Annotated in this window: 41 protein-coding genes and 1 tRNA gene (1 of these 42 cut by a window edge); 16 read left to right on the top strand and 26 right to left on the bottom strand. The window is 70.7% G+C overall.

Features of this window, described 5'->3' with window-relative positions; all coding sequences use genetic code 11:
* The first annotated feature begins 171 nt into the window (after nt 1-171).
* Nucleotides 172-1,590, top strand: a complete 1,419-nt coding sequence (locus ACYVGD_RS01570) for a DUF5979 domain-containing protein (protein ID WP_460741212.1) — start codon at nt 172-174, stop codon at nt 1,588-1,590.
* Nucleotides 1,591-1,697: 107 nt separating this feature from the next.
* On the opposite strand, the gene ACYVGD_RS01565 is transcribed toward ACYVGD_RS01570, so the two are convergent.
* The 3 genes from ACYVGD_RS01565 to ACYVGD_RS01555 form a co-directional block, all read right to left on the bottom strand.
* On the bottom strand, nt 1,698-2,390 hold the full coding sequence (locus ACYVGD_RS01565) for a hypothetical protein (protein ID WP_460741211.1): 693 nt from the start codon (nt 2,388-2,390) through the stop codon (nt 1,698-1,700).
* Nucleotides 2,391-2,512: 122 nt separating this feature from the next.
* Nucleotides 2,513-3,817: a PhoH family protein gene (locus ACYVGD_RS01560; RefSeq protein ID WP_460741210.1), complete on the bottom strand. Its 1,305-nt coding sequence runs from the start codon at nt 3,815-3,817 to the stop codon at nt 2,513-2,515.
* 313 nt (nt 3,818-4,130) lie between these two features.
* Nucleotides 4,131-4,934, bottom strand: coding sequence for an isoprenyl transferase (locus tag ACYVGD_RS01555; protein ID WP_460741209.1), 804 nt, complete (start codon nt 4,932-4,934; stop codon nt 4,131-4,133).
* A gap of 134 nt (nt 4,935-5,068) precedes the next feature.
* Between ACYVGD_RS01555 and trhA the strand changes: the two genes are divergently transcribed.
* The gene (trhA, locus tag ACYVGD_RS01550) at nt 5,069-5,773 is read left to right on the top strand and encodes a PAQR family membrane homeostasis protein TrhA (RefSeq protein WP_460741208.1); all 705 of its coding nucleotides are present in this window, start codon (nt 5,069-5,071) and stop codon (nt 5,771-5,773) included.
* A 305-nt stretch (nt 5,774-6,078) separates the two neighbouring features.
* Here the strand turns inward: trhA and ACYVGD_RS01545 are convergent, their stop codons facing one another.
* From ACYVGD_RS01545 to mca, 3 genes are all read right to left on the bottom strand, one after another.
* Entirely contained in the window at nt 6,079-7,599 is a 1,521-nt protein-coding gene (locus tag ACYVGD_RS01545) for an SDR family NAD(P)-dependent oxidoreductase (protein ID WP_460741207.1), read from the bottom strand.
* A gap of 92 nt (nt 7,600-7,691) precedes the next feature.
* Nucleotides 7,692-7,895, bottom strand: a complete 204-nt coding sequence (locus tag ACYVGD_RS01540; RefSeq protein WP_460741206.1) for a hypothetical protein — start codon at nt 7,893-7,895, stop codon at nt 7,692-7,694.
* Between the two features lie 65 nt (nt 7,896-7,960).
* Nucleotides 7,961-8,824, bottom strand: coding sequence for a mycothiol conjugate amidase Mca (gene mca, locus ACYVGD_RS01535; RefSeq protein WP_460741205.1), 864 nt, complete (start codon nt 8,822-8,824; stop codon nt 7,961-7,963).
* A 96-nt stretch (nt 8,825-8,920) separates the two neighbouring features.
* On the opposite strand from mca, the gene ACYVGD_RS01530 reads away from it, so the two are divergent.
* Both ACYVGD_RS01530 and greA read left to right on the top strand, forming a co-directional pair.
* The gene (locus ACYVGD_RS01530; RefSeq protein ID WP_460741204.1) at nt 8,921-9,316 is read left to right on the top strand and encodes a DUF4307 domain-containing protein; all 396 of its coding nucleotides are present in this window, start codon (nt 8,921-8,923) and stop codon (nt 9,314-9,316) included.
* A 219-nt stretch (nt 9,317-9,535) separates the two neighbouring features.
* The gene (greA, locus tag ACYVGD_RS01525) at nt 9,536-10,048 is read left to right on the top strand and encodes a transcription elongation factor GreA (protein ID WP_460741203.1); all 513 of its coding nucleotides are present in this window, start codon (nt 9,536-9,538) and stop codon (nt 10,046-10,048) included.
* A 194-nt stretch (nt 10,049-10,242) separates the two neighbouring features.
* Here the strand turns inward: greA and ACYVGD_RS01520 are convergent, their stop codons facing one another.
* Nucleotides 10,243-10,686, bottom strand: a complete 444-nt coding sequence (locus ACYVGD_RS01520) for a DUF2089 family protein (protein WP_460741202.1) — start codon at nt 10,684-10,686, stop codon at nt 10,243-10,245.
* Nucleotides 10,683-11,624 carry a hypothetical protein gene (locus ACYVGD_RS01515; protein ID WP_460741201.1) on the bottom strand — a complete coding sequence of 314 codons (942 nt, stop codon included), beginning with the start codon at nt 11,622-11,624 and terminating at the stop codon, nt 10,683-10,685. The genes ACYVGD_RS01520 and ACYVGD_RS01515 overlap by 4 nt, the downstream gene beginning before the upstream one ends.
* A 219-nt stretch (nt 11,625-11,843) precedes the next feature.
* Here ACYVGD_RS01515 and ACYVGD_RS01510 point away from each other — a divergent pair, with 219 nt between their 5' ends.
* The 7 genes from ACYVGD_RS01510 to ACYVGD_RS01480 all read left to right on the top strand — a co-directional run bounded on the left by ACYVGD_RS01510 (nt 11,844) and on the right by ACYVGD_RS01480 (nt 19,881).
* Entirely contained in the window at nt 11,844-12,293 is a 450-nt protein-coding gene (locus ACYVGD_RS01510) for a MarR family winged helix-turn-helix transcriptional regulator (RefSeq protein ID WP_460741200.1), read from the top strand.
* Nucleotides 12,290-14,383: an MDR family MFS transporter gene (locus tag ACYVGD_RS01505; protein ID WP_460741199.1), complete on the top strand. Its 2,094-nt coding sequence runs from the start codon at nt 12,290-12,292 to the stop codon at nt 14,381-14,383. The genes ACYVGD_RS01510 and ACYVGD_RS01505 overlap by 4 nt, the downstream gene beginning before the upstream one ends.
* A 29-nt stretch (nt 14,384-14,412) precedes the next feature.
* On the top strand, nt 14,413-15,648 hold the full coding sequence (locus ACYVGD_RS01500; protein WP_460741198.1) for an MFS transporter: 1,236 nt from the start codon (nt 14,413-14,415) through the stop codon (nt 15,646-15,648).
* A complete protein-coding gene (locus ACYVGD_RS01495; protein WP_460741197.1) occupies nt 15,645-16,322 on the top strand; it encodes a uracil-DNA glycosylase in 678 nt (225 codons plus the stop codon). Before ACYVGD_RS01500 ends, ACYVGD_RS01495 begins: the two co-directional genes overlap by 4 nt.
* A gap of 138 nt (nt 16,323-16,460) precedes the next feature.
* On the top strand, nt 16,461-17,108 hold the full coding sequence (locus tag ACYVGD_RS01490) for a succinate dehydrogenase cytochrome b subunit (protein WP_460741216.1): 648 nt from the start codon (nt 16,461-16,463) through the stop codon (nt 17,106-17,108).
* Nucleotides 17,105-19,102 (top strand): fumarate reductase/succinate dehydrogenase flavoprotein subunit, encoded by a 1,998-nt coding sequence (locus ACYVGD_RS01485; RefSeq protein ID WP_460741196.1) that lies wholly within the window; start codon nt 17,105-17,107, stop codon nt 19,100-19,102. Before ACYVGD_RS01490 ends, ACYVGD_RS01485 begins: the two co-directional genes overlap by 4 nt.
* Complete coding sequence (locus tag ACYVGD_RS01480) at nt 19,099-19,881, top strand: succinate dehydrogenase/fumarate reductase iron-sulfur subunit (protein WP_460741195.1); 783 nt, start codon at nt 19,099-19,101, stop codon at nt 19,879-19,881. The genes ACYVGD_RS01485 and ACYVGD_RS01480 overlap by 4 nt, the downstream gene beginning before the upstream one ends.
* A gap of 145 nt (nt 19,882-20,026) precedes the next feature.
* Here ACYVGD_RS01480 and ACYVGD_RS01475 read toward each other — a convergent pair whose 3' ends face one another.
* Nucleotides 20,027-20,761 (bottom strand): AIR synthase related protein, encoded by a 735-nt coding sequence (locus ACYVGD_RS01475; RefSeq protein WP_460741194.1) that lies wholly within the window; start codon nt 20,759-20,761, stop codon nt 20,027-20,029.
* Between the two features lie 56 nt (nt 20,762-20,817).
* Between ACYVGD_RS01475 and msrA the strand changes: the two genes are divergently transcribed.
* Nucleotides 20,818-21,453: a peptide-methionine (S)-S-oxide reductase MsrA gene (gene msrA, locus ACYVGD_RS01470; protein WP_460741193.1), complete on the top strand. Its 636-nt coding sequence runs from the start codon at nt 20,818-20,820 to the stop codon at nt 21,451-21,453.
* Nucleotides 21,454-21,512: 59 nt separating this feature from the next.
* Here the strand turns inward: msrA and ACYVGD_RS01465 are convergent, their stop codons facing one another.
* The 4 genes from ACYVGD_RS01465 to ACYVGD_RS01450 form a co-directional block, all read right to left on the bottom strand.
* Nucleotides 21,513-21,650 carry a hypothetical protein gene (locus ACYVGD_RS01465; protein ID WP_460741192.1) on the bottom strand — a complete coding sequence of 46 codons (138 nt, stop codon included), beginning with the start codon at nt 21,648-21,650 and terminating at the stop codon, nt 21,513-21,515.
* A 9-nt stretch (nt 21,651-21,659) separates the two neighbouring features.
* Nucleotides 21,660-22,097 (bottom strand): alternative ribosome rescue aminoacyl-tRNA hydrolase ArfB, encoded by a 438-nt coding sequence (arfB, locus tag ACYVGD_RS01460; RefSeq protein ID WP_460741191.1) that lies wholly within the window; start codon nt 22,095-22,097, stop codon nt 21,660-21,662.
* A complete protein-coding gene (locus ACYVGD_RS01455) occupies nt 22,097-23,263 on the bottom strand; it encodes a DUF7847 domain-containing protein (RefSeq protein WP_460741190.1) in 1,167 nt (388 codons plus the stop codon). Before ACYVGD_RS01455 ends, arfB begins: the two co-directional genes overlap by 1 nt.
* 63 nt (nt 23,264-23,326) lie before the next feature.
* The gene (locus ACYVGD_RS01450; RefSeq protein WP_460741189.1) at nt 23,327-23,641 is read right to left on the bottom strand and encodes a hypothetical protein; all 315 of its coding nucleotides are present in this window, start codon (nt 23,639-23,641) and stop codon (nt 23,327-23,329) included.
* Nucleotides 23,642-23,673: 32 nt separating this feature from the next.
* On the opposite strand from ACYVGD_RS01450, the gene ACYVGD_RS01445 reads away from it, so the two are divergent.
* Together ACYVGD_RS01445 and ACYVGD_RS01440 are read left to right on the top strand one after the other, a co-directional pair.
* Nucleotides 23,674-25,086, top strand: coding sequence for a hypothetical protein (locus tag ACYVGD_RS01445; RefSeq protein ID WP_460741188.1), 1,413 nt, complete (start codon nt 23,674-23,676; stop codon nt 25,084-25,086).
* 69 nt (nt 25,087-25,155) lie between these two features.
* On the top strand, nt 25,156-26,043 hold the full coding sequence (locus ACYVGD_RS01440) for a DUF2510 domain-containing protein (RefSeq protein ID WP_460741187.1): 888 nt from the start codon (nt 25,156-25,158) through the stop codon (nt 26,041-26,043).
* On the opposite strand, the gene ACYVGD_RS01435 is transcribed toward ACYVGD_RS01440, so the two are convergent.
* Nucleotides 26,040-27,098 (bottom strand): DNA adenine methylase, encoded by a 1,059-nt coding sequence (locus tag ACYVGD_RS01435; RefSeq protein WP_460741186.1) that lies wholly within the window; start codon nt 27,096-27,098, stop codon nt 26,040-26,042. The genes ACYVGD_RS01440 and ACYVGD_RS01435 overlap by 4 nt on opposite strands.
* A 136-nt stretch (nt 27,099-27,234) precedes the next feature.
* Between ACYVGD_RS01435 and ACYVGD_RS01430 the strand changes: the two genes are divergently transcribed.
* On the top strand, nt 27,235-28,773 hold the full coding sequence (locus ACYVGD_RS01430) for a hypothetical protein (protein ID WP_460741185.1): 1,539 nt from the start codon (nt 27,235-27,237) through the stop codon (nt 28,771-28,773).
* 3 nt (nt 28,774-28,776) lie between these two features.
* Here the strand turns inward: ACYVGD_RS01430 and ACYVGD_RS01425 are convergent, their stop codons facing one another.
* The gene (locus ACYVGD_RS01425; RefSeq protein ID WP_460741215.1) at nt 28,777-29,997 is read right to left on the bottom strand and encodes an acetyl-CoA hydrolase/transferase family protein; all 1,221 of its coding nucleotides are present in this window, start codon (nt 29,995-29,997) and stop codon (nt 28,777-28,779) included.
* 73 nt (nt 29,998-30,070) lie between these two features.
* Nucleotides 30,071-30,943 (bottom strand): KPN_02809 family neutral zinc metallopeptidase, encoded by an 873-nt coding sequence (gene ypfJ / locus ACYVGD_RS01420; RefSeq protein WP_460741184.1) that lies wholly within the window; start codon nt 30,941-30,943, stop codon nt 30,071-30,073.
* A 107-nt stretch (nt 30,944-31,050) separates the two neighbouring features.
* On the opposite strand from ypfJ, the gene ACYVGD_RS01415 reads away from it, so the two are divergent.
* Nucleotides 31,051-31,725 carry an NUDIX hydrolase gene (locus ACYVGD_RS01415; RefSeq protein WP_460741183.1) on the top strand — a complete coding sequence of 225 codons (675 nt, stop codon included), beginning with the start codon at nt 31,051-31,053 and terminating at the stop codon, nt 31,723-31,725.
* Between the two features lie 202 nt (nt 31,726-31,927).
* On the opposite strand, the gene ACYVGD_RS01410 is transcribed toward ACYVGD_RS01415, so the two are convergent.
* From ACYVGD_RS01410 to mfd, 10 genes are all read right to left on the bottom strand, one after another.
* Nucleotides 31,928-32,731 carry a Bax inhibitor-1/YccA family protein gene (locus tag ACYVGD_RS01410; protein WP_460741182.1) on the bottom strand — a complete coding sequence of 268 codons (804 nt, stop codon included), beginning with the start codon at nt 32,729-32,731 and terminating at the stop codon, nt 31,928-31,930.
* A 161-nt stretch (nt 32,732-32,892) separates the two neighbouring features.
* A tRNA-Leu gene (locus ACYVGD_RS01405) sits at nt 32,893-32,965 on the bottom strand.
* Between the two features lie 16 nt (nt 32,966-32,981).
* Nucleotides 32,982-33,302 (bottom strand): hypothetical protein, encoded by a 321-nt coding sequence (locus ACYVGD_RS01400; RefSeq protein ID WP_460741181.1) that lies wholly within the window; start codon nt 33,300-33,302, stop codon nt 32,982-32,984.
* Between the two features lie 30 nt (nt 33,303-33,332).
* A complete protein-coding gene (locus tag ACYVGD_RS01395; RefSeq protein WP_460741180.1) occupies nt 33,333-34,238 on the bottom strand; it encodes a Ppx/GppA phosphatase family protein in 906 nt (301 codons plus the stop codon).
* On the bottom strand, nt 34,235-34,774 hold the full coding sequence (locus ACYVGD_RS01390) for a DUF501 domain-containing protein (protein ID WP_460741179.1): 540 nt from the start codon (nt 34,772-34,774) through the stop codon (nt 34,235-34,237). Before ACYVGD_RS01390 ends, ACYVGD_RS01395 begins: the two co-directional genes overlap by 4 nt.
* A complete protein-coding gene (locus ACYVGD_RS01385) occupies nt 34,771-35,427 on the bottom strand; it encodes an FtsB family cell division protein (protein WP_460741178.1) in 657 nt (218 codons plus the stop codon). The genes ACYVGD_RS01390 and ACYVGD_RS01385 overlap by 4 nt, the downstream gene beginning before the upstream one ends.
* A gap of 119 nt (nt 35,428-35,546) precedes the next feature.
* Nucleotides 35,547-36,830 (bottom strand): phosphopyruvate hydratase, encoded by a 1,284-nt coding sequence (eno, locus tag ACYVGD_RS01380; RefSeq protein ID WP_460741177.1) that lies wholly within the window; start codon nt 36,828-36,830, stop codon nt 35,547-35,549.
* A gap of 102 nt (nt 36,831-36,932) precedes the next feature.
* Complete coding sequence (locus ACYVGD_RS01375; protein ID WP_460741176.1) at nt 36,933-37,550, bottom strand: nucleoside triphosphate pyrophosphohydrolase; 618 nt, start codon at nt 37,548-37,550, stop codon at nt 36,933-36,935.
* Between the two features lie 14 nt (nt 37,551-37,564).
* A complete protein-coding gene (locus ACYVGD_RS01370; RefSeq protein ID WP_460741175.1) occupies nt 37,565-38,134 on the bottom strand; it encodes a hypothetical protein in 570 nt (189 codons plus the stop codon).
* 52 nt (nt 38,135-38,186) lie between these two features.
* Nucleotides 38,187-41,313: the 3' portion of a transcription-repair coupling factor gene (gene mfd, locus ACYVGD_RS01365; protein ID WP_460741174.1), read on the bottom strand. It continues 362 nt past the right edge of the window; only the last 3,127 of its 3,489 coding nucleotides appear in the window; the start codon falls outside the window, past its right edge; it ends in the stop codon at nt 38,187-38,189.

Genomic DNA, 41,313 nt, shown 5'->3' with positions numbered 1-41,313 from the left:
CCCACGCGGGCATCTTGAGATGAGTCAACGACCCTACCTACGCGGGCATCTTTGATGAGTCAACGCGGAGACTTGGCCGAACACGGTTTGACTGGGTAGTCTCCTTCGCGCGGGCTTGTCGATCGACCAGCCCAGTTGGCACGACCGCACAACCAGCAAAGGAACCCCACCGTGAGACTCACCGCTCGACTGGCGTCCGGTGCGGCCGTCGCCTTGGCCTCGGCCCTCGCCATCACCTCCCCCGCCTCGGCCGCACCCACCCCCCTCACCCCCACCCACCCGGCCTCCGACCCCTATCCGGCGTTCGGCACCGGCGGCACCGCCGCCGTCATCACGACGATCGACGGCAGGACCGCCGAGTTGCCGAACGGAATGAGTTACGCAGGCACCCAGACCCGGCCCATCGAGATGAAATTCGTCGACCCGCAGGGCCGGGCCTTCCTCCAGCGCTACGGCTCGCCGACCAACCCCTTCGAGATCCTGCCGCGTGCCTACGCCGGCACCATCATCGGCTCGATCATCCCCGACGAGACCGCCCCCGCGGTCGCCTACTCCACCACGGGCTACAACGGCGGCCACGCGGGCTTGCGCGGCGCCGAGGAGTTCAAGTTCTCCCCGCTGCTCGCCGGCGCGCACTACTGGGTCGGGAGGGACGGCGGCTACACCATGCGCCTCGACTTCTCCGGCCTCGAGAACGGCGTCCTGCCGGCTGGGACCGTGATCGGGCCCAACGACCTCGACGTCGTGGCCCAGGGCGTGAAGGAGCGCATTACGTTCTCCTCGTCGTCGACCGACAATTGGCTGGACTACTACGCCGACTCCGGCACCGGCGGGGCCCCCACGGTCACGGTCGACCGCGGCGTCTACACGATCGAGGCCAGCAGCGGGGCGAACAATGACATGACCCAGGTGTTCCGCACGACCGAGCCCATCACCTCCCTAGAGGTCCACCTGCGCGCGGCCAAGAACGCCCCCACCACCGGCTTCAGCTGGTCGATGGTCGCGCCCACGCTCCCGGCCGGCACGTTCTCGGTCACCAAGAAGGTCACCGGCAACGACGCCAAGGCCGACAAGGACTTCACCTTCGACTACCAGTGCGGCGACCAGAAGGGCACGCTCGTCGCGACCGCAAACGGCGACCCGGTCCAGCCCCAGGAAGTCTTCCCCGTCGGCACCACGTGCACCGTCAGCGAGCGCGACGCCTCAGCGCCCGGCTACACGCTGGACACGCGCTGGGAGAACCAGCAGTTCACCATCACCGACAAGGCGCAGGTCGTGCCGGTGGTCGCGACCAACGCGTACGCGGCGATCCCGACGCCCACGCCGACCGCGACGCCCACGCCGACCGCGACGCCCACGCCGACCGCGACGCCCACGGCCACCCCGACCGCGACGCCCACGCCGACCGCGACGCCCACGCCGACCGCGACGCCCACGCCGACCGCGACGTCCACGCCGACCGCGACGCCCACCGCGACCCCCGCGGGGAGCGTGCCGCCCCCGCCGGCCCCGGCGCCCACCCCGGCCCCGATGCCCACGCCCACATATCCCAAGACGGGCGTCGGCGGACTGGCCAACACCGGCCACTGACCCGACCCGATGGTCCCCACGCCCTGCCAGCGTGGGGACCTTCGCGTTCGGGCCACGAAAGCAGGAGCTGGGCCCCGGCCGTGGCCGGGACCCGCTCGCGTGACGGCTCAGTCCTCGACGCGGAACATGCCCGTCGCCTCGGCGAGCTTCTCCAGCGACGCGCGGCCGGGGACGCCGTTGGTGTCGTCGCCGTCGTAGCCCAGGTGGCCCTGCCACACCGAGTAGGCCTCCAGGAACGACGTGCCCAGCGCACCGTCGTCCTTGTTGGCGTTCGGCAGCCCGTTGTCGGCCAGCGCCTTGCGCAGCGCGGCCTCCATGAGCCGGCCGAGCTCGGGGTCCATGCCTTGGCCCGTCCGCGTGTTGGGGTCGGAGTCGTGGTTGACGACGTCGATCACGCGGCGGGTCGACACGGCCGGCTTGGCGGCGGCAGCAGCCTCGGCGTTGCGGCGGTCCTCCTCGGCGTGGCGGGCGGCCTCGGCCTCGGCGTTGCGGCGCTCCTCCTCGGCGCGGGCGGCGGCCTGCTCCCCGGCGACGCGGCGGTTCTCGGCCTCCTGGGCGGCGGCCTCGGCCGCCGCCTTCTCGTTGGCGGCCTTCTCGGCGTCGGCTACGGCCTGCTCGTCGGCGCGCAGGCGCTCCTCGGCGGCGGCGCGCTCCTGCGCCTCGGCCACCTCTTTCTCCTCGGCCTGCAGGCGCGCCTCGGTAGCGGCGCGCTCCTCGGCCTCAGCGGCGGGGACGGCGTTGGCGGCGTCCGCCTCCTTCTTGGGGGTGAAGGCGTCCTTCATCTTGTCGAAGGGGCCCATGCTGCCTTTCGGTCAACGGCCCGTGGCGGTTGCGTCCCCGAGTCTGGCCGCGTGACCTATATAGGGAAGCGAGCGGGAGCGGAGACAAGGGGGATCATCCACTCCCGCCCGGGTTCGAGGGGTCAGCTCGGCTGGTCCTCGAGCATCTGGGTGACCAGCGCCGCGATGGGTGAGCGCTCCGAGCGGGTGAGGGTGACGTGCGCGAACAGCGGATGCCCCTTGAGCTTCTCGACGACCGCGACGACGCCGTCGTGCCGGCCCACGCGCAGGTTGTCTCGCTGGGCGACGTCGTGGGTGAGCACAACACGCGAGTTCTGCCCCATGCGCGACAGCACCGTGAGGAGGACGCCCCGCTCGAGCGACTGGGCCTCGTCGACGATGACGAACGCGTCGTGCAGCGAGCGGCCGCGGATGTGGGTCAGCGGGAGCACCTCGAGCATCCCGCGGTCCATCACCTCGTCGATGACGTGCTTGTTCGTAACGGCGCCAAGGGTGTCGAACACGGCTTGGGCCCACGGCGACATCTTCTCGTGCTCGCCGCCCGGCAGGTAGCCGAGCTCTTGGCCGCCGACCGCATACATGGGGCGGAAGACGATGACCTTCGAGTGCTGGCGGCGCTCGAGCACGGCCTCCAGTCCGGCGCACAGGGCGAGCGCCGACTTGCCGGTGCCGGCGCGGCCGCCGAGCGACACGATGCCGACCTCCTGGTCGAGCAGCAGCTCGAGGGCCACGCGCTGCTCGGCGGAGCGCCCGTGCAGGCCGAACGCCTCGCGATCGGACTTGATGAGGCGAACCTGCTTGTCGGGCATGACACGGCCCAGCGCAGACGAACCCCCACCCAGCAGGACGACGCCGGTGTTGATCGGGAGGTCGCGGGCGTCATCGTGGTCGAGCGTGCCGTGCTCGTAGAGCGCGTCGATGTCCTGCGGCGTGACGTCGAGCTCGGCCATACCCGTGAAGCCGGTCTCGACGACCCCGTCGGCCCGGTACTCCTCGGCCTGCAGACCCACCGAGGATGCCTTGACGCGCATGGGCAGATCCTTCGAGACGAGGACGACCTCATGGCCCTCGTGCTGAAAGTTCAGCGCGACGGCGAGGATGCGGGCGTCGTTGTCCCCCAGCCGGAAGCCCTTCGGCAGCACCGACTCGTCGGAGTGGTTGAGTTCGACGTGGAGGGTGCCACCTTGGTCGTTGACGGGCAGCGGGGCGTCGAGCCGGCCGTGCGTGACGCGCATCTCGTCGAGGTTCCGCAGCGCCGTGCGCGCGAAATATCCCAGCTCGGGGTGGTGGCGCTTGGCCTCGAGCTCGGAGATGACGACAATCGGAAGGACGACCTCGTGCTCGGCGAACCGCTTCATCGCGTGGGGATCGCTCAGCAGCACGGAGGTATCGATCACGTGCGTCCGGCGGGGCTTGGTCTGGGACACGTTGATTCCTTCTGTGGAGCCGCGCGTCACCTTCACCCGGCCCCACCTGTTTGTCAGGTCAGGACTCGGGGACGTCAGGGCCTGGTGCGGGCCCGCGGGTCTGGCTCGTGAGAGCTGGACGACGCAATGGATTGCCTCCGGGTCGCGGGCAGCTTCCCCACTGCCCGTTGCTCCGAAGGTACGCGCGCCCGGTGCCCGATGTCGGCGTGCCGCACGGCGCGTCGTGCAGGTCATGAAGAGTTTCCCCGCGGTTCACGAAGCGCTCGCCCCGCTCGTCACTGGTGCCCCAGCAGACCCGCCGGGAAAGGGCTCGCTACTTGCCGAAGCGGCGCTCGCGGGCGGCGTACGAGCGCAGCGCCCGCACGAAGTCGACCTTGCGGAAGTCGGGCCACAGGGCCTCGCAGAAGTAGAATTCGCTGTGCGCCGACTGCCAGATCAGGAACCCCGACATGCGCTGCTCACCCGACGTGCGGATCACCAGGTCGGGATCCGGCTGTCCAGCCGTGTAGAGATGGGCCGCGATGTCCTCCATCTCGACCGTCTCCGCGAGCTCGGCGAGCGTACGCCCCTTCTCGGCCTCCCGAGCCAACAGGCTGCGCACCGCGTCCCGCAGCTCGTGGCGGCCGCCGTATGCGACGGCCACGTTCACGTGCAGCCCCGTACGGCCCTCCGCCCGTTCCTCAGCCGCTCTCAAGCGGGCCGCCGTCTCGTCGGGCAGCAGGTCGAGCGCACCGACGATCTTCACCGCACGTTGCTCGGCCAGCTCGTCGACCATGTCGCAGATCACCGCGAGCAGGGGCACCAGCTCGGAGTCCTCGGCACGCTTGAGGTTGTCGGTCGACAGCACCCACAGCGTGACGACCTGGACCCCCGCCTCGTCGCACCAGCCGACGAACTCGACGAGCTTGTCGGCCCCGGCTCGATAACCGGCCACCAGCGGCTGACCCGGTGCGTTCATCCGCGCCCACCGGCGGTTGCCGTCCGCCATCACGGCCACGTGCTTCGGGAGGCGCGCGGGGTCGATGTCGGCGAGCAGCCGGTGCTCGTACGTCGAGTAAAGCAGGCCAGCAGGATGCACGCGTTCCACGAGCTCCCTGATGCGATCCGGTCGGGCCATGGTCGCCAGCCTAGCCACCCCCGTGGTCGACCCACCCCGAGCAGTACTGCTGCCCGCAGTTCGGCACAGGCCCGAACAGGGAGTACCTTTTCTTACGGCCCCGTAGGTTACGGAGCAGTAGGTTGGAGGTTCGCATGTCGCAGCAGGCCCATCGTCCCGCAGACCCCGACGTCGAGGAAGCCCTCGAGGAGAGCACCGAGACCACCCCCGCGAAACCCCTGCTCCGCGGATGGCTCCACGCCGGATGGACCCCACTGATCGTCCTCGGCGCCCTCGTCCTGGTGGCCGCCTCCCCGACCCCGACCGCCCGCGTCGGCAACATCGTCTTCCTGCTCGGCGCCCTCATGCTGTTCGGCACCAGCGCGGTCTACCACCGCGGCACCTGGAGCGACGAGGCGCTGGCCGTGCTGCGACGCATGGACCACGCCAACATCTTCGTGTTCATCGCGGCCTCCTACACGCCGATGTCGCTGCTCATGCTCCACGGACGCTCCCGCGTCCTGCTCCTCACGATCATCTGGATCGTCGGAATCTGCGGACTCCTGTTCCGCGTGCTCTGGCTCAGCGCGCCCCGCTGGCTCTACGTCGCCCTCTACATCGGCATGGGCTGGGCCGCCCTCGGCTGGCTCCCCCAGTTCCTCGGCACCGGCGGCGGCCTCGTCTTCGGCCTCATCGTCGCCGGCGGCCTGTGCTACACCCTCGGGGCCGTCGCGTACGCCATGAAGCGCCCCAACCCCGTCCCCCGCTGGTTCGGCTTTCACGAGATCTTCCACCTCGGCACCGTCCTCGGCTGCGCCTGCCACTTCGCGGCGATCGCGCTCCTGACGCTGCGCGCGTAATCCCGGCTCGCGCGACGCGCTGAGTCCCCTGTCGTCGTCGCAGTCGTCACCCCCGCGACCAGTCACTGAGCCGCCTGAGACGGGGCTTCTCCTTCGTGCTCCTTACGACAGGGGGCCCGTCGCACCGACGCTCGCCGGGTGGTCCGCTCCCTGCGCGGTCACGCTCTTGGCCGAGGCCCATGCCCCAAACCGTGCCGAATCATCCAAAAGTTGGCCTCCGACCACCGTTGTCGGCCCTCACGGGCCAAGTCATGGATGATTCAGCACGCCCACCCCAGCATTCGGCGCGCTCACCAACGAACGGCTCACCAGTCGGCCGGCTCGAAGTCCTTGACGAAGCAGCCGTACAGGTCCTCGCCCGCCTCACCGCGCACGATCGGGTCATACACGCGCGCCGCACCGTCGACCAGGTCGAGCGGCGCGTGCCACCCCTCCTCGGCGATCCGGAGCTTCTCGTGGTGAGGCCGCTCGTCGGTGATCCACCCCGTGTCGACAGCCGTCATGAGGATTCTGTCCGACTCGAACATCTCCCCTGCGCTGGTGCGCGTCATCATGTTCAGCGCGGCCTTCGCCATGTTCGTGTGCGGATGCCCAGGCCCCTTGTAGCGCCGCGCGAACTGCCCCTCCATCGCCGACACGTTCACCACGTACGCCCGCCGCGCGCCCGCCTCGACCGCCGCCCTCATCGCCGGCCGCAGCCGCGACACGAGGATGAACGGCGCCGTCGAGTTGCACAGCTGGACCTCCAGCAGCTCCAGCGGGTCGACCTCGTCGACCTTCTGCTTCCACGAGTTCACCCGCTGCGTGTCCGGCAGCAGACCCCCCGCGTCCACGGCCGTGCCCGCCGCGTACCGCTCCAAGCTCGCCTGACCCGCCGACAGCGTCAGCGACGTCATCGCCGCGGCCGAGCGGGCGCGCTCCTCGTCTCGCTGTCGCTCGCTCGGAGAACAGTCGTCCCTCTCGCGCTCCCTCACGGAACGGTGCTGGAGGTCCAGCGCACCGGTGAGAGCCGCCGGATGAGCCTCGGAGATGCGGTCGAACGTGACCATCCGCGGCAGCCGTCCCTCGGGCAGCGGCTCGTCCTCGGCGGCGACGAGGTTCGCGTACGCCCCGGGGCTGCGCCGCACCGTCTGCGCGGCGTTGTTGATGAGTATGTCCAACGGGCCCCGGGACGCCACCTCGTCGGTCAGGGCCACGACCTGGGCCGGGTCGCGCAGGTCGATGCCCACGATCGTCAGCCGGTCGATCCAGTCGGGCGAGTCGGACAGCTCGGCGAACCGACGCGCCGCGTCCCGGGGGAACCGGGTCGTGATCGTCAGGTCGGCCCCGTCGCGCAGCAGCATCAGCGCGATGTACATGCCGATCTTCGCCCGGCCGCCGGTAAGCAGCGCCCGCCTCCCCGTGAGGTCGGTGCGCTGACGCCGCTTGCGGTGGCTCAGCTCCGCACACGTCGGGCACAGCCAGTGGTAGAACGCGTCCACCAGCGTGTACGACGCGTGGCACATGTAGCAGTTGCGCGGCTTCATCAGCTCACCCGCGTACGCCCCCACCACCTGCGAGACCAGCGGGATGCCCTTCGTCTCGTCGTCGATCCGCATCGGTGAGCCCGTCGCCGTGGCGGCCAGGATCGCCTCGTCGTGGGCGACCTGCGGCGTACGCCGCTCCTCGCGCGCCCGCGCCCGGCGCACCTTCCGCAACGACTTGTCGAACGTGTGCGCCGCCCGCTGCACCGCCACCAGGTCCGGGTGGCCCTCCGGGAGCTCGTGGGCGGTGCGCAGCACACGCAGCGCAGCCTCGAGGTCGGCGGGATCCAGCGAATCGGTCACCGGGAGATGATGCACCACACAGACGCCCAGAGGCGCATTTCCACAGACGCGGCGGGGCCGGCAGAATCCGTGCGCGCCTGGAAGGGGGCCGTTCAGCGGTCGAGCTTCTCCTGCGAAGGCTCGCTGGTGTCGTCGGCGCGGCCCGTCGAGGCCCCTTCCTCGGGGATGTCGATGCGCCTCATCTGCCTGCGCATGCTCCAGAACAGCAGGAAGATGATGACGCCGAGCAGCACGGTCAGCGCGAGCGGCATCCAACCGCTGTTCACGTCCTTGGGATCGACGTCGAAGATGGTCATGATCGCACCCTACGCCTCTCGTCCGACCTTCACCGATTGACAGGCCTCCACCGATTGACAGGCCCTCACCGAAGCCCGGCGAACAGGTCGTCCTCGGGCGTCACCACGCCCACCCGGTCGACGACCAGCTCGAAGTCCTCCGTCGGCCAGACCTCCTGCTCGATGTCGAGCGGCACCGCGAACCACGCCCCGTTCGGGTCCACCTGCGTCGCGTGCGCCACGAGCGCCCGGTTGCGCGTGTGGAAGAACTCGGCGCACGGCACGCGGGTCGTCATCCGGTGCGCGGGCACGCCCGGCGTCTTGTCCCAGTTCGCCAGACGCTCCGCGTACGGCGACTCGTGGCCGGCCGCCAGCATCGCGTCGTGCAGGGCCTGCGTACGCGCCTTGTTGAAGCTCGAGTGGTAGTAGACCTTCGACACCTCCCACGGCTCACCGTGCTCCGGCCACGCGTCCGGGTCGGACGCAGCCGTGATCGCCGCCATCGAGATGTTGTGGCACTGGATGTGATCGGGGTGCGGGTAGCCGCCGTTCTCGTCGTAGGTCGTCATCACCTGCGGGCGGAACTCACGGATCACCTTCACCAGCGCGCCCGCCGCCTCGTCGACGTCCTGCAGCGCGAAGCAGCCCTCCGGCAGCGGCGGCAGCGGATCGCCCTCCGGCAGCCCCGAGTCGACGAAGCCGAGCCACACCTGCTCCACGCCCAAGATCTCGCCCGCGGCATCCATCTCCGCACGCCGCACCGCCGTCAGGTCGGCCACGATGTCCTCCCGGTCCATTGCCGGGTTCAGGATCGAGCCACGCTCACCGCCCGTGCACGTCGCCACCATCACGCGTACGCCCTCCGAGACGTAGCGGGCGGTCGACGCCGCGCCCTTGCTCGACTCGTCGTCGGGGTGGGCGTGGACGTGCAGCAGGCGAAGGTCGCTCATGGGGCTCCTCTCTCCGGGTGGCCGCGGACACTCTACTGCGCGCGATAACATCACCGCGCCCGCGACCACGCGAGGACGCGGCCTAGGATGGAACAGATGACTGCGACCACACCCGAGGACGAACGCCGTGTCGCCGAGCGATACCGGCGCCGGCGCCGCCCCTGGCTCGTCCCCCTTCTGGTGGCCTGCATCGGCTCCCTGCTCGGCTACTGGGTGTGGCTCGCCATCGGCAAGGCAAACCCCAACATGGAGGGCTTCGTCTCCGGTTTCCAGGTGGTCTCCAACAGCGAGACCCGCGTCAAGCTCATGGTCGACCGCCGTACGCCGGCCTCCACCGGCGAGTGCCTCGTCTACGTCCAGTCCGTCGACTACGAGCGCGTTGGCGAGGCGGTCGTGAAGATCGGGCCCGCAGACCGCCGGACCGACGAGCGCTGGGTAACCGTCAAGACCTTCCGCCGCGGCGTCTCCGCGTCCGTCGACCACTGCCGCTGATCCAAGTCCTGGCGCCGCGACATGAACGGCAAGCTCGGTCCGGGACTGGTCGACGGCTCCTTGTCCCAGATGGACCACGAGCCCGAGCACGAGGTCACCGCTGAGCAGTTCGAGCGCGCCTGGCAGGCGGCGGATGATTCGCACCAGGGCCGATGTCGCACCGCCGCACAGCCGGCGAGCAGGGGCCCCTCACGTCCTGTCTGCTGGTAGGGTCGCGGGATGGCTGAAATCACACCTGACACCGTCTGGCTCACCCAAGAGGCGTACGACAAGCTCTCCGAGGAGCTCGCACATCTCGAGGGCGAGGGCCGTACCGAGATCGCCGACCGCATCGCGGCCGCGCGCGAGGAGGGCGACCTCCGAGAGAACGGCGGATACCACGCCGCCCGCGAGGAACAGGGCAAGATGGAGGCGCGCATCGCGCAGCTCCAGCAGATGCTCCGCCGCGCCGAAGTCGGCGAGGCCCCCACGTCCACCGACGAGGTCGTGCCCGGCACCAAGGTCACCATCGCCTTCGACGGCGACGAGGACGACACCGACACGTTCCTCCTCGGCTCCCGCGAGGTCCTCGGGCTCGACGACGCCGCCGATGACCTCAACGTCTACTCCCCGCAGTCGCCGCTCGGTTCCGCGATCACCGGCAAGAAGGTCGGCGACGAGGCCGAGTACGAGCTGCCCAACGGCAAGTCCCAGTCCGTGACCATCGTGAAGGTCGAACCCTTCCGAGGCTGACGCTCGATTTCCGCCATGCAGGCGAGCCGCCCCGGACACCGGGGCGGCTCGCTTGTTTTCCGGCTCGCGCCCGCGTGCCGGTGACCGGCGCATTCCCGCGTGCTCACCTGACCCTCGTCAGGAGGCCGCCTGTCCCTTCCCACTCTCCGAGCGAGGCCGGCCCGCGGGCGAGACGAGGAGTCCTGCGTCTCTCCTCAGATCTGGGCGAGGAGGCGCTGGGCCTCCGCCGGGCTCATCGAGCCAGAGGCCACGGCGGCGAGGATGTCGTCGCGGCTGGGGGTCGGATCGGGGGATCCCGCCGAGGAGGCGATGCCCTCGTCGGCGGGCTCGTCACCCCCCACGTCCACGGCCTCCCCCGACTCGCCCGACAGGCCGAGCTTCATCAGCAGCTGGGTCAGGCGCAGGCGCGCCGTCGGGTAGGACACCCCCAGGTGCTTCTCGACCTCGCGCAGGTTGCCGCGGGACGCGAGGAAGACCTTCAGGGTCTCCATCTCGTCGGCGTTTAGGGCGCAGAACTCGCAGGTCGCGAACACGCCCCCGATCTCGGAGCCGCACGTGCCACACCCCAAGCGGGTGATGGACAGACGGTCGCCGCAGACGGGGCAGTCGTGCGGGGCGCGGTGGGTCTCGGTGGTCATCGCTTCTCTCCTTCGTCGGTGGCGGCCGTGGCGGCTGCCGGCTCCTCACCGACCTTGACGGTGGCGTGGCCCATGACGACCCCCACGTCCAGACGTGCCGACCCGTTGCCCATGACGACCTCGTCGCCCGCACCGCTGTGCTGACCGGCCCAGGCAACTCGACCGAGCTGGGCCTCGGCACGCACCGCCACGTTGGAGTCCTTCCCCAGGTTGACCGCGAGCGAGCCGGACTCGCAACGCACGCGCGAACGGCCTGTCGTCACGGTGCCCGTCAACGTGGCCTGACCGGCCTGCACGAGCACGTCGTGAGCCTCGGCGAAGTCGGTGATCTTCGCGCCACCGGCAGTCACGCGCACCTTGCCGAGGCGGCGTACGCCCTCGGTCGTCAGCGAGCCCGCGGTGAGCTCGACGTCGACCAGCAGCGTCGGGTTGACCCGCACCAGGAGCTCCTTGCCCAGGCCGAGGTTGCGTACGTCCTCCAGGCTGCGCGGCGGCCGGAGCATGCTGAACCCGTCGAGCGACGGTCCGACCTCGCCCTCGGAGGTGATCTCCATGACCGAACCGGTGCGGCGCAGCACGTGCTGGCCCTCCACCGAAGCCGTGGAGACACGCGGGTCGCCGATGACGCGTACGCGACGCCCCACCGCGCGGATGGAGACGCTCTCCAAGCCCTTGGTGTCGGCCGGCTCAGTCGGGCGGTCTCCCGCGTGCTGCTCCCTGACCCGGGAGAAGGTCTCGCGGGCGTACTCCCGCCAGCGGGTGGGCCCGTCCTGGACCGTCCGACGCGGCGGTTCCTCCGCCGCGCGTGGCGGTACGGGGTCGTCGGAAACATGGGTGGCGCTCTTCAGCGCCTCGATGCGGCGGCTGGCCTCGGCGGCGTCGATGCGGCCGGCGGCGAGGTCCTCGAGGATCGGCGTCATGTCCGGGGTGTTGCTCATGTAATGAATAGTAGGCCGCCCCTTCCAGATTGGAAGGGGCGATTACCAGATCCAGAGGTGGGTCCGGGTGATCCCCTACCCCGGATTTGTGCGACCAAGGGCGCGGTCCGAGCCTTCGCGCCGTTCCAGTGGCCCCGCCGTCACGGAGATCCAGTCCATCACCGCCCAGCCGGTCAGTAATCATTTGCATGATGCACGCAACATCAATATGCTTGCATCATGCAAACATCCACTGAAGACGAGGCCGACCGCCTGCTGCGCGCCCTCGTGCTCATCGGTCGGGCCGCCAAGCGGACTCTCCGTGGCCCCATGGACGGGGGCGGCTACTGGCTGCTCCACGTCCTCGAGAACCAGGGCCCGATGCGGTTGACCGACCTCGCCGTGGCCTGCGACCTCGACAACTCGACCATCTCCCGCCACGCGCGGACTCTCGAGACCACAGGCTGGGTGGCGCGTACGCCTGATCTCGACGACCGGCGCGCCACGCTGCTCGCCATCTCACCCGAAGGGGCCCGCGCCCTCGCCGAGGCACGCAATGAGCGCCGCGCCCTCATCACCGAACGCCTCTCCGCCTGGTCGCCCGACGACGTGTTGACCATGACCGACCTCCTCAGCCGCCTCGCCGACGAGCTGGGAACGCCGCCGAACAACACCAGGAAGAACCAATGAGCGCCCAGTCCCCCACCGCCGCAGCGGCGGAACCCGAGTTCACACTGTCCCCCGCCTCCAGGCGCGTCTTCTTCGGCCTGATGCTCGGCATGCTCGTCGCGTCGATCTCCCAGACCATCGTCGGCCCGGCCATGCCACGCATCGTCGCCGAGCTCGGCGGCATGGAGCACTACTCCTGGCTCGCGACCGCCGCGATGCTCGTGTCCGCCGTCTCGGTGCCGATCGTCGGCAAGCTGTCCGACCTCTACGGGCGCCGGGCCTTCTACTTGGGCGGGCTCGTCGTCTTCATGATCGGCTCGATCATCTGCGGCCTGTCCGGCTCGTTCTGGATGCTCGTGGCCGGCCGCGCCGTCCAGGGCCTCGGCATGGGCACCCTCATGCCGCTGTCCCAGACGATCATCGGCGACATCATCCCGCCGCGCGCCCGCGGCAAGTACCAGGGGATCATGGGCTCGGTCTTCGGGTTCACCTCGATCGCGGGGCCGCTCGCCGGCGGCTTCATCACCGACCACTGGGGCTGGCGCTGGCTGTTCTTCGTCTCCTTGCCCGTCGGCATCATCGCCCTGTTCGTCATCGCCCGCTTCCTCCACCTCGAGTCCGAGCGCAGGGAGGCGAAGATCGACTTCGCCGGCATCGTGACCATGGCGGTCTCGCTCGTCTGCATCCTGCTCGCCACGTCGTTCGGCGGCACCAGCTATGCGTGGGGCTCCTGGCAGATCATCACGCTGTACTCGGTGGGCACGATCTTCCTGCTGATGTTCCTGTTTCTGGAGACCCGCGCCGAGGAGCCGGTCATCCCGCTGCGCCTGTTCCGCAGCTCGATCTTCACGCTGTCGAACCTCGCCAGCTTCCTCATCGCCATCATGATGTTCGGCGCGATCATCTACATCCCCGTCTACGCCCAGGGCGTGCTCGGCGTGAACGCCACCAACTCCGGACTGATCCTGCTCCCGCTGATGCTCGGCCTGATCGTCGTCGGCATGATCGGGGGCTGGTTCATCAGCAAGACCGGCCGCTACAAGGAGCTCACCGTCGCCGGCGTGATCCTCACCGGTGTGGGCTACTGGCTGCTGACGCGCCTCCACTTCGGTTCGTCCAACGCCGAGCTCACCTTCGCCATGGCCGTGCTCGGCGTGGGCCTGGGTGGGTGCATGCAGCAGTACACGCTGATGATCCAGAACAACGCCCGCCGCTCCGATCTGGGCGTGGCCACCGCCACCAACCAGTTCTTCCGCAACGTGGGCTCGACGGTCGGCATCGCCATCTACGGCACGGTGATGACGTCCTCCATGCCCGGCGCGATCGCCAGACACCTGCCGCCCGAGATGGCCCAGCAGATGGGCAGGGGCGGCCAGCAGATGAACGCCGGCTCCGTGCTCGACCCGGCGGCGCTGGCCAAGCTGCCGAAGCCCCTGGCCGACGCGATCCGCATGGGTCTGGCCGAGTCGCTGCACAACGTCTTCGTCATCGGTCTTCCGCTCGCCGCGCTGGCCGCCCTGGCCACGCTGTTCATCAAGGCGGTCCCGCTGCGCAACACCATCAGCTCAGGCGAGGAGGCCGGCCGCGAGCTCATGGACACCATGGGCCAGTCGTCGCACTCCTCCGACGAGATCGTCCCCCAGCTCGGCTTGGCGGCCGGCCACACGCGTACGCGGGAGCGCATCCTCGGCCTCCAGCTCGCACTGCTCGCCGAAGAGGCCGCGGACGAGGACCGTCCTCTGCTGCGCAAGGCCGTCGCCGACCTCGGCGGGGGCGACCTCGACCGCGGCATCGGGCTCCTGACGCACACGGCCCGCATGCTCACCACCGAGGACCAGGCCGAGGCCGCCCGTGCCGAGGAGTACGCGGCGGAGGTCGCCCGGAGCGCGGCGCGGCCCGGTGGCGTGCTCAGCGACGACCTCCGCAAGGAGATCGCGGTGCTCGCCGCAGAGCGCGAGAGCCGGCAGGTGCTGACCGAGATGGAGCCGCCCCGCCTGCACTCCTTCGAGGCCGTCGACGTCGACAAGCTCCACTCGGCGGGGGCCGACCTGACCACGGCGTACATGGTCGACACGAGCGCCGAGCTCGTCACCGGTCGACGCGGGATCTGATCGGCGGAAAACCGGCTAACCTGCTCGTCGTGACGTCCCGGGTGAAGCAGTTCGTGCGTGCGCGTACGACGCTTCCCCGGGACGTCGTCGTCCTCGGCTTGATCGCGTTCTGCGTGGCCGTCGGCTTCGGCGTCCTGATCCCCGTGCTGCCGGTGTTCGCGAAGTCGTTCCAGGTCGACAACACCTCCGTCGGCCTGGTCGTGTCGGCGTTCGCGCTGATGCGCCTGGTCACCAGCCCGTTCTGCGGACGGATCGGCGACCTGCTGGGCGGCAAGGTGACGCTCGCGATCGGCGTGTTCATCGTCGCCGCGACGTCGTCGCTGGCCGCGTTCAGCCAGACCTTCTGGCAGCTCCTGGTCTTCCGCGGCCTGGGCGGCGTCGGCTCGGCGATGTTCACCGTGTCGGCCATGGCTGTCCTGATGGCGGCGGTCGAGCCCCGCATGCGCGGGCGGGCCTCCGGTTTCTTCCAGGGCGGGTTCCTGCTCGGCGGCATGCTCGGCCCGGCGCTGGGGGGCCTGGTCTCGAAGGTGTCGGTGACCGCGCCGTTCCACTTCTACGCGATCACCCTCGCGGTCGCCGGATGCGTGGGTCTCGCCCTGCTGCGTACGCAGGGTCGCGTCTCCCGCGACGACCGCGCCGGCCGGGCATCCATGCCGATCGGTGAGGCCGCCCGCGACGTCCGGTTCCAGGCCGCCTGCCTCAGCGCCGTCGGCCAGGGTTGGAACGCCTTCGGCATCCGCAACTCCCTGACTCCGACGCTGGTCGTCGAGGTGCTCCACCGCGACGCCTCCTGGACGGGCATCTCGTTCGCCGTCGCCGCGGTCGTCCAGACCATCGCGCTCAGCCCCGCCGGCCGGTTCGTCGACACCGTCGGCCGCCGCCCGGCGATGGTGGCCGCGGGCACGATTGGCGGCTTGGCCATGCTGGGCATCCCGTTCGCCCCGAACATCTGGGTGCTGATGGCCCTGCTGGCGATGTTCGGCCTGGCCGCGGCCATGCTCGGCACGGCCCCGACCGCCGCCGTCGGCGACGTCACCCGCGGCCGCGGCGGCACGCCGATCGCCGTGTTCTCCATGTCGAGCGACCTGGGCGCGATCATCGGCCCGGTCGCGGCCGGGTTCCTCGCCGACCACGTGTCGATGAACGTGGCGTTCGCGGTCGGTGCAGCCATCCTGCTGCTGTCGGCGGCGTACGCGCTGCGCATGCCCAGTGGCGTACCGTCGGACGACGACGACCCCACCGATCCGGCGAAGGCGTCCGCATGAAGAGGCCGCTCGACGAGCTCGTGGCCCCCGACTGGGCCGAGGCGCTGGCCCCGGTCGAGCCGCAGATCCGCGCGATGGGCGAGTTCCTGCGCGCCGAGATCGCCGCAGGGCGCGGCTACCTGCCCAGCGGGGATAACGTGCTGCGAGCCTTCCGCCTGCCGCTGGCCGACGTACGCGTGCTCATCGTCGGCCAAGACCCCTACCCCACCCCCGGCCACCCCGTAGGGCTGTCGTTCTCCGTGGCCGGCGACGTCCGTCCGCTGCCCAAGTCGCTGGTCAACATCTACAAGGAGATGGAGGCCGACCTCGGCATCCCTCCCGCGGCCACCGGCGACCTCACCCCGTGGTTCGAGCAGGGCGTACTGCTGCTCAACCGCTGCCTGACCGTCCAGCCCGGGAAGTCCGCGTCCCACCGCGGCAAGGGCTGGGAGGCCGTCACCCGACGCGCGATCGAGGCACTGGTCGAGCGGCGCGGACCCCTCGTGGCGATCCTGTGGGGCCGCGACGCCCAGTCGCTCATCCCGATGCTCGGCGGGATGCCTCACGTGAAGTCGCCCCACCCGTCGCCACTGTCGGCCCACAACGGGTTCTTCGGTTCGCGCCCCTTCTCGCAGGTCAACGAGCTCCTCGAACGACAGGGCGCCGACCCGATCGACTGGCGCATCGAGAGGTGACCCGCCGCCTCCCACGAAGACGGATTGTTCTACAATCTGACCAGAGGTGAGGACGTGACCACAACCGCCGGGGCACCAGCCCGCACGACGACCGTGGCGCGGACCCGGAGGCCCTCGACGTTCGCCTGCAAGCTCACCATGGCCGTGACCGGCGCGATCTTCTCAGCCTTCGTGCTCGTGCACATGGTCGGCAACCTGAAGGCCTACTTCGGCCCCGATGACTTCAACGCGTACGCCCACTGGCTGCGCCATGCGTTCCACCCCCTGCTCCCCTACGAGGGGCTGTTGTGGATCCTCCGCGTCGTGCTGCTGACCTGTCTGGTCCTCCACGTCGGCGCGGGCATCCTTCTGTTCGTCCGCGGCAGGCGCTTCCGTGGACGCCACCGCCGCGGCGGGCTCGGCGCCAAGCGGCTGCCCGCCCGGACCATGCTCGTCTCGGGGCTGGTCATCCTCGGATTCCTCGTCTTCCACCTCCTCGACCTCACCCTCGGCACCCCGGGGGCGGCGGCGGACGGCTTCCGCGGCGCCACGCGTGACTCGTCGTACGCGTACCAGAACCTCGTCGCAAGCTTGGCCCGGCCGTGGTCGGGCGGGGTCTACCTGGTGACGATGCTCGTGCTCTCCACCCACCTGGCCCACGGCCTGTGGACGGCGGCGCAGGACCTCGGCGTCACGGGCCGGCGCACCCGCACCGTCTGGATCGCCCTTGGCCACACCGTGGCTCTCCTCGTCGCGCTCGGCAACATGAGCCTGCCGGTCGCCGTCTGGCTGGGGGTCCTGAGATGACCGAGCAGGCCGCGCCCGCACGTCGCTTCGCCGGCACCGTCGACGCCCCCGCAGACCCGCTAGAGGGCCTGCGCACGTTCGGCGCCGACCTCGACCCCGGCGTACCCGATGGGGACCCCGCCGAGGCGTGGGACGTCCAGCGCCTCCACCACCGACTGGTCTCCCCGCTGAACCGGCGTAAGTTCACCGTCATCGTCGTGGGCACCGGCCTGGCTGGCTCCGGCGCCGCCGCCTCGCTGGCCGAGCTGGGCTTCGACGTCGAGGTGTTCACATTCCACGACGCGCCGCGACGTGCCCACTCGGTCGCCGCCCAGGGTGGCATCAACTCCGCCCGCGCCCGCAAGGTCGACGGCGACTCCGTCGACCGGTTCGTGAAGGACACCGTCAAGGGTGGCGACTTCCGGGCCCGCGAGGCCGACGTGTTTCGTCTGGCGCACGCGTCGGTGGGTGTGATCGACCACATGAACGCGCTCGGCGCGCCGTTCGCCCGCGAATACGGCGGCTCGCTCGCCACCCGCTCTTTCGGCGGCGTCCAGGTCTCGCGGACCTACTACACGCGCGGCCAGACGGGCCAGCAGCTTCAGGTCGCCGGCGCGCAGGCCCTGCAGCGCCAGGTCGACCGCGGCACCGCGCGGCTCCACACCCGCCACGAGATGCTCGACCTGATCGTCCACGACGGCCGCGCCCAGGGCATCGTCGCGCGCGACCTCGTCACCGGCCAGGTCAAGGCGTACGCCGGCCACGCCGTCGTGCTCGCGACCGGCGGCTACGGGTCGGTCTACTACTTCTCGACGCTCGCGAAGAACTCCAACGCGTCGGCGATCTGGCGGGCCCACGAGCGCGGCGCCGCGCTGGCCTCGCCTTCGTTCGTGCAGTTCCACCCCACCGCCCTGCCGGTCGACTCGCCGTGGCAGTCGAAGACGACCCTGATGAGCGAGTCGCTGCGCAACGATGGGCGCATCTGGGTGCCCGCGGCGGCCGACGACCACCGCCGGGCGAACGACATCCCTGAGACCGAGCGCGATTACTACCTGGAGCGGCGCTACCCCGCGTACGGCAACCTCACCCCGCGCGACATCGCCTCGCGCGCGGCCCGAACCGAGATCGTCGCCGGCCGCGGCGTCGGCCCGCTCAAGAACTCGGTCTACCTCGACTTCGCCGACGCCATCGGACGCCTCGGCAAGGGGGTCATCGCCGAGCGCTACGGCAACCTGTTCTCGATGTACCACGACGTGACGGGTGAGGACCCGTACGTCGAGCCGATGCGCATCGCGCCGGGGGCCCACTTCTCGATGGGCGGCCTGTGGGCCGACTTCAACCTGATGACGACCATCCCCGGCCTGTTCGTCGCCGGGGAGGCGGGCTCGGGCTACCACGGCGCCAACCGGCTGGGCGCGAACTCGCTGCTGTCGGCCTGCGTCGACGGCTGGTTCACCATCCCGTACGCGGTCCCCGACTACCTCGCTGGCCTGCTCGGCACCCCGCTGCTCGACGAGGGCTCCGCACCCGTGCGCGACGCCGTCGGCCAGACGGGAGAAAAGATCTCCCGACTGCTGGGCGTGGGCGGGCGTACGCGGGCCGCGGCATTCCACCGCCGGCTGGGCGACATCCTCTACGACGGCTGCGGCGTCTCGCGGGACGCCGACGGGCTCGTCGAGGCGCTGGGCCGGGTCGCCGCGCTGCGCGACGAGTTCTGGGGAGACCTGCGCGTGCCCGGCACCGGTGACCGGCTCAACCAGGAGCTCGAGACGGCCGGCCGTGTCGCCGACTTCCTCGACCTGGCGGAGCTGATGTGCATCGACGCGCTCGACCGCACCGAGTCGTGCGGCGCGCACTTCCGCGAGGAGTTCCAGACGCCGGGCGGCGAGGCGCTGCGCGACGACGACCGCTGGCGCTTCGTCTCGGCGTGGGAGCGCCACGACGGCCGCGAGGTACGCCGCGCCGAGCGCCTCGACTTCGAGCGCGTACCGCTTCAGGTGAGGGACTACCGATGACAGCCGTCACGAACGCAACGAAGAACGCATACGCCGTCGAGCTCGAGATCTGGCGCCAGGACGGCCCCGGCTCGCCCGGTCGCTGGGAGACCCACACCGTCCCCGATGCGACCGACGAGATGTCGCTGCTGGAGCTGCTCGACCGGCTCAACGACCTGATCGTCGCCGACGGGGGTGAGCCCGTGGCGTTCGAGTCGGACTGCCGCGAGGGCATCTGCGGCGCCTGCGGCGTGACCGTGGACGGGCGCCCCCACGGGCCGGTGCCGAACACGCCGAGCTGTCGGCAGCACCTGCGCGCCTTCGGCGGGAAGGTGAGGCTCCGGATCGAGCCGCTGCGTGCTGCGTCGTTCCCCGTCGTCCGCGACCTCGTGGTCGACCGGACGGCCCTCGACGACGTGATCCGGGCTGGCGGCCACGTCGCCGTCGACGCGGGCACCGCACCGGACGCCGACGCGATGCCGCTCAGCCACGAGAAGGCCGAGCTGGCCCTCGATTTCGCGGCCTGCATCGGCTGCGGGGCGTGCGTAGCAGCCTGCCCCAACGGCGCCGCCCACCTGTTCGCCGGCGCCAAGCTCGCCCACCTGGGGCTTGTTCCACAGGGGCGCAGCGAGCGCAGCCGCCGGGCGAAGAAGGTGCTCGACGTCGTCGACCGCGAGTTTGGTCCGTGCGGCAGCTATGGCGAGTGCGTCGAGGTCTGCCCCGCGGGTATCCCGCTGGAGGCGGTGGCGGCCCTCCACCGCGAGAAGCTCCGTTCGTGGTTCCGCGGCCGCGACGACTGACCCGACCTGACCCGGGCGTCATCACCGACCCGTGACCATGTGGACGCTCCTCAAGATCATGGGCCGGCCCCGGTCATCTCGGTGTACGGCGCCCACGTCGCCATCCCGTGGGTTGCACTCGGCGGCCTCTGCCTCGCCAACTGACTCATCCCACCAGCCGCGCGACCACGGCGAAGGGCGGATCGCCCACCGTCGCCGCGCGGAGGGCATCCAGGTCGTCGGCCGCGCAGGCCACCAGCACGCAGGACGCCGGGCCACCGGAGTCGGTGGGCGACACGTCGGACCCGACCGGCTCGACGCGCAGCCCAGCCGTGCGGGCCAGTTCGCCGAGCTCGTACGCCACACCCCGCGACCCCACGGGCAACGCGTCGTGGACGAGCCCGGTGGCGAGGACGGCGCGTACGTCGGCCACCGTCACCTGGCCCGGATGGCCCGGGTGGAGGGTGTCGCGGGGCGCGGACAACGGCAGTCCCAGGCAGACGACGGCATCACCGGGACGGGCCGTCGTCGGGGCGCCTCGAAGCCGGCCCAGGACCGTCACCCCGATACCCGTCGCCGTGACGGGGACGTTCTCCTCGGTCGAGCCGGTCACCGCCTCGGGCGGCACCCCGGCCTCGGCCGCGAGCCGCCTCACCTCGGCGACGATCTCCTCGCCCGCACCGGCCAGCGGGAGGGACAGCGCGTCGACGACGGCCACCGGGTCGGCGCCGGCGCACAGCACCTCCATCAGCGGGACGCGCAGCGCGAAGTGTCCGACGGTGGTCGCGTCGGCGGAGACCGTGTCGCCGGGCAGCGGACCGATCCCGCCGATCGAGTCGCAGGCCACGACCAGGTCGCCCAGCACCAGCAGGTCGCGCACGCGCCGTACCTCGTCGATCACCTGCTCACTGTGACACACGCCGAGGCTGTTGGGGTCGGCGCGGCATACTGGGCAACATGTTCAACCTCTACAAGCAGCAGATGGTCTCGCCCACCGAGGCGCTGCCCGGGCGGCCCGACCCGGTCCTGCCCGAGCCCGGCTTCCACGCCGTCCTCGGCAACCCGATCCACCCGGTGCCGGACGGACACCAGGTCGCCTACCTCGCCGCCGGCTGCTTCTGGGGCGTGGAGAAGCTGTTCTGGAACGTCCCCGGCGTACGCTCCACCGCCGCGGGCTACATGGGCGGCTACACGCCGAACCCGACGTACGAGGAGGTCTGCTCGGCCCAGACAGGCCACACCGAGACCGTGCGCGTGGTCTTCGACCCGGCGAAGGTGACCTACGCCGACCTGCTGAAGGTGTTCTACGAGAACCACGACCCGACGCAGTACATGCGGCAGGGCAACGACCGTGGCACGCAGTACCGCTCGGCGATCTTCACCACCTCGGACGCTCAGGCCGACACGGCGCGCGCGACCACCGAGGCCTTCCAGCAGGCGCTGACCGAGAAGGGCTTCGAGCAGATCCAGACCGAGGTCGTCCCCGCCGGTGAGTGGTACTACGCCGAGGACTACCACCAGCAGTACCTGGAGAAGAACCCGGGCGGCTACTGCCCGGTCCACGCCACCGGCGTCGTCTGCAACCCTGCCTGACGATGGGCGACGTCCAGGTCCTCGGCCCGCACGGCCACCCCGCTATCTCGGCGCCGAGCTCAGGCTGACCCCGGGGCGGCGGTCGACCTGGCCGTCGAGCCCGCCACGAGCATGCGGTGCTGGTCGACACCGGCGAGGTGACGCTGCAGGGCCAGATCCCCGGCGTACGCCTCCGCCCGCGAGGGCGCCGCGACCACCGCTGACGATCAGTCGCCGGTGGCCCGCCGGTCCCGCTTGACCTGGGCGCGGCGGCGCTTGGCGTCGAGGCGGCGCTGCACCGAGCCCCGGGTGGGTCGTGTCGCACGCCGCGCGGGCGGTGGCGGTGCGGCCGCTTCCCTGATGAGCTCGGCCATGCGTTCGCGGGCGAGGCGCCGGTTGCGGTGCTGGGAGCGCTCCTCGGTCGCGTCGACGCCGAGGACGCCGTCGACCAGCCGCGGGCCGAGCGCCCGCACGATGCCCGCGCGCTGGGCGTCGGTGAGGCCGGGGCACGTCGTCAGGTCGAGCGAGAGCTGGACGCGGCTGTCGGTGGTGTTGACGCCCTGGCCGCCGGGCCCGGACGCCCGCGCGAACCGTTCGACGAGCTCACCTGCCGGCACGACCAGTCCCCCGGGCAGGCCTGGGCCGGCGGCGACGACGAGATCCATCAGCCCTGTGGCCAGCCCTGCTGGCCATAGGGGGGTTCCTGCCGCTGCGGCTGGTAGGTGTTGGACGGCTGCTGGGGCCACACCTGCTGCGGGGCCCCCTGGGGCCATCCCTGCGGGGGCTGCTGCTGGGGCCATCCCTGCTGCACCTGCTGGGGGTACGCGGCGTACGCCGGGCCGTAGGCTCCGGGGCGTGGGATCGTTCCGTTGACGATCATCTCGTTGCGTACGCGCTGGTCCATGAACATCAGCGTGAGGTAGATCTGCCGCAGGGGGACCGACACCAGACTGAGGCCGATCGACAGCACGGACACCACGATCAGCATGGGGACCATGGCGGTCATCACCGTCCGCAGCGCGGCCTCGGGGTCGGACTGCAGCTGCTGCTCGTCCTGCAGCTGGTAGAGCGGCGAGAACATGTTCGCGATGATCGCGATCGTCGAGTTGAGCAGGTAGAGGATGCCGGCGAGCGCCAGGTACCACCCGAACGTCCGCCAGTAGTTCCCGCGCGTCACCGACCACGCCCGCTTCACGCCGGCGAAACCGTCGAGGCCCTCGAGCGCCATCGCTGGAACGGTGTAGATCACCTTGGGCATCAGGAACAGCAGGGCGAACAACGCGGCGTAGAAGCCGAAGACGGCGAGGACCAACATCGAGAGCGCTGCCGCGACGGACGACTCGTCCTGGGCGTTGCGGGCCACCGCGGCGACGAACCCGAGGACCGCCGCCACCAAAAGGCCGTAGAGCACCATCACGGCGAGCCACACGCAGAGGACGAGCGCGAGCAAGCGCACGACGAAGCCCTTGGAGCGGGACCACAGCGTGCTCATGAACGGGTCGCGCCCTGACACGTATTCCTCGGTGGCGATGCTCATCATCGCGTACGTGCGCATCTGGAACAGGCTGACCGCCAGCATGCCGACGGCGAACAGTCCGACCCCGCCCAGCACGAGCGGCCAGACGACTTCCTGCTGGGCGATCGACTGGGTGATGCCGATGATGATCGGCACCAGCGCGGCGATCGACACCATGGTGCCGAGCGCCATCGGCATCGCGGCCAGGCCGAGGAACAGGCCCGCCTTGCGCTTGAGCAGGATGAACGACCCGCTGAGCGAGCTCCCCAGATCGAGGGGGCGGCGCTGGAGGGGAACGATGGGCTGGACGGTCACCTTCCCAAAATACGCAGTGGACCGGTCATGACGGGCCCTCCCACGATCACGAAAGGGCGACGATCAGTCGCGGTCCACCAGCGCGTACGACAGCGCCGCGTTGGCCGTGGCCACGGCCAGCACCGACGGCCAGGCACCGATCTTCTTCGCCAGCGGATGGGACAACCCGAAGCCCGCCAGGTAGGCCGCGCCCAGCACGCCGGCGACGCCGGGACCGCGCCGGGCCAGCCACGTGCGGCCCGCGTACGCCCCGCAGGCACCCAGCACGACGCCGCCGAGGGGGCGTACGCCGGACTCGCGGGCGGTGAGGTAGCCACCCAGCAGACCAAGGGCGACCAGCGGGGCCGTCGAGACATCTTCCGCATGCTTCATGCTCATGGCCGAATCCTACGCGGGCTACAGTTGCGCGCGTGATGGGTCGGCCTGGGACGTGCGCGGCAGCCGCCGTGGCGTCGGCGGTGATGCTGTCTGCGTGCACCGTGCCGGTCGCCAACCCGCTGCCCGACCTCTACCACCAGGCCAACACCCCGTTGGGCCGCATGATCAAGCACGTCAGCCCCACGTGGACCGCGCCTATCGTGCCCGCCGGCCGCACGGCGATGACCGACGACACCCTCGTCGCCCTCGACGTCAAGGAGGGCGGACGCCTCGAGGCCGTCGCGCTCGACCTCACCAACGGCGCCGAGCGGTGGCGACGGCCGGCGGGGGCCGGCGCCCCCGTGCCCTCGACGCGGCTGGACGCGGTGGTCGTCAAGACGCCCGAGGGCAACGCGGTGACCGCCTTCTTCGCCCCGACCCAGGGCCAGAAGGTCACCCTCGTGCTGGCCGACCCCCGCACCGGCGAGCAGCGCGAGGTGGAGACCCCTGGGCTTACGGCGCTGACGACGTGCAAGGTCGTCGGCGGCCTGTGCGCCGAGCAGGTCGAGGGCAACCATCGCGTCCCCGTACGCATCGACCCGGTCAGCGGCAAGGTCACGAAGTTCCAGCTCAAGCAGGGCCCGCTCGACCGCGTCTCCGACCTGGGCGACGGCGTCTACATCGCCCGCCGCGACGGCAGGACGGTGCTGGGCCGCGCCGGCTCGGAGGGCTGGGAGAAGCCGCTGTCGACGTGGTTCGGCACCGACGTCGAGCTGCCGGCGACGCTGAGCTGGACCTCCCACGACGCCGACGCCAACACCGTGTCGATCTCGCTGCGCAAGAAACCCCTCACCGACGCCGACCTGCGCATCCCCGTCTCCGAGATCGAGTCGGTCATCGTCGAGACCGGCACGGGCGAGTCGGTCTGGGACGCACGCGGCAAGTCCCTCTGGTGCCCCGGCTCGGGCGGCGTCGTGTGCTCCGGGGACCTGACCTACACGCGACCCAACAAGAACACGCGTACCTTCGTCCCCGCGGCCGGCCAGACGACGTACGCCGGGCTCCCGACCGCCGGCGGCACCGGTGAGTGGTCGTACAAGCTGCCGGCGGTGGCGACCGCCACCGGTCCCGACCGGACCGTGCTGAAGGTCCCGTCGGAGGTGTGGGTGTTCAAGCAGGGCGACCGCGTCCAGATGGCGGACCTGCTCGGTGGCGAGCTGACGACGCTCGACGAGACCCACTGGATGGCCTGCGCGTCGTCGCGCCCGATCCAGATCGGCCAGACGAAGGCCACAGCCTGGGACTACCGCCCGTGCACGGCGCGCGCCGTGGCGGAGGAGCCCGCCCAGTTCACGATCGCCGGGGTCGTGTCGGCCGCCACCCAGATCCCGCGCGCGGAGCGGCCGCCCGAGATCCCCGGCTACTACGCGGTGACCATGCCGGGTCGGATCGCCCTGTTCCGCTGATCAGGGAACCCCGGGGGCATCCGGACGCCTCCTACTGTCTGCAAGCGTTGACCGAAAAGAGAGGTGCACATGGCGCTCCCCGGCTGGTATCCCGACCCGAGCGGGCATCCCCAGACGTTCCGCTACTGGGACGGCCAGGCATGGTCCCAGCAGACCACCACCGATCCGCGGACTCCCCCGCCGCCCCCGAGCACACCGGCGGCGGCCTCCGCGGCCCCGGCCGGCGCGGCGACCAGGCGTTCGCCCTGGCCGTGGGTCGTCGGTGGCCTCACCATGTCCCTGCCGCTGGTCGTGGCCCTCGCGTACGGCCTGGTCAACAAGGAGGACCCGGAGCCGACCTCGCCCCCGCCGGCGACCACCACCACCCGCCCGTCGCCCCGGCCCTCCGCCGGCACGGGTCCAGACACCCCCGCGGGGACCCAGCTGAATTGCTCGGCCGGGGCGGGCCAGAACCAGCGTGGAACCTCACCGACACGCGCCGCCGCCGGGATCCAGTACGACGCCGTGCCCGGATGGACCTGGTCGTTCTCTTCGGAGATGTTCCCCTGGCTCGACGAGATGACTGCCTACGGCGACGTCAAGCGCTACAACAACGGTTCGCTCGGCGCCGGCATCGCCATCGGCGGCATGAGCCGGAAGAACGGGTTCACAGACCCGAAGCTGGCGGTGTCGCAGGCCTACGAGTGCATCCAGCGCTACGGCCTGGGCGCCGACGGCGGCTACGACTGGCCGACGCTCGGCGCGGTCGAGCAAACCACCATCGGGGGCATGCCTGCCTGGCGGGCGAACGTGTCCGTCGGCGTCCACGGGGCGTCGCAGAAGATCGACATGATGGTCGCGGTGGTGGACTCCGGACTGGGCACCGGCTACACCATGGTCAACACGTTCGTCCCGGACGACGACGCCGAGACCCGGGCGAAGATCGACACCGCGATGAGGTCGATGCGCCGCGGCTAGGCTGACTCGGCCTCCATGATGGCTGCGGGGTCGCCGGCCGACCTCTCGACGGCCTCGCCGCAGACCACGACGTACTCGGTGTTCTTCAGGTGGGACACCTCGCCGACCTTCGTGCCGTCCGGCCCGTGGACGCCCAGGCGTGCGCCGATGTAGCGCCGCCCCTCGAAGGCGTGGACCTCCACCGGCCCGCGCTCGCCGCAGATCTCCAGCAGGTAGTCCAGCGGCAGGAAACCCTCGTCGGAGAACGACACGACGACGGTGCGGGCCCGCAACGTCGCCAGGGTGTCGGCGAACACCTGGGCCATGCGTACGCGGCTGTTCCACGGGCTCTTCAGCGCCGCCTCCTGCGCGTCCGCACGCTTGCAGGCCACGCCGTAGTGGTTGGGCTCGTCGCCGCGCACGAGCGTCTCCCACACGTGGTAGTTCGTGAAGTAGCGGTGCTGGTTGTACGGCGGGTCGAGATAGGCCAGGTCCACTTCCACCGACCCGGCCGCGACGAGCGCGTCGTGACGGATCGCACGCCCCGTGCCGGGAACCAGCTCCGGGACGCGCAGCGACAGCCGCCCGTAAGAGCGGCGCGACCAATGCTTCAGGTAGGCCATCTGCAGCCCGACCGTCGAGTCGACGCGGTCGGCGGCCTCTACGAGGCTCGTCAGCAGCACGGGGTGGAGCCACGTCCCCGCGTACCAGTCCTCGATGCCGGCGCGGATCGCGTCGATGCGTACGCCGTTGTGGGGCTGGAAGTAGCGCGACCGCTCGCAGAACGTGCGCGTCACGTAGCCGCGGTGGTCGGGCAGCGCCTCGAGCCGCGCGATCGCGTCGGCGATCTCGGCGGTGTCGACGGCGTCGGCGTCGAGCTCGACGTAGGTGCGGGCGAACGCCTCGGAGTAGGAAGCGAGGTCGTTGGCGTACACGAAGGCGCCACGGCGGCAGAACTCCTGGGCCACGCGCGTGGTGCCCGTGAACAGGTCGAGTGCCGTCGTGGCACCGGCCCGGTCGACCAGGTCCCCGAGGACGGGCGCCAGGACCCGCTTCGACCCGAGATACTTGATCATTGCCGAACCATAACCGTGCGCTAGTTTCGATTCCGTGAAATCGGCCCCGAATGAAAAGACCTTCAGATTCCCCCGCGGATCTTGGGTCGCGCTCGGGGTCGCACTGGTCGTCGCGTCTCTGTGGCAATGGTGGCGCGTGGGGGTCAATCAGGACGTACGCCAGGGCATCGGCGTCCTGCGTGCCGGCGAGGCGTACGGCATGGACGTGTGGGCCCACCGCCCGCTGGTGACCCGCCTGCTCATGGATGGCCTGGCACGCGTCACGCCCGCCGATCCCGTCGTCGGTGACCACGCCCTGCGCATCCTGTGCTCGCTGCTCGCCATCGGTTGCGCGGCGGTGCTGGGCCACGGGCTCCGCCGCGTCCTCGGCGCCACGGGTGCGGCGTTCGTCGCGCTGGCGGTCGGCGGTGCGCTGGTCCTCGCGCCGACGTGGGACCTGGCCGAGCCCGAGTGGTTCGCCGCCGCCGCCGCTGCCGCCGCCCTCGGCATCGCCTGCCTGGGCGACCGGCACCGCGCGGGCCCCCTGGCCGCGGGCGCGGTGCTGGGTGTCGTGGGGGCGCTGAAATACACGACGGTGACGACCGCCCTCGTGGCCGTGGCGCTCGTCTGGATGATCGACCGCATGCGCGGCCAGTGGTTGGCGTGGACGACCCTGGTCTCCACGGTGGGCGTCATCGGCCTCACCCTGCTCGTCGCGCCCCACGAGTGGCAGTGGCTGCGCGACATGCCGCTGTTGAACCCGACCGTCACATCGGCGCTCCCCCGGCAGCTCGCGGAGGGCTGGGCGAACCACGTGCTGGTCTCCCCGATGACGCTGGTCGCGCTCACGGTCCTGACCGACCTGGCCGTACGCGGCCGCGTACGGTCGTCTGCCGGCGGATGTGCGGCGATCGTCGTGCTCGCGCTCCCCTTCGCCGCCCAGCACCAGGGCTTCCTCTACCACCTCGCCGCCATCCCCGTCCTGGCCGCCGGCCTCGTCGCCTCGGGCTGCGTACGCGGCCACCTGCTGCACCTCATCGCGGGTGTCCCGTGGACGTGGCTCGCAACCGCGCTCGTCGGCACCGGCGCCGGGATCGCGGTGTTCGCCGCGGGACCGCGTACGCGTGACGGCCTGTGGTGGATCGGTATCGCCCTGACCGTCGTCGCCGCCGTCCTCCCCGTCGTCGAGACGGCCGTCGCACGGCGCGGCTCGAGCCACCTGCTGCCCCTCGCCGTGGCTCCGCTGCTGCTGGCTCCTCTGCTCGTCCCGCTGAGCCCGCGCACGGCGTACTCGGTGTCGCTGGCCCACTCGCGCGTGACGTCGGCCGCGAACCGGGCGCAGGCCGCCGAGGCGTCCGCGCTGCGCGAACGTGTCGCGCGCGTCGTGGCACCGGACGCGCCCGTCGTCCACCTCGGCTTCACCACGCCGTGGCAGCTGCCGAACCCGTCGGCGTGCCGCTACGTCAGCCCGACGTTCCTCCAGCGCGGCAACCTGTCCGGCGTGACCGGGACCGCCAGCTTCGCCGAGAACCTCGCGTGCCTCGACGACCCGACCGCCCGGTATGCGGTGGTCCAGAAGGACTGGTTCGCGCTCGAGAAGGTGCCCCCGCAGGTCGCGGACGCCGTACGCCGGAACTTCCCCTGCGCGCAGCCCGCGTACGAGGACGACATCGTGCGGATCTGCGCGCGGGGCTGAACCTCAGACCAGGCCCATCTCCTGGCCCTCGGCCCACAGCTGGTCGCGGGCGTCGGGATGGGCGGCGTGCTGGATGAGGCCTGCAGCCTGCTCCGACTGCGTGCGGCCGAAGATCTCGGCGATGCCCTGCTCGGTGACGACGTGGGACATCTGCATCGACGTCGTGGCCTCCTTGAGGTGGCCGACGATGGTGGACACGTTCGCCTTGGGGTGCCACGACTTGAGGGCGAGCATGGCCTTGCCACCCGGCGAGTGCAGTGCACCGACGATGAAGTCGGTCTGGCCACCCGTGCCCGAATAGATGATGTCGTTGATGCGCGAGGCGTTGGCCTGCACGAACAGGTCGACCTGTAGCGCCGTGTTCACGCTGACCATGAGCAGGTTCGACGCGATGAGGGCCGGGTCGTTGGTCTTCTCCGTGCGCAGCATGCGCACGCGGTCGTTGTCGTCCGCCCAGTCGTAGAGCTCCTGGGTGCCGAACAGGAACGAACCCGTGATCGGGGTCGAGGTGTCCATGCAGCCGCGGCGCTCCAGCTCGAGCACGCCGTCGGAGAACATCTCGGTCCACACCTTGAGGCCCCTGCGGTCGGTGAGGGACGCCAGCACCGCGTCCGGAACCGCACCGATGCCCGTCTGGAGCGTCGCCCCGTCGACGACGTGGTCGGCCACCGCGCCGCCGATGACTCGGGAGGCGTCGTCGATCGCACCGGGCTGGTGCGTGGCCAGCGTCTCCTCCGCCTCGATGGCGAGGTCGATGTCGGACAGCGGGATGAGTGCATCACCGCGCGTGAACGGCATCTTCGGGTTGATCTGCGCGATCACCAGACCGCCGCGGCGGCGGCACGCCTCGATCGCCGCCGGCATGATGTTGACCTCAATACCCAGCGACACCACCCCGCCACGCGGCGGGGAGACATGCAGCAGGACGACATCAGGGGCCAGCGGGCCGTCGAACAGGCGCGGCACCAGCGACAGGCGGGCCGGGTAGTAGTGCAGTCGCGGGTGGCGGCGCATACCGGGCCCGACGAACGGCGACTCGTACTGGATTCCCTCACGGTCGGGGATGCCCTTCTGGGCGTTCAGCATCGCCAGGTGGAACGCCTCCATCGATCGGTCCACGATCCCCAGCAGGGTCATGGGAGCGGCGAAGTTCCCGGTGGACACGACGCGGGAGCCGTTGGGTACCCCGGTCAGGCGGGCGGACAGTGTGGCTTCGTCGACGATGCGCATGACCAGCATTCTGGTGGGTCGCCTCATCCACCCCGCACGGGGGTGCCCCGCTCGGGTGACTACGGGTTCAGCCCACCTGGGCGCCGGGGGCGAAGGTGTCGCACGAGTTGGGGTTGCCCGAGTTGTAGCCCTGGGCGAGCCAGTACTTGCGCATCTGCGACGAGCCGTGGGTCCACTGCTCGGGGTTGACCCTGCCCTGCATCTGCTGCTGGATGCGGTCGTCGCCGACGGCCTTGGCTGCATCGACGGCGCGGTTGATGTCGTCCTGAGTGATGCCGGAGATGGGGCCGTTGGGGTCGGACGCGGCGTTCTTGAGCCAGGCACCGGCGTAGCAGTCGGCCTGCAGTTCCAGGCGTACGCCGGGCGAGGTCGGGCCGGTCTGGTTGCCGGCGCGCTGGACCTGTTCCATGACCCCCATCTGGTTGGAGATGTGGTGACCGTACTCGTGGGCGATGACGTACGCCTCGGCGGCGTCACCACCCTGGGCGCCGAGCTGCTTCATGAGCTCGTCGAAGAACGAGGTGTCGAGATAGACCTGCTCGTCGGACGGGCAGTAGAACGGGCCGACCTGGGCGGTCGCCGTGCCGCACGCGGTCTGGATCTGGCCGGAGAACAGGTTGGTCTTCGTCACGCGGTAGCCGCGCAGCGTCTTGCCCCAGTAGCCCTGGATGGAGTTCGTGTACGCCACCCAGCGGCACTCGCGGTTCTTCTCGATGTCGGCGCCCGTCTGGCACTGCGCCATGGTGGTGCCCTGATTCTGGGTGGTGGTCTGCTGGCTGCCGCCGGCGAGGCCGGTGAGGTCGACACCGAGGATCTGCGACAGGATGAACAGGATGATCATCGTGCCGATGCCGCCGCCCACGGCAATGCGTCCGCCGCCGCCCCCACCACCGGTGGAGACCTGGCTGGAATCCAGCTGACTGCCCTGGTTGTACTGCATCGGACCTCCGTGTATGGGGGAAACCGCCGCGCGGTCGTTGCCCAAAAGAATAGCCACACCGCCTCATCGACTCGCCATCCCAGAGCCGTTCGGGAGATGATGGTTTGATGAGGATCGTATGTGTCGCGGCGCCGGGAGGTGCTGCCCTGTTCGCCACCACCCTCGGCCACGGCGAAGATCCCCACGTCGCCGTGTGGCAGCACGGCCTCAGCCTCACCCGTCCGCTCAGCGCGACCCGCCAGGGCGACGAGATCATCGTGACGGTGCTCGGGGCACCCCACTCCCGCGGCCGCATGCACGTACGCCGCCCCCGCGGCATGGACCCCGACCTGCGCCTCGCCCCCGGCGAGTCACCGCAGGTACGCCAGCGCGTGGCCGCGTACGGCATCGTCCGCTCGTCGCGCGGGGTCCTGGCCACCGAGTTCTCCCGGCGTACGCACGTCCCGGGCCAGTGGGGGCTGCCCGGCGGCGGCGTCGACCCGGGCGAGGCGCCCGTCCGCACGGTGGAGCGCGAGGTCTGGGAGGAGACGGGCCAGCACGTACGCATGGGCGAACTCGTCGACATCCAGTCCGACCACTGGATCGGCCGCGCCCCCAGCGGCCAGGCCGAAGACTTCCACGCGCTGCGCCTGGTCTACACCGCCGTCTGCGACGACCCGACCGACCCGGTCGTCCACGACGTGGGCGGCACCACCTCCGGCGCCCAGTGGGTCCCGGTCGAGTCCTGGCGGCGTACGCACTGGACCGCCGGTGCGCGCTCACTGCTGGACAAGCATCTTTAGTCCGGCTCGCGCCCGCGCGCCGGGGTCCGATGTCTTCCTCGCAGTCGTCGAAGCCCCCGAGCTGCTGTCAGCACTGACGGTGCCGGTCTGCTGCTCGGGGGCTTCTCCTTGGTGCTCGTCCAGACATCGGGGCGCGCTGACCGACGCTCGCCGGGAGGTCCGCTCTCTGCGTGGTCAGGTCACGCCCGATGCCTGTGCGCTCTCAATCCCTGAAGTACGAGAGGATGCGCAGGAGCTCGACGTACATCCACACGAGGGTCGCCATGAGGCCCATGGCGGCCTTCCAGGACTGCGAGGCCGGGGCACCCATGCGGACGCCCTCCTCCACGTACTCGAAGTCCATCACGAGGTTCAACACGCACAGCACGACCGCGATGGCGCTGACGGCCATGGACAGCAGGCTGGCGCCGCTGCCGGTGTCACGGATACCGAGGTCGACGCCCGCGAGCGCGAAGCCGAGGTTGACGAGCATGACGACGGCGTACGCGATGGTGCCGATCATGGTGACCTTCTTGAGGCGGGCACCCATGCGGAGGTTCAGGAACTTGTAGGCCCCGAGGGTCACGGCGGCGGCGACGAAGGTCGCGAAGATCGCGGCGACGACGATGCCGGGGTAGAGGTATTCGAAGACCTTCGACAGGCCGCCCACGAAGGCGCCCTCGAACGCGGCGAAGAACAGCACGGCCGCCGGGGAGACCTTGCGGCGGAGGGCCACGACCAGCGACGTGACGAAGGCGACGAGGCCGGACACGATGCTGACCGGCATCACCATCTGGACCGGCACGAGGAAGAACACGGCCGCGGCGGCGACGACAACGACCGCCAGGGAGACCGTGGTCTTCGTGACGACATCGTCCATGGTCATCTGGGGCTCGCGGGAGACCGGGGGCTGCTGGAAGCCCTGATCGACCGGCTGGCCGGGGAACTGGGGGTAGCCCTGCGGCATGCCACCGCCGGACGGCGTGAAGGCATCTCGGCGGGACAGGATCGGGTTGGCGCTGCGCATCGTTCCTCCTGGGAATCTCGGATACATCGACCACAACGCTGGGGGCCACCGGCCATGTTCCCCCTGAGCCGTGGATCAGGGAAAGGTCGGGGTCGACAGTTGTCGCAGAGCCTACCTGCTCGGGCAACCACCTCTGACCACTCGTCGGGTCTCGTTCTGGGTGCCCCCGATGGGATTCGAACCCATACTGGAGCGGGTTTAAGCCGCCTGCCTCTGCCGTTGGGCTACGGGGGCGCGTCGGCCGTCGGTGTCAGTCGGCTGCGCGGGTGGGGCGGACGTCCGAGTCCTCGATGACCGGCTCGTCGGCGGCGTGCTCCGCCTCCTCGAAGGCCGCGGCGTCGATCTCGGCGCCCTGGGGTCGTGCGAAGACAGCGGAGTCGGTGGTGGTGACGTCGAGCGGCTGCTCGTCCTCGACGGGCGCAATCTCCGTCTCCGCGACGGGTGCCGGGGCGGCCGCGTACGTGGTCGGCACGGGCTTGCGCATGGCCAGCAGGATACGGACGATGTTGAACACCGACACGATGAGCAGCATTGCGAACAACGCCAGCAGGGCCAGCTGCCACGTCTCCATCATTCCTCCTCCTGAGATTCGAGTCGCACCCTATCGCGACATGGGGACATCGCGCTCCACCACGAGCCCGTCGAGCAGGTCGGCGTCACGGACGAGCACGTCCCGGCCGTCGAGCCGGTCGGCGAGGGCAGCCAGGACGAGCGCACCGCCGGCGATCACCTCGGCACGCAGCGGCGGGATGAGGGCTCCGACGAGCTCGGCGACGGGCCGGGTCAGGCACCGGTCGAGCACGGCGTCGCGTGCGGCACGGTCCACGAGCGTCCCGGTCACAGCGGCCGGATCGTACGCCGGCAGGCCCAGGGCGACCGCGGCGAGCGTGGTGAACGTTCCGGCCACGCCGATCCAGGTGCGGACGCTTCCCCAGTCCACGTCCAGGCCGTCGAGCAGGGAGTCGGCGTACTCACGGCCCGACGCGACCTCGGCGGCGGTGGGCGGATCGGACGGCAGGAATCGTTCGCGCAGGCGTACCGCGCCCATGTCGAGCGAGTGGGCGGACCGGATGTTGCCGTCGGCGTCACCGACGACGACCTCGGTGGATCCACCGCCGATGTCGGTGACCATGACCGGCCCCTCGACCGGGCCCGCGGACAGCGCGCCGAGGAACGTCAGCCGCGCCTCCTCCGCGCCGCTGAGGACGTCGACGCCCACGCCGAGGCGGGAGCGTACGCCAGCGTCGAGCTCACTGATGTCACGGACGTCGCGCGCGGCCGAGGTCGCGGCGAACCGCAGCAGAGTGGCGCCGTGGGCGGCGATCAGGTCGCCGTACTCGTCGACGGCGGCGAACGTGCGGGCCAGCGCGTCGGGGTGGAAGACCCGCGTGGCGTCCACGCCCTGACCGAGCCGGACGATGCGTTCGGCCCGCACGACCACTCGCTCGTCGTCGCGGACCAACAGGCGCACGGTGTTGGTGCCGCAGTCGATCGCGGCACGGATCATGCGTCGGCCTCGGGGCCGGCGCAGGGACGCGACCAGAACTCGCCGATGGCCGCGACGGCCTCGTCCCCGAGGGGGTTGACCCCCGGCCCGGTGGCGAGGGCGTGTCCGACGAGGACGTGCAGGCACTTCACGCGCGTGGGCATGCCGCCCGCGGAGATGCCGTCGATCTCGGGCACGTCGCCGAGCGCCGCGCGGTCGGCCAGATAGGCTTCGTGGGCCTTCTCGTAGGCCGCCGCCAGCTCGGCGTCCTCGCCCAGCCGCTGGGTCATCTCGGCCATGACGCCATGGGACTCGAGCGTCGAGCACGCGGCGGTCGCGCGCGGGCACGTGAGGTAGTAGGTCGTCGGGAACGGCGTGCCGTTCGGCAGGCGGGGCTCGGTTGCGACGACGCCGGGCTTGCCGCACGGGCAGCGCCAGGCGATGCCGGCGACGCCGCGCGGCGCGCGCTCGAGCTGGGCCTCGATCGCCGCCTCGTCGGCTGCGGTCATGGGCTCGTACGCCGGCTCGCGGCGCGGTTCGTGCTGGTCGTGGCTCATCCGGCCCTCTTCGTCGGCGTCGGGGACTTCTTCGGGGTGGGCGTGCGCGTGCCGTCGGTGATCGGCGGGCGCTCCGAGGGCGTGGCCATCGGGGTGGGCGGCGCCGGGGTCGGTGTCGGGACGGGCTGGTCGGCGGTCTTCACCGCACCCCACATGCGCTGCCACCAGGTGCGGGGCGGCTGGGGGGCGCTCGGTGCGGTGGACGGCTCCATGCGCGTCCCGATCGGCTGGCCGTCGGGACCGATGACGCGGTAGCCGACCTCGCCGGGCATCACCCAGCCGAGTCGCTCGCGCGCCTGGGCCTTCACGAAGTCGGGGTCGTCCCACCGCGCGAGCTGGGCGTTGAGCTCGTCGATGTGGGCCTGCGACTGCTGGATCTTCTGGGTGTTCTCGGCGTTCTGGCGCTCGGTGTCGAGATAGATTCGCAGGGAGCCGGCGTACGAGATCACCAGGAAGGCGACGACCGCCAGCAGGATCATCGCGCGACGCGTGACCCCTATGCCGCGCGGGGGCGCGGGCGGCTTCACCTCTTGGGCGAGCAGCTCATCGGTGGTGACGGATGCGGTGGACGGCGTACGCGAGACCGGCCGGTGACGTGGCTTACCACGGCCGGGGCCGGCTCCTGGGCGGGAGGTACGCGGGGTGCTGGGCATCGAGACCCAGTCTAGGTGGGTCGGCCCGACGATCCGGGTGCGCGACACCGCCCAATGAAACAGACGTGGCCCCGGACCGGGGTCCGGGGCCACGTCAGGAGATCAGCACGCGGGTGTGATCACTTCTTGAAGCGCGGGAAGGCCGCGGCACCGGCGTACGAGGCGGCCTCGTCGAGGTCCTCCTCGATGCGGAGCAGCTGGTTGTACTTCGCGACGCGGTCGGAGCGAGCCGGGGCACCGGTCTTGATCTGGCCGCAGTTGGTGGCGACGGCCAGGTCGGCGATCGTGACGTCCTCGGTCTCGCCGGAGCGGTGGGACATCATGCACTTGAAGCCTGCGCGGTGGGCCATGTCGACGGCGTCGAGGGTCTCGGTCAGCGAGCCGATCTGGTTGACCTTCACCAGCAACGCGTTGGCGGTGTCGGTGTCGATGCCGCGCTTGAGGCGCTCGGGGTTGGTGACGAACAGGTCGTCGCCGACGAGCTGGACCTTGTCACCGAGGCGATCGGTGATGGTCTTCCAGCCCTCCCAGTCCTCCTCGTTGAGCGGGTCCTCGATGGAGACCAGCGGGTAGGCGTCGACCCACTCGGCGTACAGGTCGGTCATCTCGGCGGCCGACTTGGTGCCACCCTCGAACTTGTAGCCGTTCGAGCCCTCGTCGTAGAACTCCGAGGCGGCGACGTCGAGCGCGAGCGCGATCTGGTCGCCCGGGGTGTAGCCGGCGGCCTTGATGGCCTCCATGATGAGGTCGAGCGCAGCACGGTTCGACTCGAGGTTGGGAGCAAAGCCACCCTCATCGCCGAGGCCGGTGGACAGGCCCTTGTCCTTGAGGACCTTCTTGAGCGCGTGGTAGACACCCGCGCCCATCTCGAGGGCCTCGCGGAACGACTCGGCGCCGATCGGGGCGATCATGAACTCCTGGATGTCGACATTGGAGTCGGCATGGGAGCCGCCGTTGAGGATGTTCATCATCGGCACGGGCAGCACGTGGGCGTTCGGGCCACCCACGTAGCGGTAGAGGTTCAGGCCGGCCGACTCGGCGGCGGCGTGGGCGACGGCGAGCGACACGCCGAGAATGGCGTTCGCGCCGAGCTTGCCCTTGTTGTCAGTCTCGTCGAGTTGGAGCATCGCGTCGTCGATGAGGCGCTGTTCGGAGGCCTCGAAGCCCAGGAGCTCGGGCTGGATCTGCTCGGTGACGTTCTCGACGGCCTTCAGCACGCCCTTGCCGCCGTAGCGCTCGCCGCCGTCACGGAGCTCGACGGCCTCGAAGGCACCGGTCGAGGCACCCGACGGGACTGCGGCGCGGCCCTCGGAGCCGTCGTCCAGGACGACCTGCACCTCGACGGTCGGGTTGCCGCGCGAGTCGAGGATCTCACGTGCGTCGATGAAAGCGATGGTTGCCACGATGGAAGCCTTTCGTGTGGATTTCCGGTGGGACGAGCCCCACGGGCTGCCCTCGGTCACCACCCTAGTGCGCGGCCTCCGCGCGGCTGGTGGGGGGCGCGACTAGCTGCTCTCGGCGGCGCGTACGTCGTCCTCGAGCGCGCGCAGGGCGTCGCGCACGGCCTGTTCCGGGTCGACGCCGGAGGCCTGCGCGCGGGCGACGAGATCGAGCGCCGTACGCCCCACCTCGTCGGCCGTCACGGGATCGTCGGGGAGGTCGACGGGCACCTTGTGGGAGCGCGCCCGAGAGATGACCTTGTTGGCACGGGCGAGGGCGGACAGGCGGACGGGGATCCCGTCCAGCGACGACGTACGCCCCTTCTCGGCGCGCTTGCGTTCCTCCCACGTCGCGTCGAGGTCGTCGGGCACGTCGCCGTCGGCGAACACGTACGGGTGGCGGGCGATGAGCTTCTCGCTGATGCCGTGGGCGACGTCGTCGATGGTGAAGCGGTCCTCCTGCTCGGCGATCGCCGCGTGGAACACGACCTGGAGGAGCAGGTCACCGAGCTCCTCGCGCAGGTCGTTGTCGGACCCTGACTCCACTGCGTCGACGACCTCGCAGGCCTCCTCGACCAGGTAGTGCAGCAGCGAGCGGTGGGTTTGCTCGGCGTCCCAAGGGCATTCGCGGCGCAGGCGATGCATCACGCCGACGAACCGCACCAGCTCCGCGTGATCCGCCATCTCGTCGGGTGGCGTCAGCTGGCGTTCGACAGCGACGACGACCGGGTGAGCGGCTCTCCGGTCGTCGCGTCGCGGCTGAGGGCCTTCATGTCGGCGAGGCCGTAGCGGGGATTCACCTGCGTCTTCACCCGCTGGAGCGCGGCCTCGAACTGTTCCTCGCCCATGGCCTGGGCCTGGGTCTCGGCGATGGCGATGGCCCTCACGAAGGGGCGGGCCGCCGGGTCGTTGACGTATTCGGGGTTGGCCCAGTCGGGATCGTTCAGGAGGAGGTCGGCATGACCGCGAAGGGCGGCGGCGTCGGGTCCGGCCAGCGACTCGGCGGCCTTCGCGCGCATCATCAGGTTCAGGACAGCCGCCTCGGGCGCGGCGGTGGCGCGGCGACCCTGCTTGGCGGCGACACGCTCGGTGGCTCGGTTGAAGCCGTCGGTGGCCTCCGTGACCTCGCTGGTGGAGATGCGCTGACCGTCGACGACCGCCGCCGTGCTCGGCGAGTTGCACGCGCTCAGCGACAGCACCAGGGCGCCTGCCGCACCCATCGCCACGAACCGGCCCAGCTTCATCTCGTTCTCCTCCAGAAGTCGCATCGCGCGACGCGTCCGCGCCGTGATCCGCGCCCATCCTAGAGCAGTCGTGCCCCTAGGGCAGGAAGATGTCCTTCACGACCTGTTCGCACCACTGCAGGAGCTCGCGGTCGACCGGCGCCGGGCCGCCGATCGTCGCGGCCCTCGGGCGCGGGACCAGGATCCACTGCGGCTTGACGACGGCGCGCGGGTGGAGCCTGGCGAGGCGAGCGGCACGCGAGTCGGGCAGGTCGTGGGGGCCGAAGCGGATGTTCGAGCCCTGGGCGACGACCTCGGTCAGCCCGGCCGCACGGCACATCGTGCGGAAGCGTGCGACCTCCAGCAGCGTCTCCACCGGCGGCGGGAGCTCGCCGTATCGGTCGAGCAGCTCGGCGCGCACGGCCTCGACGTCTTCGTCGCAGGCGACCTCGGCCAGGCGCTTGTACATCTCCAGGCGCAGGCGCTCGGAGCCGACGTAGTCGTCGGGCAGGTGGGCCTCGACGGGGATCTCGATGCGCATCTCGGGGACGGCCTCGGATTCGGTGCCGTCGGAGCGGAAGTCGGTGACGGCCTCGCCGACGAGCCGGATGTAGAGGTCGAAGCCGACATCGGCGATGTGGCCCGACTGCTCGCCGCCGAGCAGGTTGCCGGCACCGCGGATCTCGAGGTCCTTCATCGCGATCTGCATGCCCGCCCCGAGCTCGGTGTTGGCCGCCATCGTCGACAGCCGGTCGTGGGCGGTCTCGGTCAGCGGCTTGTCCGGCGGGTAGAGGAAGTACGCGTACCCGCGCTCGCGGGAGCGTCCCACGCGGCCGCGCAGCTGGTGGAGCTGGGACAGCCCGAACATGTCGGCCCGCTCGATGATGAGCGTGTTCGCCGTGGAGATGTCGAGCCCGGCCTCGACGATGGTGGTGCACACCAGCACGTCGTAGCGGCGATCGACGAAGTCCTGCATGACCTGGTCGAGCCGCTTCTCCCCCATCTGTCCGTGGGCGGTCACGACGCGTGCCTCGGGGACGAGCTCGGCGAGGACCTGCGCGGTGCGCTCGATCGACTGGACGCGGTTGTGGATGTAGAAGACCTGACCCTCGCGCAGCAGCTCCCTTCGGATCGCCGCTGCGATCTGGCCGCGGTCGTAGGGGCCGACGAACGTCAGGACGGGGTGGCGCTCCTCCGGCGGGGTGGTGATGGTCGACATCTCACGGATGCCGGTCACGGCCATCTCGAGGGTGCGCGGGATCGGCGTGGCCGACATGGCGAGCACGTCGACGTTCAGGCGCAGCTTCTTGAGCTGTTCCTTGTGCTCGACGCCGAAGCGCTGCTCCTCGTCGATGATGACCAGGCCGAGGTCCTTGAACCGGATCTGGTCGCTGAGCAGGCCGTGGGTGCCGACGACCACGTCGAGCGTGCCGTCGGCGATGCCCTGGCGTACGGCCTTCGCCTCCTTGTCGGACTGGAAACGCGACAGCTGGCCGACGCGCACGGGGAAGCCCGCGAAGCGGCCCGCGAACGTCTCCGCGTGCTGGCGCACAAGGATCGTCGTGGGCACGAGCACGGCGACCTGCTTGCCGTCCTGGACGGCCTTGAACGCTGCGCGCACGGCGATCTCGGTCTTGCCGTAGCCCACGTCGCCGCAGATGAGGCGATCCATCGGCACGACCTGCTCCATGTCGTGCTTGACCTCCTCGATGCAGGCGAGCTGGTCGGGAGTCTCGACGTACGCGAAGGCGTCCTCGAGCTCGCACTGCCACGGGGTGTCGGCCGAGAAGGCGTGGCCGCGAGAGGCCTGGCGGGCGGCGTACAGCTTGATGAGCTCGGCAGCGATCTCCTTGACCGCACGGCGGGCCCGCGACTTGCGCTTCGCCCAGTCGGCGCCGCCCATCTTGTCGAGGCTCGGCGCCTCGCCGCCGACGTAGCGGGTGACCAGGTTGAGCTGGTCCATCGGCACGAACAGCCGGTCGCCCGGCTGGCCGCGCTTGGACGGGGCGTACTCGATGACGAGGTATTCGCGCGTCGAGCCGCCGGCGCTGCGCTGGATCATCTCGACGTAGCGGCCCACGCCGTGCTGATCGTGGACGACGGGGTCGCCCGCGGTGAGCTCGAGGGGGTCCACCTGGTTCTTTCGACGCGTCGGCATGCGCCGAGCGGACTTGTCGGCGGGGCCTCGGCCGGACAGGTCGCCGCCGGTGAACACGGCCAGCTTCACCGGGTCGAGGCGGAAGCCGTGCGGCAGCGGGGCGAGCGCGACCGTGACGATCCCCTTCTTCGGCGGGGCCTTCAGCGCACGGACGGCCTTCGTCGTGATCTCGTGCTCGCCGAGCAGCTCGACCATGCGCTTGACCAGACCCTTGCCCTCGGCCACGAGCACGACGCTCCAGCCGTCGGCCATGGCCTGCTTGATGTCGGCGACCGCGGCCTCGGCGTCGCCCTTCCACGACTCGGTGGCGTGGCCGTCGACGAGGCGGGTCTCGTCGGGGGCGGCCTGGAACGGACTGAACGTCCACCAGCCCTGGCCGCGGCCGAGGGCGTGGTCGCGTACGTCGTCGAGCGCGCGGTATGCGGACGCCCCGAGGTCGATGGGGGCCTGTCCCCCGCCCGCGGCGGCGGCCCAGGAGGCCTGCAGGAACTCGTCGCTGACGGCGGTCAGATCGTCGGCGCGGCCGCGGACGAGCTCGGGGTCGGCGACCACGACGAGCGTGTCGGCGGGCATGACGTCGACGAGCAGCTCCATGCCGTCTACGAGCGCGGGCGCGAGCGCCTCCATGCCCTCCACCGCGTGGCCCTCGGCCATCTTCTCGAGCATCTCTGCGAGCTCGGGGTGCTTCTCGGCCAGGTCGAGCGCGCGGGCGCGGACCTCGTCGGTGAGCAGGAGCTCGCGGCACGGGTCGGCGGTGACCTCGGGAAGGACCTGGTCGGTGGAGCGCTGGTCGGCGACGGTGAACGTGCGGATCTCCTCGACGGTGTCGCCGAAGAAGTCGATGCGTACGGGGTGTTCGGCCGTCGGCGGGAAGACGTCGACGATGCCGCCGCGCACCGCGAACTCGCCGCGCCGCTCGACGAGGTCGACTCGGTGGTAGGCGGCGGCGACCAGGCGTCCGGCGAGCTCGTCGAGGTCGTGGTCCTCCCCCGTCGCGACGCGGACCGGCGTGAGGTCGGCGAGCCCCTTGACCTGGGGCTGCAGCACCGAGCGCACGGGGGCGACG

Source organism: Mariniluteicoccus endophyticus, from assembly GCF_054780035.1.
The sequence above is the reverse complement of the archived record's forward strand: the minus strand, read 5'-3'. Positions and strand labels throughout refer to the sequence as shown.

What these genes read in the sequence shown, in the direction of transcription:
- ACYVGD_RS01565 (WP_460741211.1), bottom strand. Translation starts at nt 2,390, where the DNA reads ATGGGCCCCTTCGACAAGATGAAGGACGCCTTCACCCCCAAGAAGGAG.
- ACYVGD_RS01415 (WP_460741183.1), top strand. Translation starts at nt 31,051, where the DNA reads ATGAGGATCGTATGTGTCGCGGCGCCGGGAGGTGCTGCCCTGTTCGCC.
- ACYVGD_RS01555 (WP_460741209.1), bottom strand. Translation starts at nt 4,934, where the DNA reads ATGGCCCGACCGGATCGCATCAGGGAGCTCGTGGAACGCGTGCATCCT.
- ACYVGD_RS01375 (WP_460741176.1), bottom strand. Translation starts at nt 37,550, where the DNA reads ATGGCGGATCACGCGGAGCTGGTGCGGTTCGTCGGCGTGATGCATCGC.
- ACYVGD_RS01490 (WP_460741216.1), top strand. Translation starts at nt 16,461, where the DNA reads ATGGCCGTGACCGGCGCGATCTTCTCAGCCTTCGTGCTCGTGCACATG.
- msrA (WP_460741193.1), top strand. Translation starts at nt 20,818, where the DNA reads ATGTTCAACCTCTACAAGCAGCAGATGGTCTCGCCCACCGAGGCGCTG.
- ACYVGD_RS01540 (WP_460741206.1), bottom strand. Translation starts at nt 7,895, where the DNA reads ATGACCATCTTCGACGTCGATCCCAAGGACGTGAACAGCGGTTGGATG.
- ACYVGD_RS01435 (WP_460741186.1), bottom strand. Translation starts at nt 27,098, where the DNA reads ATGATCAAGTATCTCGGGTCGAAGCGGGTCCTGGCGCCCGTCCTCGGG.
- ACYVGD_RS01530 (WP_460741204.1), top strand. Translation starts at nt 8,921, where the DNA reads ATGACTGCGACCACACCCGAGGACGAACGCCGTGTCGCCGAGCGATAC.
- ACYVGD_RS01385 (WP_460741178.1), bottom strand. Translation starts at nt 35,427, where the DNA reads ATGCCCAGCACCCCGCGTACCTCCCGCCCAGGAGCCGGCCCCGGCCGT.
- ACYVGD_RS01395 (WP_460741180.1), bottom strand. Translation starts at nt 34,238, where the DNA reads ATGATCCGTGCCGCGATCGACTGCGGCACCAACACCGTGCGCCTGTTG.
- ACYVGD_RS01520 (WP_460741202.1), bottom strand. Translation starts at nt 10,686, where the DNA reads ATGACCACCGAGACCCACCGCGCCCCGCACGACTGCCCCGTCTGCGGC.
- ACYVGD_RS01515 (WP_460741201.1), bottom strand. Translation starts at nt 11,624, where the DNA reads ATGAGCAACACCCCGGACATGACGCCGATCCTCGAGGACCTCGCCGCC.
- ACYVGD_RS01505 (WP_460741199.1), top strand. Translation starts at nt 12,290, where the DNA reads ATGAGCGCCCAGTCCCCCACCGCCGCAGCGGCGGAACCCGAGTTCACA.
- ACYVGD_RS01390 (WP_460741179.1), bottom strand. Translation starts at nt 34,774, where the DNA reads ATGAGCCACGACCAGCACGAACCGCGCCGCGAGCCGGCGTACGAGCCC.
- ACYVGD_RS01400 (WP_460741181.1), bottom strand. Translation starts at nt 33,302, where the DNA reads ATGGAGACGTGGCAGCTGGCCCTGCTGGCGTTGTTCGCAATGCTGCTC.
- ypfJ (WP_460741184.1), bottom strand. Translation starts at nt 30,943, where the DNA reads ATGCAGTACAACCAGGGCAGTCAGCTGGATTCCAGCCAGGTCTCCACC.
- ACYVGD_RS01410 (WP_460741182.1), bottom strand. Translation starts at nt 32,731, where the DNA reads ATGCGCAGCGCCAACCCGATCCTGTCCCGCCGAGATGCCTTCACGCCG.
- ACYVGD_RS01485 (WP_460741196.1), top strand. Translation starts at nt 17,105, where the DNA reads ATGACCGAGCAGGCCGCGCCCGCACGTCGCTTCGCCGGCACCGTCGAC.
- ACYVGD_RS01495 (WP_460741197.1), top strand. Translation starts at nt 15,645, where the DNA reads ATGAAGAGGCCGCTCGACGAGCTCGTGGCCCCCGACTGGGCCGAGGCG.
- ACYVGD_RS01510 (WP_460741200.1), top strand. Translation starts at nt 11,844, where the DNA reads ATGCAAACATCCACTGAAGACGAGGCCGACCGCCTGCTGCGCGCCCTC.
- arfB (WP_460741191.1), bottom strand. Translation starts at nt 22,097, where the DNA reads ATGGATCTCGTCGTCGCCGCCGGCCCAGGCCTGCCCGGGGGACTGGTC.
- mca (WP_460741205.1), bottom strand. Translation starts at nt 8,824, where the DNA reads ATGAGCGACCTTCGCCTGCTGCACGTCCACGCCCACCCCGACGACGAG.
- greA (WP_460741203.1), top strand. Translation starts at nt 9,536, where the DNA reads ATGGCTGAAATCACACCTGACACCGTCTGGCTCACCCAAGAGGCGTAC.
- ACYVGD_RS01450 (WP_460741189.1), bottom strand. Translation starts at nt 23,641, where the DNA reads ATGAGCATGAAGCATGCGGAAGATGTCTCGACGGCCCCGCTGGTCGCC.
- ACYVGD_RS01370 (WP_460741175.1), bottom strand. Translation starts at nt 38,134, where the DNA reads ATGCGACTTCTGGAGGAGAACGAGATGAAGCTGGGCCGGTTCGTGGCG.
- ACYVGD_RS01480 (WP_460741195.1), top strand. Translation starts at nt 19,099, where the DNA reads ATGACAGCCGTCACGAACGCAACGAAGAACGCATACGCCGTCGAGCTC.
- ACYVGD_RS01440 (WP_460741187.1), top strand. Translation starts at nt 25,156, where the DNA reads ATGGCGCTCCCCGGCTGGTATCCCGACCCGAGCGGGCATCCCCAGACG.
- trhA (WP_460741208.1), top strand. Translation starts at nt 5,069, where the DNA reads ATGTCGCAGCAGGCCCATCGTCCCGCAGACCCCGACGTCGAGGAAGCC.